This is a genomic window from Dyadobacter sp. CECT 9275, from assembly GCF_907164905.1.
GTDB lineage: Bacteria > Bacteroidota > Bacteroidia > Cytophagales > Spirosomataceae > Dyadobacter > Dyadobacter helix.
In genome coordinates, this window is sequence record NZ_CAJRAF010000001.1 from 115,344 (window position 1) to 173,014 (window position 57,671).

Genomic DNA, 57,671 nt, shown 5'->3' on the forward strand with positions numbered 1-57,671 from the left:
CGCTATATTTTCAGGAATTTTCTTGGACAGAAGCGCATCAGCTAATGCTTGAGCTCCCGGCCTTACCGTTAAAAACGATTGAAAAAGTTCGGTAGCATTCGCTTCGGGCAGTGCTTTGAAAAGATCCGGTGCAATGCGGGCCGCTTCGGATACATTTACCATCACCAGTTGTGCTGCTGCCAGCTGGCGTAGTTCAGGGGAATTTTTTACAGTTGTCAGATCGGTCAGTTGCTTCACGGCCTGATCCTTATCCATCGAAGCCATCGCAGATAAAGCAGCTTTTTTAATATTCTTATCTCCTTTTTGGGCCAGGCTTACCAGCGTTCCGTTCATTTCGGGAAGCTTCCACAGGCCGATCAGTTTGATGGCAGCCGTGGCAATGGCCTCGTCGTCATTATTGATAAAGCCTGAAATACGTTTTAAATCTCTGTCGGGCATTACGTTTCGCTGGCGCGCAGCGGTTTCCAGTGCTCCTAATTGGGCCGCTGTATTTTTATCCCCGCCAGCAACGGCCATATCCAGCAGCAGGTTTAAGTCCGACTGTTTACCTAGTTTAGCAATCGCAGCGAGTGCGTCTTTTTGATAAATTTCCGGTACCTGTCCTTTCCGGTAAAGCTGCACCAGCTGACTGATCGCTTCCGGATTGCCGGATGATTTCAGAGCAAAAGCTGTTTTTCCAGCATTACCGAAGAAGTCAGGGTCGGTTTTCAGACGTGCCATCCAGAATGGTTCCAGCTCACGGATGGTTTGCCAGAGCGCAAAATCCAGGAATTCGTCCATCTGTTGGTCCAGTACCGACAACGCGGTGCGTGCAGCCTGGGCGGTTTTTAATTTACGCAGTGCAATCACGGCTTCAAGGCGTACCTGAGGATGTTTGTCAGTTACCGCTTTGGCAAGAAGAGATGGTACATCTGTTATGCGGGCATGCCAGAATTCCAGTGCGCGAAGCCCCGCCGCCCTTGCATTATGGCTTTGTGCATTCAAGAGGCTAAGTAAAAGCGGTTCGTTTACGACGTTGAGCGCCTGATACACCCATACGGCTTCCAGCAGATGGTGTTCGTATTCCTTATCTTTTTTATCCAGATTACTTACCCAGTTTTTCAGAGCCGGAATCACCTCTTTTGCCCCCCGTTCTTTCAATACCTGACGGGCCTGTGCACGGGTCCAGTCTTCCGGCAACTTTAAGGATTCAAGCAGTTCGTTTACAGAAGCCTTGCTTAATTTGGGAACTTTAACCAGCGGGCGTCCTTTGGCTGTAATACGCCAGATACGGCCATGTTCCTGGTCGCGGCGGGGATCATGAAAATCCACTTCACCATGCTGGATGATCGGGTTATACCAGTCGGCCACATAGATGGCACCATCTGGCCCAACATTGATATCTACCGGGCGGAAGGCTACGTTGTCCGTCCACATCAGGTCTTCCGTTTGCCGGGATGCATATCCGCTGCCCTGTTCTTCAAGCTTAAAACGGTTGATACGGTTGGCGCGGAAATCATTGGTAATCACACTGCCTTTCCAGGATTCGGGTAAATGCCTGCCCGATACTACATCCAGCCCGCTATGCTTGGGTTGCCCTGGATTTAAGCCCCGGATGATCCGCTCGGCGCCCGGAGCTGTCACAAATGTGGCTCCCGGGAATCCATAATTGATACCTTCGCCGCCAGCACCGTCGGTCAGGAAGGATTGTCCCCAGCGGTCAAACTGGAGTCCCCAGGGGTTGACAAGCCCTCTGGCATAAACCTCCATATCCAGTGTTTGCGGATTGAGCTGCCATACACCACCCCCCTCAAGTCGTTTGATACCCTGAGGCGTTTCTACGTGACTGTAGATGTAGATCGACTGGTTGAAGTAAAGATGCCCTTCCGGCCCCCAGCGGAAGGTATGGATCAGGTGGTGCGTGTCTCCGGTTCCAAAACCATTGAGTATCCGTCGTTTTTTATCGGCTTTACCATCCCCGTCGGTATCTGCAAAGTGCAGTATTTCTGTGGAATTGGCTACATACACCCCGCCGTCTCCGGGCAGGATACCGGTGGGCGTCAGCAGTCCTTCGGCAAAAATGGTAGTTTTGTCGGCTTTGCCGTCACCGTCGGTATCTTCAATTACGAAAATTTTATCGTTTGCTTCTTCCCCTGTTTTAAGATGGGGATAGGCTGTGCTGCTTACTACCCACAACCGGCCGTCGGCATCCCAGTTCATCTGGATCGGTTTTGCTACCAGAGGTTCCTGGGCCCAGAGGCTTACCTCGAAACCATCCGCAATTTTAAAAGACGCCAGTTCCTTCTGTGCGTCCGGGTCCGGATCTTCTTTCCGGTTATCCTGGTTCACGGAGGAGGTAATCAGCAGTACCATGGGAATGACCAGGGTACTGTAAAACAACCTTTTGAATTTTAATGTTTTCATATCTTTTGTAGCTGCTGGCTGTCAGGGCGGTCAGCTGTTGCGGTTTAACTTGTTACTAATGTTTGCGGAATATACCTTTTGCCGGAAGCACAGGGCTGCCAGCTGCCGGATCATTTCAATGCAGTAAGCTGATATAGGTGGTCCTTCACGCCACGCTGCAGAGCGATCTGCCCTTCCAGCCATTTGATCAGGATATTTTGCTCTTCCAGTCCTTTCACGTGACGGCCCTGCTCGTAAGAGCGGAATCCCAGGATGTAGGTTTGGTTGAGTGGGCGGTACTGGAAAAAATGCAGGTCGTTCTTTTTCAATATCATTGCCCGCAACCTGGCAGCCTGTTCAAAAGAAGGGCCCTGGCTGATCTTCACACCTTTTTCCCAGTCTTGTGCTGAGGCAGTGATAACTACGCTATTGTCTGCTGCAAGGGTGTAAAAGCCTTTTTTCAAACCTGTAATTTTAAGTATCCGTGCATGCTCTGTTATTCCCAAGCCTTCGGCCGGCAAAGGAAGCGGCAGATAGCTTTCATGTACTTTAAATTTCAGGTGGGACATATCCCCTTCCAGAATTTTACCACCAGCGGATATTTCAGCGCCCTTTTTGGATACTGTTATCGTCGTAACTTCTCCGGCAGCGGGCAGGCCCAAGCCATTTTCAATGGCTCTGGCCAGATAATAATATCCCGTTTCATTCAGGTGTACGCCATTTTCTATAATTGCAGTTTTTTTGCTGATGTCAAGGATAGGTTTATAAATATCGATAAACAGTTTGCCACGGTCTGCGGCCGTTTGGGCAATGGCCTTCGCGTAAAGCTCAAGGTCCGCATTGCGTTTGGACAGGTTTACCGAGGTGTCACTGGTCATCACCGGAATCGGCGACAACAGTATAGCTCTCGCACCGAGCGCGTCTATTTTATCCAGCAGTTTGTTGAGACCTTCCCTGAAACGCGGAAGTCCGGCTTCGCCTTCCTGAGCCTCTACACCACCGTAGCCGAGTATCACCACCTTGGGCTGTGCCTGGGTGATGTCCTGCATGAGGTGCTCATAAGGGGTAGGCGGGTTGGTGAAAGTGCTGCGGGCTTCACCCCATACATTGTCTCCGGTCCAGCCCAGGTTACGGAAAGTGAGGTCGCGGTCGGGGAACCGTGTGGTTAGCGCCAGTTCCAGGTAACCAAACTGGAAATCATTCTCGAAAAGCGAATTACCAAGGAAAACAACCCGGTCGCCGTTTTTAAAGTCAAAAGGCTTGGCTTGTGCCCTGGCAGCTTCACTGTTTATAGCAAGCAACAATACTAAGAAATAGCCCGTAAAGGCTAAAAACCGAATCTTTCTCATGCATTTTCATTTAAATAGGTTTAGGGAGACAGGGATTACTCCGCTATTCTCGGTCGCAAATATAAAACTTCGTTTGACCCGAACTTCACGGTGCTGCTGATTAATGATAAATAAGTTTTTCCGGATAATAAGTCTTACCAAACAGGCAAAAGATATGAATTGCAGAGGAATTTGTCATTCGTATAAGAATATAAGGGTCGTCGGTTCTTGCAAATGGTAATCTGGTGAAATTGTTCGGCAAGGAATCAATACTTGTCCTTTTTAAATGCTCCCGAAATATGTATGGTATTTATATATTTGTTGAATGACAAGTGTTTGACAAAAACATATAAATACCTGAATGTATGGCAACCAACAGATTTATTGCATTAATAGGCGACGGCCGGGAGCGGTTCAGTGACAAGGAGCTGGATGAAGAAAAACCGACAGAGCCGGTCGTGATCGACAAATATGGCGTTTCGGACGCTTACAAATACGACGGCTACGTTTTTCTGAATGAGGACTGGTTTACCAAATACAGTAAAAAGTGGCAGGAAGATCCGACGGAAATTGACGATCTGCTGGTGAGTCTGGTAAAAAATGCGCACAAAGGGTGTAAATCTGAAAATCTGTTGAAAATTCAGGCCTATTTATCGGAACCTCCCGAAAGTCTTGACGAGGTCGCGGAGATATGGAGAAAATTTTATGATCCGGAACTGAAAACGATTTAATACACCAATATTTCTGAGGTAGCAATAGTAAATTGAAATCTGACACAGCTGCAAGCACCGATAGGATAGCAGAAGGGAACCACTCACACGGGAAGTAATGACCGGTATTCCGTTGAAAATGAAAAAATACCCCGTATTATTTTTGATTGTTTTACTGACAGCCGTACCGGCGTTCTCTCAAAAGATAAAAATTCAGATATCCGGTCCGGGGGAGATCAAGGGGCGGAAGGCCGTACTGCTCACACGTGAAAAGGGATTTGCTGCCATGGTGCATTCTGTGAAGCTTACAACCGGTACTGTAGAGCTTGAAATAGGGGCAGATCAGGTACCGGACCTTTACCAGCTCCATGTTTCGCAGACCCACGGCTCCTTATTTTTTTTCCTTGAACCAGATACAAAAATCCAGCTGGATACAACGGATCTGTCGAAGTCTGTGGTGACGCATTCGAAAAGTAACCCGGCCTGGGAGGCCTACCAGAATGAAATCCAGAGGCCGTACGACAACCTGTACAATGCCTTTACTGCCGGAGAGACCCGCGCCCGCAAACAAAATCAGACCGACAGCCTGGCTTACTGGCTTGACAGGAAAATTACGGAGCATCGTAATCTGCTTAAAAAAACGGGAGATTTTATCCTGAATAATCCGGCATCTTATGTGAGTTTATATCTTCTCAAAAACAACTGGTACGCATTTAAGGACAAAGGGTTATTTGAGAAACTCGACGTATCTCTGGCTTCGCACCGCAGTTACAAGTTTTTAAAGGAAAGGGGACGGGGAGTGGCTAGAAATTAACATGCCCTCTTAGAATAAATGTTTGTTGGGAAAATCCCATGGCGGAATAAATACCAAAAAATCGCTTTCCGCATGTCCGGATTCACTATTTTAAATTGATATACAAATTTGTAAATCAAACATTTAATAAAAACCGCATGAGAAGATTGACAGTATTTAACTTTATTACCCTCAATGGGTATTACAAGGGGCCGGATGAAGATATCAGCTGGAATCCGCATGGCGATGAGGAAGAAAGTGAGTATGCTTCCGACAGTATGAAGGAGGATGGGATTTTGCTTTTCGGGCGTACTACCTATGAAATGATGGCAGGTTACTGGCCCACGTCTATGGCTATGGAAAATGACCCCATGGTTGCGGAAGGGATGAACCGCGCAGAAAAAATTGTCTTTTCGCAAACTTTGGAAAAAGCAGAATGGAACAACACCAGGGTGGTGAGCGGGGATATCATCGGGGAGATAAAACGATTGAAGCAGCAGCCAGGCAAGGACATGACCATACTGGGCAGCGGAAGTATTGTGTCTCAGTTTGCGGAACATGGACTGATTGACGAATTTCAGATCATGATCAATCCGGTGGCCATTGGAGAAGGTACTCCCCTGTTCAGTGGCATAGGAAATACACTCAACCTCAGCCTTTCCTCGGTGAGGCAATTCAAAAGCGGAGCGGTTTTGCTCTGTTATAAGCCTGTTTAGAGTTACGACAAAGGATATCCGGCATCAGACGAATAAAAAAAATCGCATGCGACCGCATTTCCGGAGCATACGATTTTTTTTATTTTAACCAGATTACCTGGCTGGCGTGATAACAATGTTACGGTATTCCACAGGTCCGTGGTCTCCCTGGATGTACAGCGGGCCGGGTTCTCCTTCATTGCTGTCCAATGCTCCACCGGTAATTCCAGGAATTTCCTGGTTGCTGATCACCGTTTTTCCATTCAGAACAAGGGTGATCATTCTGCCCACCAGCGTGATATCAAATGACTGCCATTCGCCAGCTTCTTTGGCTGCCATTTCGCTCGGGCTTATGAATCCGTAGATGGCACCAAGCTGGTCAAGCGCCGGTTCCATTCCGTAACCGTCGGTGATCTGTGTTTCATAACGGCCCCGCAGGTATACCCCGCTGTTACTGCCTTTCGGGATGCGGAATTCGATATGCAGTTTAAAGTCACTGAACTTTTGGTCTGTAATCAGGTTGGCTCCGGATTTCGGGCTACGCAGGATACCATTTTCGGCAACCCACTGATTGTCTCCCGATGCATGCCATCCTTTGATACTACTCCCACCGCTGAGTGAGATAGGCTTACCCCATACGGGTGGAGTACTCCTCCGCAATGACGGTGCGCGAACCCCTGTCCAACTGTAAGTTTTTCCGTCGGGAGTGGTGAGGTTGCCCGATAGTTTTTCACCCTCTAAGATCCCTTCAAGAATAAGCTCCTTGTCGCCTTTTTCCCACTGGGGAGGTATGGCAAAATGTAATTTTCCTTCTTTAAAATGAACTTCTGAGATGGGGCGTGCGCTTCCTGAAAAGCCCGTAAACTGGCCAACCAGCGTATGATATCCGGAATGGCGTACCTCTAGCCAGGAGGGCAGGCGCTTCCCGGCAACGTCTACCGTTATGTCCCACCGTCCTTCGATCGGGGTTGCAAGTATTGTCAGCGGATTGCTATGAGATAGGGTAGTAACGATGGTCAGCAGCAACGTCATGGCAGCTACTAGAGAATGCCGGAGCATACGATTTGGATTTGTCAGAGATATATCAGGCATATATTTTTATTTTAAGCGAGCCAATTTACCCATAATATTCAAATAACGTTTGAAAGCCGATCAAAAAACAAAAAGGGGAAAGTATATCTGACTTTATTTGGAAATGATGCCCAACAATTCATTATTTTCAGGAAACGGTCGCGATGCGCTGCAAGGTAACTCCGAGGCCGCAGCTTACCCATCCGAACCACAACTCTTTTCAAGCAAAATATGAAACAGATCACCGCCAAAGTATTCCAGATCAGCCTGGGGGGCGTCAATGTTTTTTTAATCGATGACGATGGCCTGACACTGATTGATACCGGATTTGCAAACTTTACCGACAAGATTTTTGCAGGTGTTAAAAAAGGCGGAAGGAATCCTAAGGATATCAAACGGATCATCCTGACGCATGCTCACCCGGACCACTCGGCAAGTGCCGCGGATATTAAAAGCAGGCTGGGTATACCGGTATTTGCTCATCAGGAAGATGCCCTTATGCTGGAACAGGGAATTGCCGGAAGGGCTGCCAGGATCCTTACGCCGGGTATAGGCAATTGGCTGATTTTTAACCTTTTTATAAGACCCACCAAGGCTGTTGTGGATCCTTTCCTGGTTGAAGAGAAGTTAACGGACGGAGATATCATTGATGTTGCAGGCGGAATAGAGGTTATTCATACGCCCGGGCACTGCGCGGGTCATATATCACTGCTTGTTAAAAATGAAGGAGTGCTGATTGCCGGAGATATATGCGCCAATTTCTTTGGGCTGGCCCTCAGTACCATCAACGAGGATGTGAACGTAGCCATCGACAGTATTGGGAAGGCAGCTGCCTTTCATTTCGACAAAGCTTTATTCGGTCATGGAAATCCATTGATGAAAGATGCGGATAAAGCGCTTCGGGCTTTTTATAAGAAGATGTCATAAGTTGTACTAGTGTCTAATTGCATAAATAACATATATTAATATTAAAAATATTTGTTATCCTTATGGTATGTCAAGAAAGGTCATACCGTATACGATTTCAGAATCGGATCAACTAGAACTGGAAAGAAGAGTTCGCAGTAGAAATATTTCTCGAAGCTTGCTCAACTTCATGGCCTACGCGATTAGTTGGAAGCGTTTTCTTCTACTAATTTCTTTCAGAGTTGAGGATCGTGTTACAGTCTCCAGCAATTCCAAACGGCTCCGAAATTTTCTTGACCCACTTCCCCAGAAGCCAATATCCTCGTCAGTTCCTGCTCAAATCAGCATTGTAACTCTTTCTAGTCCTACGGCATTTCTGAATTCCCTACCAGCATCATGATGTTCTAAAATGTGTGCAACTTTTTAGAACAACCTCGCTGAACTTCAATCGTTGATAATGACAGTTGAGCGTCCATAAGCCCTAAATGTATGATTCTTCACTGTTACATCTTCATACAAATGCGGGGACAAGAACCCGTTATAGTATATAATAAGACCGCCAGCGGAACCAGATGTTTCAAGTGCAATGCCTTTTTTCTGATTATATATATTATAGATATTAAACTGATTGTTGTTGATAGGTCCAAATCCATTAAGGAGTAGTCCAGATGAACCCGGTATTGGTATAAAGTTTCCTCGAGTAGATGTATAGGCAATATGTTTAATAGTTTGAATTTTGTCCCTAATTGACCAAGCAACCTCCATAGCTGCTAGCTGAGCGTCAATAGGAGTACTAGAAAGCCTGTGAGATAAGCCTTCAGAATCATTAACTGGAGCACCATTTTGATTGCTTGAATATTGAGAAAAGTTGGTGCTTCCTGTTGGCTTCCATAGAGCGGCCAGTCCATCACCCCAAAAATGAAATTTTGCTGCGTTTCCTCCGTAGACGCTTCCTGCATCCCAATTTAGTACTCCACCATTAATTATTGTTGCCCACAGGCAGTCGGTAAACATTTGATCCCAAGGTGCAGGTGGCTGAGAGTTGCTCTTACTAATCATTTCTCCGTTTGGAAATGGGATTAATTCGCCGGTATCAGCAATTTCTATATTATTACGTCTAGCAATACCACTCGTGAAATCGGCTACAAAGCTTTCAGTTAGAGGACTTGTAAATAGGACAATATTCCGTTCTCTATCTTGTCCTTGATATGACTTTGTACCAAGCTTAATCCTCTCATTAAGATAAATCAGATTGTAGGGTGTTTGATAAATTTTATTGTAATAGTAAAGCTTATGGTTTAGATTACGGTAATTTATGGCACCCGAAGCATAGTAATTTGCCGTGCCAAACCAAGTATCACTTGCTGGATGGTAATGATCGTAGAGGTGGTTTGTTAAGGATTCGACAAATCTATTATAAGGCTTGTCTAATCCACTCCCAAAAACGTTATAATCCCCATAGTCATCGCCACCATAACCACCGAATGCACCCATTTTTTGTGCATCAGTTTCTCCAGTTGCCTGACGGATTTGATCATAAAAGCCTTTATTCTGATTAACTGATCTGAAATTAATATCTCCACCATGGCCTTGCGTGTTTTCTTCATACTCCTCACTATAGATAGCATTAATATTATTTCCATGAAGGATAGCAGCGCTTTGCCCCAGTGAGTATAATTCCGAATCAGTAGGTGGAGTCGCATAAGGATTTCCGTTGTCAACCGCATTTGGTGCTAATCGATCTGTTCGCCAACTATTTGGTTCGATTGTGGTACCACTGAAATAGGTGTTAACACCGCCAGTGTGATAGACTCCTTTATTTGCATTTCTGTTTGCTCCACCAATCGCGTGAAACTTTTTGTAATCACGCCAATTTTTTGTCGTTGCATTTTTTGGCCAAGTTAATTGCCGGGTGACTACAAGCCAGCTTGGTACAGTTGTATTACCTTGGGGAGAACTAGACTTTATGGAAAGAAATATTTTGCTGTAACGACAATTGTCTGCATTAACTCCCTGGCCATTCCAGCCCTCAAAATGAGTCTTAAAGGTATTAAAATCAGGGACTTTATTTGCTTGACAGACATATTGTGCAATTGTATATATACCATCTTGGAGATAAATATTTTGGAACATTTGTGGAGTGCCCGTGCTATTTTCTAGAGGATAATTACCAATGGCATAAAAAACATTACTTCCGTTTAATTTATGAATCGCACCGGATTGATCCAAGTTTGGTGTTATATCTGAGAGGTTAGATAGCCCAAATTGAATTTCAAATTCTGGTGTACGGTTATACGTATATGTTCTGTCTCCCACAGTTTGAGTATAAGTTCCCAGCAAGGTGCCCGGAGTTACACTGCAACCGCCGGTTTGTGATACTGTTAAGGCATTTGAAGCCTCACTGACACAAGCATTGGAGGATTCACATGTGGCAGTATATGTTCCGGGGTCACTGGTTACTAATGTAGGTCCTGTTCCTACTTGGGTTCCGGATCTGAACCACCTTACAGTCCCATTCGTACCTGATGCTGATAATGTAACCTGCTGGTTAGTGGCCGAACATACAGTTGTTCCATTCGATATGCTTATTGTTGGTGTAGCAGGGGGTACGCATATCAAATCCCCACATCCTGTAATGTTAAGTCCAATGATATTGGAAGAGCCAGCAGATGTTCCTTCCCATTTAGTTCCGCTTGCTCCGTCAAACGCTAGTATATAATTTCCTTGCCCAAAAGGTGTTCCGACAAGTCTTGTACTACCATTGTAAAATTCCAGCTCAGCAATTTCACCCCAGCCTGAATTACTGGCCACAAATCTTAGTGAAGTATAGGATGTAAAATTCGGGGATGTAAATTCCTGCAATGTTCCAGTACCGTTCTTATCAAAGGTGTATAAATCTGACCAATCCGTACCATTATTAGAGCCTTGTATTTTAGCTCCTATTAATCTTTCCATACAGCACTCACCAGGCAAACGGAAAATTAGGCGTACTTTATTGGGAGTACAGCCGGTAAAGGATGATATGGCCAGCTTACTTTGAGATATTTTAATACCTTCCGTTTTACTAATTAACCTAACTTTTATCTGCCCCTTGTATAAAAGATACCTTCCTGTTTCAATGGATTGCTTTGTGCCGCGGAGCAAGATAAATGTCGGATCCTGAATTGTGGTCGTAAATTTTCCTTTAATTTTAAAAACCACGTGTGACTTTCCGTGTTGAAAACCGTCAGATATATAATCGGAATAGTTACCGCCAGTCTGTATAAATCCTTCTGGAAAAGTAACTTTGATATAAAATTCAGATGTCAATGTACTATTCCCTAGTCTAAAATCCCAGTTTGGGCGACGTGTCGCGGTTATTTTAATCTCAAACTCTTCATTCAATACAACCTGTAACTTACTCGCCTCAATTTTAAAAATAACAGGGTCTAAATCCAATTTCCCATCAAGCTTTCTAATTGCTGACGATTGAGAAATTGAACTCAAAAAAATGCCCAGAATCAGCAGAATAGATTTCTTATGGTAGATAATTCTTGTTGACATAAATGAAATATTAATAAATGAAATATTATGCTAGCAAAATTAGCATTGAATTGACGATTGATGTGTAGATTTTTTACCTGTATTTTGAGGGTGTTTGTGCCTCAATTATTGAGGTATTTGTTTTACAATATGAGTATTGTAAATTTTTATAAATTGCAGAACATTCCCGCTATTTATAGTAACAGATACACACGGTCTATATGTCTGAAAATTCTTTACTTACATTTCTTGATAATAACAATTCATGGCAAGATTTAGCGCAGCTGCTGAGACTTACAAAACGTGAATGGGAAGTAGTTGTATTGCTATCCAGAGGATTAGGAACTTCTGATATTGCAACTATAATCTGTGTTGAACCAAAAAGCGTGGACAATTATAGGTGTAAGATAGCTGGTAAGCTGAAGTTAAAGGGAAGAAATAAGTTATTTTTTTATTGCTTATATAATAGAGATATGTTGGAACAAATATATAGACAACTGTTAAGTATTTAAATATTAGTTTTTAATTCATATTTAAATACGATAAAATATATTATCTTAAATAAATTCATATTATCAACCACTTTGGTGATATAATTACGGAATAGTTATAGTTGAAGATGAACTTATATATCGCTGCAAATAATTATAGTATATAATCTTTAGTTGATGATTTTTAAGGGTATAATTTTCATTAAACATATAATAGTTATCTTTTAGTCAAATATCAATCTTCTTTTATCATTAATATATGTTCTTTTTTATTTTACCAATATCTATATTACTTATTGCCATTATTGTTCAATATGAACAAAGTATCTACAAGAAAATGGGAGTCATAGGTTTTTTAAGAAGATCATTTTTAATCTCTCTTTTAGCTCATTCATTAATTATATTTTTGTTTAATGAGATACTGTCTTTGTTTGACGGTTTAACCATAATTAATACCAGATTGTTTTGGAGTATTTTGGTTATATTAGAAATTGTGGTATTATATGAATTTTATCAAACGTATCCTTTGCGTAAAGGTCAGGCAGTACGGTTAATTATGCAATTCTGGAAAAATATTAGATATGCGGATAAGTGGCTCATATATACGGCAATACTACTTTATATTATTCCGTTGATGATCCTGTCAGTAATTGTTCCTCCTAATAACTTCGATGCCCATAGCTATCATCTCAATAGAATAATTGAGTGGCTGGGAAACCACAACATAAATCACTATCCCACACGGCACAATCAGCAACTTTATCACAATGTATTCGCGGAATATATTGTGATGCACACATTTCTACTTTCGGAGTCCGATGTCTTTGCCGGTACGGTTCAATTTCTTGCAAGTATTGGAAGTATTGTGGCGTGTAGCTTGGTTACTAAAAGGCTGGGTGGTACAAGCAGTGTGCAAATTCTTTCATCGGTGATGCTGGTGACGCTGCCGATAGCAATTCTGGAAAGTACCTCCGTTCAGGTAGATTATGTTGCATCTTTCTTTTTTATCACATTTCTCTACTTTGGCTATGAAGCTCTGGACTATCCAGAAGGAGATACGATCATTTTCATGGCACTTTCTTTGGCGTTTGGCTCATTCTCCAAGTACACAATTTTTATGTATTCGCTGCCATTTTGCGTATATTTTGGGTTGCGGTTTTTACAACTACGAGGCTTTATTGGCTCGGTAAAAATCTTTGGGATATTTGCAGCGATGCTGTTCTTCGTTTTTATGCCATTTATGTTTAGGAATTATGATTTTTTTGGAGACGTTCTTAGCCCGGTGAAAGAAACCGGACTGGAAGCTGAAAATTTGACGGTGAAGGAATTTTCATTTAAGAATACAATTTCAGGAATGGTTAAGAATGTGGGGCTTCATATTGGGTTGCCATCCAATTCTTATAATCTGTTTATGGAGAGCTTGGTAGAGAAATTGCACAAAATGCTGGGTGTAAATCTTAATCCTGATGGGGCAGATACATTTTTAGTAAGATTTGTTTTGCATGAGGACATGGTTCCAAATACCATCCATCAGACGATACTTTTTTTTTCATTGGTGGGTTTGTTTTTTATTAAGGGAAAAACCCGCCTTAATTACTTCGCATTATGTGCCTGCGCAGGTTTTGCAATATTTAGTTCACTGATGATATTTCAACTCTGGAGTTCACGGACTCAGATGCCTTTCTTTCTGATGGGATGTATTATCTCTGCTGTTGTATTAGATCGTTTTCTGGGTAAGTGGACGGTTTACCTTTCTTTTGCACTTATATTGTTTTCGACAGTGTTTGTTTTGGCAAATCCGAGTAAACCACTTGTACCATTGCGTTATTATTCCAAGAAATTTTTAAGCTATACTCCAATAGCTGTTTGTCCTCAAAATAAAAGGCAGGAGCTTACGGTAGTGCGTAAATTGACGAAGTTTTATTCTGCTACTTTGAATAAAAACAAATGCTTCCAGTTGCAAAATATCATCCCGAGGAAAGATCAGGACGTGGTGTTTGAAATACTTGATAAAGTGGGTTATTTTGACGAGGAAAAATATGAAACTGTATTTACATCTGATAAAACGAAGCTCTATTTTTTTAATCATCCGAACGACTATGAAAAGTGCAGGGATTTAATACCACGAATGAAAAGTGTGCAAGAAAATATCGGGATATTGTTTAAGGCCGGCAATGGATATTATCACTATTGGGCGATGATCCAAGGGGACAAGTATCAATTTGGCCAAATGAAATATATTGGGTATCGGCCAAAGTATTCTGAGCTTTCAAATGCGAACCAGAAATTTGAATATCGGTATATTTTTGGAGATGATCCTGGTCTTCTGAAACACTATTATAAAAAGAACCTGATTGATACAGTTTATTCCTCCAAAGGTTTTTACTTTGCAAAACTTAAATGGAAGGTGGCGGATATCATTTCTCTTTGAAAAGCAGTCAGTCCTCAAAGCAGTTGAAGGGCTAAACTCTTTGAATATTGGTCAGGATACCACATTCACCGGTTTTCCATGCTGAAAAGCGCTGAGGTTGTCGGCCACCATCTGGAGCAATCTTTGACGTGCTTCAAAAGACGCCCACGCAATATGTGGTGTGATGATGCAGTTGGGAGCAGTTAACAAAGGATTGTCGGGCTTGGGCGGCTCTACGGACAATACATCCAGACCCGCACCAGCGATTACTCCATTTTGGAGGGCGTCAGCCAGATCCTGTTCATTAATGAGTGGACCCCTCCCGGTATTGAGCAGATATGCTGTGGGTTTCATCCAGGAGAGGCGTTCCGTATTGATGAGTTCACGTGTTTCTTCGGTCAGCGGGCAATGCAGGCTGATCACATCACTTTGCCGGAAGAGCTCTTCCAAGCCTACCATTTCGATCGTATTCCCAACCGTTTTTTCGGGGTTTCTGCGATAGGCAATCACTTTCATGCCCATGGCTCTGGCAATGTCAGCTACTTTGGTCCCGATATCTCCCAGCCCCACCAGCCCGAAAGTTTTACCGGCAAGTTCCACCAAGGGCGTTTTCCAGTAACAAAAATCTTCCGAGGCAACCCAGTCGCCTTGGTGTACACTTTGGCTGTGCAGCTCAAGATGATTGGCCAAGCCAAGCAATAAGCCAAAGGTGTGCTGCGCTACCGAAGCGGGGCCATAGGCTTTCACATTGGTAACTATGATACCTTTTGCGGCCGTTGCTTTGGTATCTATATTGTTATAACCGGTTGCCATTACACCAATGTATTTCAGGTGCGGTAGCTGGCTCAGCGTGTTTTCATTCAGTACGACCTTGTTAACCAGTAAAATCTCCGCGTCCTTCGCTCTTTCAACAATTTCATTTTGAGCGGAGCGGTCATATACAGTCAGATTTCCCAGACTCCGCAGGGGCGCCCAGTCCTGGTCGCCAGGGTTGAGGGTATAACCGTCCAGTATTACGATATTCATGATGATTATTCGGTTATGAATTTATATTTGACCAGCCTAATACGGTATAATTTGTGCGCTCCTGATTGTCTTTTCCACCGTAAATGAGCGTTTTGTTGCTGATTTGTGATTTTGCGATACTTTCAAAGAAATCCATTCCTTTAAACTGGGCAGGCGTGATTGTTTGCGTTGATTTTATTTCAAAAATATCAAATGAATTTCCATTGTGAGTCATCAGATCAATCTCATGTCCGTTGGAATCTCTCCAGAACCAATAGTCTCGGTGAAGGTACAGATGCTCGTTCTTTTTATAGTATTCCGCGACAACCAAATTTTCGAAAATATTTCCCCGTAAGGGGCTATCGTCGAAAGAGCTCGTATATCTTATACCCAGAATGTAGCACAACAGACCAGTGTCATAAAAATAAAGTTTAGGGCTTTTAACTACTCTTTTGTTGAAATTTTGGTAAAATGGCTGGAGTTGGAAAATGATGTAACTGGTTTCCAAAATAGATAGCCAGGCCTTAGCAGTTGGCTGAGAAATGCCGCATTCATTTGCCAACGCGTTCAGATTCAATAGTTGTCCTACTCTGGCAGCGCATAGTGACAGAAATGACCGGAACTGCCTGGTGTCGCGGATATTGATCAGCTCAGTAACATCTCTTTGGACATAAGTCTGCAGATAATTAAAATAAAATATTCGGGGTTCTATGTTTCGATCAAAAATAGCTGGGTAGAATCCGTTGATACATGCCTGGGCAAAATTATCCGGTAGTAAGTTCCCGGATTTCATTTCTTCAAAATCAAATGGCAGCAGTTTAAACAGCGCTACCCGACCGGCGAGGCTTTGTGTAATATTATTTAAGAGTTGGAAATTCTGGGATCCTGATAGGATAAATTGTCCCATTTTTTTGCTTTCATCGACGATCGTCTGGATGTATGAGAAGAGCAGCGGAGCTTGTTGTGCTTCGTCAAGAATGATCTTGTCATCATATCTTTTTAAAAAACCTACGGGATCGTCCTGCGCAAAGGATTTGTTATTAGGATTTTCCAGTGAGATATAAGTGTAATCCTTAAAAATGTTCTTCAGAAGGGTGGTCTTTCCTGACTGACGAGGTCCCGTTACGGCGATTACCGGGAACTTGTCTTTCTGCTCGTTAATTGCCAGTGCCAGTTGTCTTTGTAGAAAGCTCATCATTAACATCTTTATGTAAAGATATATAATTTTGAAATTGCATAGCTTTAATTTTGAAATTGCATAGATTTAATTTTGAAAATGTATAAAAAAAGGAACCTCGCAATGGCAAGATTCCTTTAAATAATTGGTATTTAATTTGGGTTAGGCATCCTTGTCCTCCTCCTTTCTTTCTAATTCTTAGGTGCAGTGCCCACCTTTCCTGCTCCTTCCATCTGCATAGGATTAGGAGCTTTCCGTAATTCCTGCTGCCTGAATATCTGGAAGCGTGTTGGTTTCGGAATCCTTGGAAAAGAGTTGTTTTCAGTATCAATATCCGCTATCTGCTGATAAGGGTCAAGCGTCCATTGTACGACTTTCTTGTTGGTAGAGATCACTTTGGAAACACCGGCATCGTTGAACCGCCAGATCTCGGCGGGGAAGGTTGCCACGGAGTCGGTACCGTCCTCGAATTCCATTTTAATGATGACAGGCATGACCAGCCCACCCTTGTTTTTTACAGAAAGGGTATAGAAATTGGTATTCTTCTTCACGAGCTCTTTTTCATTTTCACTCAGGGTAGAGAGGTATTGCTCGTAAGCCTGGCGATCAGCCGCGGTAACTTTGTAGGGGTCGTAGCGGTTATAAAAATCAGCCATGGTGGAATCCCTGGCCACCACTGTTTCTCCTTTGCTTGGAAGATCGTTCATTTTGCTGATGGTATTCTTTTTTCTTGCAGCCTCTTTTCTTGCAAGCTCCTTTTCAATTTCCGGGTTTTTGGTGTCAATACTGAACCAGTCTACGCTCACCAGGTCCTGGTCTGCGGGTTCGGTGCCGTAAAACCACCCTTTCCAGAACCAGTCAAGATCCACACCGGATGCGTCTTCCATGGTCCGGAAAAAATCTGCCGGAGTGGGGCTTTTAAAGCGCCAGCGCGTGGAATATTCTTTGAAGGCATGGTCAAAAAGTGCTCTGCCCATGACCGTTTCCCGTAAAATATTCAGTGCCGTAGCAGGTTTGGCGTATGCATTGGGGCCCAGCCCTATGACGTTCTCAGCGGAGGTCATAATGGGAGAAAGCATGGATTTGTCGGATGACATATATTCTGTAATCTGGTTGGGTTCACCGCGGCGCGAGGGAAAGTTGTAATCCCATTCTTTCTCTGCCAGATATTGGCAAAAGGTATTAAGTCCTTCGTCCATCCAGGCCCACTGGCGCTCGTCGGAATTGACGATCATCGGGAAGAAGTTGTGCCCGACTTCATGGATAATCACACCGATCATGCCGTATTTAACCCCCTCGCTATAGGTACCATCTTCTTCGGGACGGCCACCGTTGAAGCTGATCATGGGGTATTCCATACCGCCCCCCGCAACCGCGTGGCAGGATATTGCCACGGGATAGGGGTATTCAAACGTACGGTTGCCATACGATTTCAGTGTATGTTCCACGGCTCTGGTGGAGTATTGCTCCCAAAGCGGGTTGCCTTCTTTCGGGTAGATGGACATACACCAGATTTTCCGACCGTTTTTATAAACATCGCTTTGCATAGCATCCCAGATGAATTTCCGGCTGCTGGCAAATGCAAAATCACGTACATTGTCAGCCTTGTAAATCCAGGTTTTTGTTCCAGGCTTTTTGTTCTCTCTTTTTTCAGCTTTTATAGCTTCTTCCTGGGTGACGATCAGTACAGGGGTTTTTGTGGTTTCGGCTTGTTTGAGACGTTGCTTTTGAACGGATGTTAATACCTGAGCGTAATTCTGGCATTCTCCGCTGGCTGCCACCACATGGTCGGCGGGGACAGTGATAGCCACTTTGTAATTCCCGAAAATCAAAGCAAACTCTCCCTGGCCCAGGAACTGTTTGTGGTTCCAGCCGTTGACGTCGTCATAGGGCGCCAGGCGTGGGAACCAGTGTGCAATGAAATAGGCTGCGTTACCATCCTTGGGGAAATATTCATACCCGCTGCGGCCATAGTACTCGGTAATATTGTAAGCCCAGTCAACCGAAAATGCATAGTTGGTGTTAGGTTTCATGACCAGCGGCAGGTCAATCCGCATCATGGTACCGTTGATGGTATAGGGCAAGGCTTTGCCGGTTTTGTCTTTTACCGACTTTATTTCGTAACCGTATTGTATGCCAGGGTCCAGCGTGGCCCCACGGGCATTGCTGAGTTCCTCGATCTGCTCAGGGCTCATGCCTCTGCCATTAACGGTTCCGGTGCGGGATCTTGCTCCTATACCGTCTTTTTTGAAAAGGTTCTGATCCAGTTGCAGCCAGATGTACTTCAGGTCATCGGGCGAATTGTTGTAATAGGTAATCGTTTCAGAGCCGGTGATCCGTCGGTTGTCGTCGTCGAGCTCTGCTTTAATATCGTAGTCGGCACGTTGCTGCCAGTATTCCCGCCCCGGTGCTCCAGACGCTGTCCGGTAAGTATTGGGCGTGGGCAAAACCGTTCCCAATTGCTCAAACCGGTCATTTGCTTTGTAGTTAGGAGAAACGGGGAGCTGTTGGGCCTGCGCCCCAACTGTTAAGAGTGTGGCAAGTAAAAAAGTAATTACTTGTTTCATAATGTTCAGAGGTTAATGGATGTATTGGTGGTAATATTTGGTTTCCGACTGCTTTACTGATCGTCCTTCAGGACGAAACGCTGCGTACAAATTTAATTCGCTGGCATGCCTACCAGGTTACGGAAGAAATCATTATTTAAAATAAGTGAAAGAGCCATTCCTGCCACTATCCCCGAAACGATATGATTCCAGGAAAGCTTTTGTACTTTCAGTAAATCAACCATAACGAAGGCTATTACCAGAATAATGAAAACAATGACCAGCTGGCCTAATTCCAAACCTATGTTAAATCCCAGGAGGGGGCCGAAAATACTGGCCTCCTTGCCCAGCAAGGCCTGCAGATAGTTGGAAAATCCCAACCCATGTATCAGGCCGAAAAGCAATGCGACGGGATACCTGAATGAAAACGTTTTGTCTTTTGCTGAAAGAGAGTTTTTGGCAGGCTTGTAGAAAAAATTAAAGAAGGCGGTTATTAATATCGTTACCGGAATCAGGAATTCGATCAGGGCGGGATCAACCTTTACCATACCGGACGTTGCCAGCGCTAGTGTAACGGAATGTCCCACGGTGAAGGCTGTAACGAGGATAATCACACGTTTTCCATCCACTAATGTATAAATTGTGCAAAGCGCAATGATAAAGAGAATATGGTCATAACCGTTGGAATCGGTGATGTGATCAAAGCCTAAGAGGAGATATGCTTGAAATTCTGACATTAAAATTATTATAAGTGGGTTGCAGGATGAAAATTAGTTGTCAAAGCAAAAAATCGAACTCCTAATATATTTCATTCAGGGCAGTAAAGCAATTCGTATGTTGAACCAGGGTACCTCGATACCAAAAAAAGACCGGAAGCAGTTGCCCCCGGCCTTTCGAAATTCTGACACCAATTATATTTAAGACTAGTAGTCGTTATTATTTGTAAACCGTGTTTTGAGGATCGAAGTTGGTCCATCCTTTGGTCCAGTCTGTTGTTCCAAAAGCACCACGGAATGTCTCTTTTGTAAAGAATGCATCAGCTGCTTTACCTTCCCATACCGCACCGGTCAGCAGTGGTGACGTAGCTTGTGGAAGGAAGCCAGGAGCAGCAAGGTTGAAGTTGGCACTGTTCAGCAGTAATGAAGCCAGGTCTTTGGTTTCGTTTTTACGAGCGGCATCATTGAAATATGCAATAGCCTGATCTTTGGTAATTGCACCTGCTCCCAGAATGGGGTCAGTCATGTTGGACAATACAATACCTTTCAGATCAAGTGCTCCGCTGGTTGCATTTGCATAGGTTCCGGTTACAGTACCATCCAGGCGCAGGCCCTGTGGATAACCAACAAGAAGCGAGTTGAAGATGCTGATAGATGTATTACGGCGCAGGTGCATGGCTGCCTGGTATGCTCCCGAAGCAGGGCTTACAAAGTCGGTAGAAGGTGCCGTATTGAAAACGAAGTTACTCACGTTGGCAAAAACAGGAGCGGTCAGGGGAAGTCCTGCGTTTGCACCTGTTGCAGGCTCGCCCGGATCGTAGTTATCAGATTCAAAACCATTTGATTTAGACTGATCGGAAATTTTAGGATCGCGGAGAGATAGTGCATATTGTACTTTCCCTGTGAAGCCCCAGTCAGTATCCCAGTCGTCATCAAAGCCACGGAAAGCAACCAGATTTTTCGCGTTTACAGTGCCGCCAAACCATTCGAAGGAATCGTCACCGCTGTAAGAAACCTGAACGTGATCGATGGTTGTGCCGGATCCCACCGCGTAGAGGGTCAAGCCGTTGATTTCACTGTTGGCGGCATTACTCAGGGCAATTCCACCAAATTCGATACGTACATATTGTAAAGTACCTGAGTTGTCGTTTGCAATAGCATCTGTACCTAGTCCGCCTGGAACACTGATACCGCCTTCTGGTCCTTTGCTCCCAACCTGGTTATGAGGTGCTTTTCCGATCAGGACCACACCACCCCAATCGCCATAATTACGTTTGCCTGGTTCTTTTGAAGAAGTGAAAACGATCGGCTGTTCAGCAGTACCAATGGCCATAATTTTAGCTCCCTGGCTGATAATCAGCGTTCCGCCTTGTTGCTGCCCGCTCGGATCATCTTCTTTAGCACCGCCTTTGATCAGCGTACCTTTTTCGATGGTAAGTGTTGCGCCAGACTGAACGTATACAAAACCTTTGATGGTGTAAACTTTATCGGCAGTCCAGTTTGTGTTGGTTGTGATGTTTCCTTTTACTTCCACAGCGGCCCTTTCAGTGATCGTGAATGGAGAGGCGCTTTTTACCGTGTTTCCGCCAACCGTTACCGAAATAACGCCTGTGGTTGCACCGGCAGGTACGGTTACTTCAAGAGAGGTGGTTGTTGCTGCGGTGACAGTTGCAGGTGTTGTATTGAAAAGTACGGTATTGTTTGCAGGAGTTGCATCGAATTTAGTACCTGTAATCACCACTTTGGTGCCTGCCAGGCCTGAACTTGGCGTGAAAGTACTTACTGCAAGCACCGGATCGGGAGTCACGGGCGTATCATCGTTCTTACACGCACTGACGGCCAGGAACAGGCTGAAAGACAGTAGCAAAAGGTATTGTTTGCTTTTTAAAATGTTCATAGTGGATCGAATTGGTTTGTCCGCGAATTATTAAAAGTTAAAATGATGTGCTTATGATTCTGATAATTAAGGTATTACAGTTCTCTTTCCAAAAGTGTATACACCAGTGAGCGTAAAGTAGCTGCCTCTTTTGAACTTGCGGATATCCTGGTCGGCGTTTGCAGTTTGAGAGGTGACATCCTTGCCAATTTTTCCGTCTCTATTGAAATCCTGGGAGAACCTGACAGGCTGATTTAAAATATCCTGTATGCCCAGACGGATTTCGATTTGGTTGCGGAATTTCTTGCTGATGTTAAGATCCACTACGTTGCGGGGCATTTCATAGACCGTCGGGTTTTCCATATTTCCAACAGTAAAGATCCGCTGTCCGAAAACGTTGTAGAGTACATTCCACTGCCAGTTTGAATGGGGATCGGCGTAATAAACACCAGCATTCACCAGGTATGGCGACTGATTGGCCATCGGACGTTTTTTGTCAGTAATACCTGCCAGGTTATAGTTCTGGATCAACCCGCCCAGGTCTGGCCCGGTTACCACGTCACCCAGGTTCACGGTACTTTTGATCAGGGAAGCATTTCCCACGAGGGTAATATTCTGCAAAAAGCTGCTTGACGCCTCCTGGAATCCTTTGCGTACTTCCAGTTCCACTCCGTAATTTTGTGCAGATCCGGCATTGATAAAAGTATAGGCAAGTCCATTACCAGTAGGGAGCAGGAACGACTCGATCGGGTCTTTGAAGTGCTTATAAAAAGCCGTAACCGAAATCAGCTCGTTGGTGGAAGGATAAAACTCCCATTTAGCATCAAGATTCTGAATTTTGGCTGTTTTAAGAGAAGTATTTCCCCGGATATCTGCAAGCAGGTTGAAGTCAAAATACGAGAAAGGGGCAAGCTCACGGAACTCAGCACGGTTGAGTGTGGAGGAATAAGCCAGCCTCAGATTTTGCCTATCGGTAATTTTGTAGGTAAAATTAAGGGAAGGAAGCGGGATGAAGAGCTTGTTATTCACCAGCTCTTTCTTTTCATTTACCACCACTGAATGTAGTTGCTGATTGTTAAACTCTCCCCGGAAACCGATCGTCAAACTGGCTTTGGTACCGAAGTATACGTCACCGCTTAGATAAGCCGCATAGTAATTATTGATACCCTGATAGGAATCCAGATCCTTGGTTCCGTCTTTGATGGTTAATCCTCCGTTCTGACCGGTTACATTTTCTGGCGCGAAAATAGACCCCAGGTTACCCGCAAATATGGCCAAGCTTCCTACACTGTTGTATCCGTAAAAACGGGCAGAATAATCACGGTCCTTACGCTCTCCATACACTCCGAAACGTATTTTGTTGGGTTCACGGTCGGTTGGGTTGCCAAAGGCATGCTCGCCGTTAACAGCCAGCGTAAGTACCCGCTCGTGAAGTTTTGAGAAAAAACGGCCAAGGTCAATCGGGTTAGGGTCTGTGGGTACAACGGCTCTGAAAGGAGCAGGGCTTCCATCTGATCCCGTGGCACCGGTTTCACGCTGAAAACGCATCCTTTTCCAGTCGGGCTCCCAGCGGCCGGTATATCCGTAGCCGGCAATCCAGTTGAGTTTTGTCAGATCATTGAGTTTGTGGTCACCGGAAACCTGGGTGGTAACGATGCTGCGGTTTTCAAAACGCTCGGAATAACTAAGCTCGTCTGTGGCATCCACCACTTTTTGTCCGTTACGAATAACCGTTTCGGTGCTGCCCATCTGGTTGAAAAGGGTTTTCCATTCCAGGTTAAAGACAGGAGAAAAGCGGAAAGTCCAGTTGTGAAGTACACCCACGCGCGACTGGCGTGCATAGTTGGAGTCAGTATATTTTTCAAATACATCATTTGCCGTCAGACCATTCTGGTATAGATTGAGGCCAATTTCTGCACGTTGGTTGGTTAACGAATAATTGATGTTGGTAAGGTTGCTTACCGCTACATTTCCAATATCGAAACGGCGGCCCATGTTCAGTGCGAAGCGCATGTCGGGGGCTACGTTTACATTTTTAAGTGCCCAGGAATTGGGAAGCAACCGCCCGTAACCAGCTCTTTCAATGTTTTCCAGTTTGTTGAAGTCAGCCGATCTCTTTGGGAAGGCACTGGAAAGCATCTGATCTTTTCCCCATAGTCCCAGCCAGTTTGCACCACTCCGCGTGTGTGTCTGTACCGTCTGGAAAGTGGTATTATTCCGGTAACCGATGGTTGCCGCACCTTCCGTGAAATTCTGATCGGGGCGGCGTTTGGTGTAAATCTTGATGATACCCCCTGCGAAATCACCTGGGGATTCTGCCGATCCGGATTTGTATACGATCATCCGGTCAATGATATTACTGGGAACAAGATCAAAAGAAAATGAGCGGGTATCGACCTCTGACGAAGGAGTGATGACGTCATTGATCAATACCGCGTTATAACGGGAACCGAGTCCGCGGATCATCACAAAACGATTGTCCACGACACTTACCCCAGGTACCCGGCGGATAGCTGCTGCGGCATCCCTGTCTTGTGATTTCTGTATCTGCTGCGCTGATATACCTACTGCAATCGGCTTAAGCTGTTTGATTTCGCTGATTACCGCTACCTCTGTATTGGTGGCCCGGGCGGCTCTTACCACTACTTCCTGAAGTGCTTTGCCCTCTTCATCGAGCTCAGTATCAATGACAGTGGTATTGCCGGATTCTACGCGGACATTCGGGATTTCTTTGGTTTGGTAGGAAACGAAGGAAATGATGATTTTGTGGTTTCCAACGGGTACGTTTGTGAGTGTAAAGCTGCCGTCGACATCCGCTGCTGCGCCAATTTGTGTTCCTTCGATCAGGACCGAAGCCCCGATGAGTGCTTCTTTGGTTTTGGCGTCTTTAATGGTTCCTCGGATGGTTCCGGGGTCGGCAAGTGCGAGGGTTGCCGTGGTTAGCAATAAAAAAAGAGATAGTAATTTGGTTTTCATACTTAGGTGTCAAATTTTACGACACAAAAGTAGACCGGTAATATTATCCCAGTGTTAAGCCAATATTACGGCTCGGTTATTTAAAAATTCGGGTTTTTATTGAAAATCAAATGATTATAGATGGGTGAGATTGGGGCTGGAAACCGGATAAGCCCGGACTGTTCATTCCACAATCCCGTTTCCTGACTTGCTGATTTCCTTATCCAGATCGTACACAAATCCATTCACAACGGCATATTTTACTACAGTTCCTTTTTTAAGGATAAACGTAGCGGTGTTACCTAATCCGGGTGTGCCCGACGGCCCCCCCTGGCTGCTTCTTAGAATGTGTAGCGGGGAAGAGGTAAAGTATAATCCGGCGGCGCGGGTGTTGCTGTCGGGCGTGAGGCGCACATAGGTGTAGCCTTCTTTCAACAGGTTCAGCGCATTCAGTTTGCTTATTTCTCCCAGGTTGCGGAAGCTGGTGGGATATACCTTTCCCTTTTCAACAGTCAGCCCGGTTGCGTCCAATTCCTCGCTGCCGTATTGCGGGTGCAGATCCCCGAAATCCTCAATCTTGCTGTAATAAAAGAACTTCGTGGCATTGGAGTAATTTACCTCATTGCGGTTGATTCCATAGTCTGCAGTAAAACTTTTTCCGGATTGCCTCACCGTTGCGTTGCGCACCACCAGGTCATATACCCAGCGCCCGTTTTCGGGGATATCATAATATTTTTCACGATTTTCCTTGGTCAGGGAATTATCTGCGATGTTGCCTAGTGCGGAAAGTATGGTCATAAAATTCAGCTGACGGATGTACTGTTTTTCCGGGTCGCCCACATATCCTCCCGACTCGATCAGTACCAGTGTGGTGCCCCATTTCTGTACGTTATCTCCAAATCCGCGTGGCTCATGATCATCCGCATAACGTGCCACCTGTCCGGGGATATACTTCTGCAGAATTTTATTCATCCCCACGATCAGCTGCATGGATCTTTCCCGAACCGGATTGATGGAGAGTTCATAATCATAGGAGGTAGCCAGAAAAGAAATGGTGGCTACCTTGGGACTTCGGCCTGCTGAATAACGCGGACTTTGGTCATGCAGGTTAAACCCGAAATCCGGCTTCAGTCTGTCAACCAAGCCTTTTAATAGGACGGCTTCCGGTGTTTGCCGGGCTGCGGCGTCCCGGTTCATGTCAATTCCCTGTGCTGTGCGGCGCTGATATCTTTCTGCTCCGTCGGGGTTTAGCATGGGTACAAAATAAAGTGTTGTGTTGTCCAGAATATTTTTGCGGAACGCATCAAAGCCATCATTTTTACCCTCCAGAAAGTTGAATATATCAAAACTAGCCATTGTGGCGGTGGGCTCATCTCCATGCATCTGCGTCCAGAGCAATACCTTTTTTGATCCTTTTCCGACTCGGATCAGCTGAATAGGCCGGCCTTCAAAGGAACTGCCTGCCTGTTCAATCTGATAAAGCGGATTTTCACTACGTTTTGCGATGAGCGGAAGGATATCCTTTTGTTTGAAACGGCGTTGGGTCAGACTCGTTTCCTTAAATTTTTTGTGTGCTTCAAATAGACGGTCCGGCATTGTATTGTTTTGAGCAAAGGCAACTGAAGAAATCATCAGAATGAAAATGTAAAGATATGGCGAGGCTGTTTTTTTCATAATGTCCTGCATGGCTTGGCTTTCGGTATCCGCTAATATTTGAACAGTTATGCAGGGAGGGATACCGCCCCAGGATTGCACATCGCAAGGTACGAAGAGATTTTTTTCTTCCGGCGGCATTTTTATTTTGTGGAAAGTACCAGTGCAGCCCAGCCGTTGCCGCAGTATGGAATGCCCTGGATTCTCTAAGGAAATTCTAATATTTATTTCGAGAAATAATTGCCATTTTTTGCAAATTCTGACTACCTTTACTGCATGTTAAGATCTGAAACATATCATCAATTTCATCAGGGTCATATGGCTTCCGGGCGTCTTGGATGATATGTTTTTGCAAGTAGTGTTGTAATAAGGTTGAATACATAGTATCCCAGAAGCCCGGTTCTCCAAGAATCGGGCTTTTTTTATTTCGGTACCTGCTACTCACATTTGAAAAAATAGAAACAGGGCTGAGTGTTGTTAGAAAAGTGAATGTTTTCCAACTATCTGAAAAATGAAAACCGTAATAATTAAGTATAATGCGGGAAATGTGCAGTCGGTTATGTATGCTTTAGACCGGCTGGGCGCAGATTATCTGTACACCGACGATGAATCGGAGATCCGGTCTGCGGATAAGGTTATTTTCCCCGGTGTGGGTGAGGCGAGCACTACTATGGCTTACCTGCGGGAGAAAAAGCTTGATTTGCTGATACCTTCCCTGAAACAGCCCGTTTTCGGTACCTGTGTGGGGATGCAGCTGATGTGCAGGTATTCAGAGGAAAATGATACCACCTGTATGGGGATTTTCGATGTGGATGTGAAGCGCTTTCCTGTTATTCCGGGTGTAAAAGTGCCGCACATGGGTTGGAATAATATTACCGGATATCAAACGGAACTCACGGAAAGTCTGCCTGATAATGCTTACGTTTACTTTGTTCACAGTTATGCTGCGCCTGTCTGTGCTGAGACCGTTGCCGTCTGTGATTATATCCATCCTTTCAGCGCTATGCTGAAAAAGGATAATTTTTATGCAGCGCAGTTTCACTGCGAGATCAGCGGAGCAGCGGGACAAAAGATCATTGAGAATTTTTTGAATATATAATCAGCCTGGCTGATCGTAAAACCATTAATTATGATTGAAATTATTCCAGCAATAGACATGATCGACGGGAAGTGCGTGCGGCTGACCCAGGGCGATTATGGAAAAAAAACTATATATAACGAAAATCCGCTGGAAGTGGCCCTGGAATTTGAGGACGCAGGTTTGAAGCGTCTGCATCTGGTGGACCTGGACGGAGCCAAAGCCAAGAAAGTCGTTAACTGGAAAGTACTGGACAAGATAGCTTCCCGCACCTCCCTGATGATTGATTTTGGCGGCGGGGTGCAGTCGGACGACGACATCCGGATCGTATTTGAAAGCGGGGCAAAACAGGTCACCGGCGGAAGTATTGCCGTTAAGAATCCCGCCCTGTTTGAGCGCTGGCTGGCCGAGTACGGAGGTGATAAGATTATCCTGGGAGCGGATGCAAAAAATGAAAAAGTGGCAGTGAGCGGATGGGAGGAAGGTACGCAGCTTTGGGTCTACGATTTTATTGAAAAATATGTGGAGAAGGGAATCCGGTATACCATCAGTACCGACGTAGCCAAAGATGGACTGCTGCAGGGGCCATCTTTTGATCTTTATAAGAATATCCAGGATAAATGTCCTGATCTCAAAATCATTGCCAGCGGCGGGGTGAGCAGAATGGAAGATGTTGAACTGCTGGCCGAAATGAACATCTACGGAGTTATCATCGGGAAGGCCATTTACGAAAACCGGATAAAACTTGCCGATTTACAGCGTTTCATCGTTTCTTAATTATGCTCACAAAAAGAATTATCCCTTGCCTGGACGTTAAGGATGGCCGCACCGTAAAAGGTATCAACTTCGTCAATCTGCGTGATGCCGGCGATGCAGTAGAACTCGGTGCGTTATATGCCGAGCAAGGTGCCGACGAACTGGTTTATCTGGACATAACGGCAACGGTGGAGGGGCGATCTACTTTCATTGAACTGGTAAAAAAGGTAGCGCAAACCATCAATATCCCTTTTACGGTAGGAGGGGGGATATCTTCTGTTGAGGATGTTTCGGCTTTGCTGCATGCCGGAGCTGATAAGGTTTCCATTAACTCGTCTGCCGTCAGAAATCCTGATCTGATCAATGAGCTGTCACTCGAATTTGGCAGCCAATGTATTGTGGTTGCCATTGATACCAGGTATATTGAGACCGACGGCGGTGTCTGGGATCATATTGTTCATACGCACGGAGGCCGGAAGCCCACTGCATTACGGTCTGTTCCGTGGGCAAAAGAAGTGGAAGAGCGTGGAGCAGGTGAAATATTACTGACATCCATGGATACGGACGGTACTAAAAATGGCTTTGCACTCGAACTTACAGCGACCATTTCAGGAAACGCAGGTATTCCGGTGATTGCTTCGGGAGGAGCAGGGAGTATGGCACATTTTTATGATGTTTTTACCGAAGGAAAAGCGGATGCGGGCCTGGCGGCAAGTATTTTCCATTTCCGGGAAATTGATATACCTGATTTAAAACAATACCTGGCTGATAAAAACCTGCCCATGAGGATGACCAGGTAGACGGAAGTGCCGGAAAAAGTGTCCGGAAGGATGTTGAACACTTTTGACCTTTTATTTTACATCAAACAGTTTCTGGTCCGATTCTAAACCAGATTTTATATATTTCACTGAAATATTTTACAGAATTAATGAGCAAAACACTTTCAACTATTGATTTTTCGAAATCCGCGGATGGTCTGGTACCGGTTGTTATCCAGGATTCCGTGTCTGAAAAAGTCCTGATGTTAGGTTATATGAACCAGGAGGCCCTGGAAAAAACCGAAAAGGAGGGGACGGTTACGTTTTTCAGCAGAAGCAAGCAGCGCCTTTGGACAAAGGGGGAAACTTCCGGCAACTTTTTGTTCGTGAAAGAGATCCTGGTGGATTGCGATGGAGATACTGTTTTGATAAAAGCGGTTCCGGCGGGGCCTACCTGCCACACCGGGGATGATACCTGTTTTGGGGAAAAAATTGGTCAGGATGATTTGAGAGGACAAGCGGCGTTTCTGAATTATCTTCAGAAAGATGTGATCCGGAACAGAAAATTAAACCCTTCCTCAGAATCCTACACCAGCAGCCTTTTCAACAAAGGGATTAATAAAATTGCTCAGAAGGTGGGGGAGGAAGCAGTGGAAGTGGTGATTGAAGCAAAAGACGATAATGACGACCTCTTCAAAAATGAAGTTTCTGATTTGCTTTTCCATCTTCTGGTGCTGCTGGAACAAAAAAACATTGACTTAGATGACGTAATTAGCGTACTTCGTAGCAGACACTCATAAAATCAATCACTTATGAAACTAATCATACGGCTTCTGATCAGTACACTTGCAATTCTGGGTGGCCGCTCACATCATACCCGGCGTATTTGTAAAAGATATTACAACGGCTATTGTGGTGGCCATTGTGCTTGGTATCCTCAATACTTTTTTGAAGCCGGTGCTTCAGATTCTTGCATTGCCCATCACAATCCTCACACTGGGCCTGTTTTATTTTGTAGTCAATGTGCTGATCATTTACCTGGCCAGTTACCTCGTGTCCGGATTTGCAGTCGATGATTTTATTGCAGCGTTGTTTTTTGGGCTGGTTGTATCGGTTGTGTCGGCCGTCTTGGGTATGTTTTTGGATTAGTAAAATTGGCCTTGTTTCGTAACAAGGTAATGCCAATGCTCATCAACTAAAAATTCACCTATGCTGAATCAACTGGAGGAGATTAAGGACACGCTTTTCAAGTATTTTGAAACCCGGATCGATTTATTCAAAATTGAAACCAGGAGCAAGATTGAGCAGGCAGTCGTTTCTGCTGTTTATGCAGCATTGGTACTGAGTATTGTGCTTGTTATAGTGATACTGCTTGTAATATTACTTGGGACTTTTTTAAATAAATGGCTACAAAGTGATTATCTTGGCTACGTTATCCTGTTGGGCGTATTTATCGTCAAATTGGTGCTCTGGCTGGTACTGAAGGACAAATGGATGCAGATGCTGCGGAATCTTATTGTCAGGTTTTCACAAATAAAGGAAGACAAACAGGCCTAAAAAATATAGCAAACCGGTAATTTTGAGCTCGAATTGCTATTTTTGAGTTCCATTCGGTTAATCTAAATATTCACTTCAACACGGTATTGAAATGAGTTCATCAGCAGATTTTACTTCAAAGATATCAGTCAGGCCGTTTTCTTCTGATACTGATGAGGAAAAGGAAGATCTTAAAAAGGAGGCAGAGTTATATCGCGACAGGCTGGAACTTCAATGGGACGGCCTCAAGGCGAATGCAACCGAATATGGAAAACAAGCCCTGATCATTGGCGGTGTCATTGCAACTACTTACGTGGTGATGAACGCGATACTTCCGGGAAGTAAAAAGGACAAGAAGAAAAAAGAAGAAGAACCATCAGTGCCACGGAATCATAAACAAAGCGCTTTCCAGATCGGGCCGGCTGTGCAGAGTTTAGCGTGGACATTGGCCGTTAGCTGGGCACGCCAAAAGCTAAAGAATTATATTGCGGATGACCGAGAACCGGATGAAAACAGAGAATCATAAAATAGCCGACCTCCTGCGGACCAGGAGGAATGAAAAAAGGAAATCTTTTGCGGTTCTTTTGGATCCAGACAAGGTAGATTTTGTAACTTTTCCTGTTTTTTTGGAGTTCGCTGAGAAGCAAGGGGTCGACTTCTTTTTGGTAGGAGGAAGCCTGATCACAAATTATGCAATTGACCAGCTCATTTCTGCTATTCACCAATATACCAGCATTCCGGCCATCCTGTTTCCGGGAAACGGGCTTCATATTCATCCTTCGGCAGACGCCATTTTGTTTCTTTCGCTCATTTCAGGCCGAAACCCCGAATTGCTGATCGGGCAGCATGTGATAGCAGCTCCTTTGTTGCGTAAAAGCGGAATGGAAGTGTTGCCAACCGGATACATGATTATCGAAAGCGGCAGGCTCACCACCGTCTCCTACATCAGCAATACCACACCAATGCCAAGGGACAAGCCTATGATTGCTGCATGTACAGCCATGGCGGGAGAGCTGCTGGGGCTGAGAAATATTTTTCTGGATGCAGGTAGCGGTGCATTGTATCCGGTACCGGCCGATATCATCAGCGCAGTCAGCAAGGCAGTGGAAGTACCGATAATAGTGGGAGGAGGGATTAATTCCTATGAAAAAGCATATTCAGCCCTGGAAGCGGGCGCCGATGTGGTGGTGGTAGGTAACGGCATTGAAGAAAATCCGGAAATTCTGCCAGAGATATCCGCTTGTGTAAAAGCATTTAATGATCATCCTGAAAAGGTTTATTGGAAAAATGACCAATAAAATTGGATTTAACCCAGTGTGTTAATTACTTTCTAAGGAAATTTTAAGTTCTTAGAAAAATACAATCCAAAAAGTTGGGAATATTCAAACTAATCATATTACCTTTGCAATGAACCTTAATTACACCCAAGAAATGAAAAAAATATTTGCACTTGCGTTTGTTGCCGGGATGGTAGCTTTCGCTTCTTGTACTAGCAAACCTGCTGAAGAATCTGCTGATTCAACTGCTGTAACTGTTGAAACTCCTGCTGTTGATTCAGTAGCTGTTGACACTGTTGCTGCTGATACAGCTGCTGCTGACACAGTGAAATAATCACTGACTCAGGTCAAAATGCTTGGAAAGCCCTATTTTTATAGGGCTTTCTTTTTTTATTCGGATATGAAAAAAACGATTGACTTACAGGAGTATGTTCCTGAACTTGCCGCAGACTATTGCAAACGGTTGTATACATCTGCCCAATTTGATTTTTTTCTGTCAAGGCCACGGCGTACCCGTCTGGGTGATTTCACCGTAAGGCCTGGCTTTACACCAAGAATTACCGTTAACGCCAATCTCAACCCCTATAATTTCCTGATTACCTATCTGCACGAAGTTGCCCATTATATGGTTTACCGTAAGTACAATGGAAGGGTAAGAAGGAAAATTGCACCACACGGAGCCGAATGGAAAGAGGAGTTCAGAACATTACTGTTGCCTGTTCTGACCACGGAAATTTTCCCCGAGGATATATTATTACCGCTCCGGAAATATGCACAAAACCCCAAGGCTTCTACCGGCGGGGATATACCACTTTACAGCGCAGTCAAAAGATACGATGATACGTCGGGGCAGACTAAAAAAACTGAACTTATTCATCTCACAGAAGGCGCGGACTTCGTTTTTCAAAATAGAATATTTGTCAGAGGCTCTGTCCGCAGAACCCGGGTGCTTTGTGTAGACAAAGCATCGCAACGTCGATATACCATCCCTGCCCATGCACTGGTTGAAGCATGCTGATTTTAAGAATTATTTTGCCCTTTGCCTGATACTGTGCTGCGGCCTGCTGCAGGTACAAAAGGTATATGCACAGGAAAGCGCTGTTCTGGCAAAAGACAAATGGGTGAAAATAGGTATAACAGAAACCGGCGTGTATAAGCTGGATATTTCCCTGCTCCGCAGGATGGGTATCTCCGGAGGAAAAATAGCGGCTTCGGGCATCCGTATCTTTGGAAATGGCGGAGCAATGCTCCCTCAAAGCAACAGTACTCCCCGAACTGCCGGACTTACCGAAAATGCTGTCTGGATCGAAGGTGGAGACGACGGTACTTTTGATGAAACCGATGCTGTTTATTTTTATGGTGAAGGCCCGCATGTTATTGTGCCAGATACGGTCAACGTCGAATTGCATCACCAGATCAATTGTTATTCGGATACCAGTTACTATTTCTTGACTTACGGAGATACGCCCGGGTTGCGGATTGGAGCAGCGGAAACGGTTTCATCAACCGGGCAGGTTGTCGACAGCTTTGACGACTATTGGTACCATGAGGAGGAAACTTATAATTTACTTCGCTCCGGGCGGGTCTGGTTTGGAGAATACCTGGGTACTTCGGCGCTGAACTTTCCTGTGAATATCAGCGGAGTTTTACCATCATCAACCGTTAAATTTTTTGCTTCGGGTATCGGAGCTGCGCAGGTTGCGACCCGGTTCTCGTGGCTATTCAACGGGCAGCAGATAGGGGAAGGGGCTGTGGGTACCGTAACTTCTCAGCTTGCAGACCAGTATGCTTTGCGGGCACAACGTACCACCGGCTCCTTTTCGGCAGTGCTTCCGGCTTCATTACCTGCGGCTTTTACAGCTGGAGTGTCCTATATCCGAAACGGGCAGAGCTCCGCCCAGGCGTACCTGGACTATTTGGCTTTACAAATCAAAAGAGAACTAAGGCCGTATGACAATCAGCAGATATACAGGTTTTTGTCGGCAGAAGCTTCGCTTGCAACCTTTCGGATTAAAAATATCAGCGCTTCCTGGAAACTGTGGGACATCAGTAATTCTGCAAGGCCGGCACAACTGGTAAATAACGAAAACGGGACCAAAGACATTACCTTAGCCAGCAAACGCAGGTTTAGGCAGTGGATAGGTTTTACGTTCTCCCAAGCACTGACTCCAGCTTCGTGGACTTTAACGGGCAACCAGGGTATTCACCAAGATACGGAGGAAATTGACCTGCTAATGGTTACCGCACCTGCCTTTATTACCGAGGCGGAGAGGCTTGCCGCGTTTCGGAGAGATCATGACGGGCTCAAGGTGAAGGTTGTTACCACTTATCAGGTTTATAACGAGTATGCTTCAGGAAAACCGGATCTGACGGCGATCAGGGATTTTGCCAGACATATTTATAAGATGGGCAGAGGAAAGCTCAGGTATCTGCTGCTGTTTGGTGACGCTACCTATGATTACCGTAACAAATTACAGAATCAGACAGCCGACCAGAGAAAATCCTGGGTACCAGTTTACGAAAGCCGTGAATCACTCAACCCCGTTTATACGTATTCGTCCGATGACTATTACGGTTTTCTGGATGATGCCGAGGGGGAATGGATAGAGTCGGCTGCGGGAGATCATCAGCTTGATATAGGTATCGGGCGTTTGCCTGTGAAAAATTTGACAGAGGCCAGAACAGTGGTGAACAAATTGATACATTACGCATCAGCTGAAGCCCGGAAGAGCTGGAAAAATACGGTTCGATTTGTAGCAGATGATGGTGACGGCAATGTACATCAGCAGCATGCCGACCAGTTGGCACAGTTGATTGGGGACAGGTTTCTTGCCAAAAGGATATTTCTGGATGAATTTCCGCAGGTGACTACCAGTCAGGGACAGAAGTCGGCAGAGGTAAATGCTCAGATAAAAAAAACGATTAATAACGGGAGCCTGATACTCAACTATACGGGCCATGGAGGAGTGAACGGCTGGGCAGAAGAACAGATATTGACGCTGGCCGACATGCTATCGGTACATGGGTATGACAATATGCCGCTGCTGGTGACGGCCACCTGTGATTTTGGCCGTTATGATGACATGGGGCAGGTATCCGGTGCAGAACTGATGGTATTAAGTCCCAAAGGTGCTGCGATTGGTGCATTGAGCACCACCAGACCGGTTTATTCCAGTACCAATTACACATTAAACAAAGCCTTGTATGAATCGCTGAGGATAAAAATGCAGGGCCAGCGAATGGGGAATGTGGTAAAATCTACCAAAAACAATGCTTTGGTAGGGAGCCTGAACCGGAATTTTACCTTTTTGGGAGACCCCTCTATGTTACTTACAGAAAATGAAAGATATATTAACTGGAGTATGGAGCCGGATACCTTGCTCGCGCTCCGAAAGGTAAAGCTGAAAGGAGGGATATTTTATACCAAAGACAGCCTGCCCGACAGCGATTTTAATGGTACAGCCAACATAGCCATTTACGACAAGCCCGTAAGTTTTCAGACACTTGGAAACGAAGGATCCAGGCAAAGTTACTCGGAATTCAGGAACAAACTGTTTGAAGGTGTGGTGACAGTTGTCAACGGTAGCTTTGTCTGCGAGTTTGTCGTTCCGAAAGATATTAATTATCAGTTTGGTGTGGGTCGTGCCAGTATCTATGCTTCCAACATAAAAGGGACGGCGGATGTTTCCGATCAGTTGGATCTTATCATTGGTGGAAGTGATCAGATGGCGGTGGATGAAAAGCCGCCGGTGATATCGGCTTACCTGAATGACCCCTCTTTTCGTGACGGAGATCAGGTACCGGCTTCTTCCGACCTGATGATAAAATTGAGCGATGAAAACGGTATCAATGTTTCGGCTTCAGGTGTCGGGCACAATATTACGGCAGTAATAAACGATACACTGGAAATTAATCTGAATGATTATTATTCATCTGAACTGGATGATTTTACCAAGGGAACCATCTATTATCCTTTCGAAAATCTGAAACCTGGGAAATATACCGTTCGCATAAAAGTATGGGATACTTATACTAACTATTCAGAAATTACGTTCGGTTTTCTAGTAGGTGCAGCAAGCGGAATTGTTATTGAAGAATTGAAAATTTATCCCAACCCTTTTCAAAGTGATTTGTCCTTTCAATTGGAACATAATCGCGAAAATGAAGATATTGAGGTCGATTTTAAGGTTTTGTCCATCTCTGGACAAACGTTGGGATCTGAGCGCTGGACTTATTATAACAGCGAAAAAGAAATTGCTGAAAAGGTTACCTCCGGAGCCCTTACCACCAATCTTTATTATTTGAATGCATACTTATACGTTATAGAAATCAGATCATTGAAGGACAATTCGGTAGACAGAAAGTCTGGCAGATTGCTTCGTTCACCATAACCTGTAATAAAACGTATAAAATTTTTATTATTAACTATCTTTCATCGTATTTTTGACCCTTTAAAGAAGCTGATTAAACGCACTTCCTATCGCAAATCCAATTTCTATGAAACTTTTTTTTGTCAGATTATCCTCACTGTTAATTTTATCGACGGGTAGCATAATAGTTAAGGCCCAGCAGGACACACTACGAATTCCTCATTCACCACTATCATTTTTAAGATTTGCTCCGGATGCCCGTGGCGCTGCAATGGGCGAGGCGGGAGTAGCATCCAGTGCAGACGCTAATTCCACTTTCTGGAATGCTGCCAAACTTCCCTATAATGAGAAAGATTTTGGAGTATCGGCTTCTTACACTCCGTGGCTCAGAAACCTGATAGACGATATGTGGCTCGGCTATTTATCGGCCTACAAGAAAATTGATAAAACTTCGGCTGTTGCGTTATCGGTAAACTATTTCAGCAACGGTGAGCTGGATCTGAGGGATGCCGTTGGTACCCAGATGGGGTACTTTACTTCCAAGGAGTTTGCGATCAGCGGAACGTATTCCCGCCAGTTAGGCAAGAATTTTTCAATGGGTCTAACGTTAAAATGGATCAACTCGGATCTTACGGGAAATGCCCTGGTCAATAATGTTTCTTTAAAACCTGCCCGAACATTTGCGGGGGATATCAGTGCTTATTACAGGAAAGAACTTAAAAATCCTGAAACCGGCGGTGAATTTACGTGGTCGCTCGGAGGGGTTATCTCCAACCTGGGAGGTAAAGTAAGTTATGGCGGCGGTGCGGATTATGAGAACTTCCTTCCCACCAATCTGCGTTTGGGCGGTGGCCTTTCATTCAGTGCTGACGGTCGCAACAAGTTTAATTTTGTTCTGGATGCAGTAAAACTGATGGTACCCACTCCGGACGGAACCCAGATAAGTACAAAAGGAGCATTGGCCGGAGCATTCGGTTCATTTAGTGATGCTCCCGACGGCTTCAGCGAGGAACTCAAGGAAGTGGCACTGGCCGTTGGTGCAGAATATTGGTATAACAATATATTTGCATTGCGTGGAGGATATTACGGAGAAAATAAAGTAAAAGGAAATAACAAGTTTTTCACCGCGGGAGCGGGACTTCGCTTCAAGGATCGTTATGCTATCGATTTCGCATATCTTTTCCCCGTAACGCAAAACAGCCCGTTGGCTCAGACGCTTCGGATCACTTTGGGCCTCTATCTTAACAAAGCAGAGAAACTTGATGTAGGTGATAGTGAAAACTAAACCTGTCTGAAAATCCATATCATATTGGCGAATGGCGTTTGTAAGAACGTCATTCGCTTTTTTACATCAACATCCTATGTTATTAGACCGCACCGTAGCACCGGATTATCAGATTATAAAAACAATTGAATTGCCGGAAGCCGATTCCTATACGCTCGAAAATGGGGGATTACTTCATGTCATCAACATTGGAGACCAGCCTGTGGTAAGGCTAGAGGTGATATTTGATGCAGGAAACTGGTACGAGAAATATCCCTCGTCTTCGTTCTTCGCGATCAAAATGCTTACCGAGGGAACGGCTACAAGGACTTCTGCAGAAACCAGCGAAGCTTTTGAAAGAATAGGGGCATTTACGGACATGACTCACTCTTCCGACAGAGCGGGAATGGTGGTATATTGTCTTACCCGTTTTTTACCCGAGGTGCTCGGAATTGTGACGGATCTGGTTCAGCATGCCGCTTTCCCGGAAAAGGAACTTGCCGATCTTAAAAATATAACCTTGCAAAATCTGAGGGTTAACCTGGAAAAGACAGCCTACGTAGCTACTTCTGAATTCAGGGCTGCGATATTCGGTCAGGATCATCCCTATGGTCAGAGTCAGAATGAAGCAGATATTCTCTCCCTGGAACGTTATCAGGTGCTGGAGCATTACAACAGTTTTATCAACAAGAATAAATACACCGTTATCCTGGCGGGGCAGGTATCTGCAAATGATGTGGAACTTGTACGGCAGTCATTGGGCCAGGCTAGTTTAACTGCTGACGTTTCAGTGGTAACCAGAGCCGTATCCGCTGCTTACGAAGGCAAAGAGGTTCTTGTTGAGAAACAAGATAGCGTTCAGTCGTCTATCAGAATAGGGCGGCGGATGTTCACCCGTGATCATGCCGATTATTTCAAAATGCTGGTAACCAACGAAATCTTTGGAGGGTATTTCGGGTCTCGTCTTATGAAGAATATACGGGAAGAAAAAGGTTTGACCTACGGAATCTCGTCTCACATGGTAACGCTTTCCAGAGAAGGGTATATCATGATAGGAACGGATGTGAAAAAAGAATTTACCCAGCAAACGATCGACGAGATCAAAAAAGAAATGTTCAGGCTGCAGACCGAACTCGTAAGCGAGGAGGAGTTACAGACAGTCAAAAATTTTATGTCCGGAGAGCTTGCCGGTTCTCTGAATACCGCCTTTGAAGTGGCAGACCGACAGAAAGTGTTACTGCTCGAAGGTCTGCCTTCGGATTTTTTCAGCCGGTATGTAGAACAGATCCACGCTACCACCAGCCAGGATGTGATAGCAATGGCTAATAAGTACTTACGTCCTGAAACAATGGTGGAGGTAGTGGTGGGTGGAAAGTGATCATTCCTTATTAAGAGCCTCTTTATAAGCTTTCAGGCATCTCTCCCTGGCCATTTTATGGTCAACAATGGGTTCCGGATAATTCATACTGTTGAGTTCCGGTACCCACTGTTTGATATACTCACCTCTTGGGTCAAATTTGGAAGCCTGTGCAGCCGGGTTGAATATCCGGAAATAGGGCGCGGCGTCGGTTCCGGAGCCTGCGGCCCATTGCCAGCCTCCGTTATTTGCGGCAAGGTCGTAGTCAAGTAATTTTTCAGCAAAATAGGCTTCTCCCCAGCGCCAGTCTATCAGCAGATGTTTGGACAGGAAGCTTGCCGTCACCATCCTTACCCGATTGTGCATGAACCCGGTTTCGTTTAATTCATGCATTCCTGCATCCACAAGCGGGTATCCTGTTTTGCCTTCGCACCAGCATTTAAATTCATGCTCATTGTTTCGCCATCTGATCCGGTCGTAGTCCGCGCGAAACGCCTTTCCATTTCCGACATGAGGAAAATTCCATAATATCTGGTGATAAAAGTCCCGCCATATCAGTTCGTTCAGCCAGGTATTGCTGTTTTCAAAAGCTCTTCTGGCCAGCTCACGTATGCTGACCGTTCCAAACCTGAGATGTATGCCCAGCCTGGATGTTCCCTTAAGAGCGGGATAATTCCGCTGCTCTTCATACTTTTTCAGCAACTGATCGGGTACATTTTCAGAAGGGAAAGTACTTCCTGAATGCTCAAAACCCATTGATTTCAGACTGGGGAAGGGGAGCTCATCTGTCTTAGCCAGCTTTCCGAGGTATTGCACGGTCGGGTAGGAAGAAAGGAAAAAAGTATTGCATTTCTCTCTCCAGGCCCGGCTGTAAGGAGTGAAAACTGTGTAAGGTGCATTCTGGCCATTAAGAATCTCGGTTTTTTCGAAAACCACCTGATCCTTGTAGGTCTTAAAGGGTATCTGGTTGTTGTGCAGTAATGTTTTTATGGTAGTATCCCTCTCTGTGGCATACGGTTCATAGTCGTGATTGGCATATACTTCGGTAACGTTGTAGGCAGACAGGACTTCCTCCCACATTTTTTCAGGTGCGCCATATTTTACCAGGACATCAGCGCCATGCTTTTTTAACTCCTCTTTTAAGGACTCCATCGTGGTATGTATGAAGGTTACCCGCTTGTCGCTTTTATTACCAAGCTTGTTGAGGATATGGGTGTCAAAAATAAACAGCGGTAACACTGGCAGGCCTGAACGCAAGGCATGATATAATCCTGCGTTGTCATGCAGCCGCAGGTCGCGGCGGTACCAGAATATGGCTATTTTCTCTTTTTGGTCTAGAATCATATCCGGATAAAATATCGGTATTATCTTTTGCTCCGGAAACTTAGATAAAGGGCGGATAAAATAAAAATGTCCCGGGTACTTCTCTTGTCATTTATTTTATGGTCCAAATCATACCAGTAATTATAGGTGCCGGAAAAAGTACTGACTTTGGGTGCGATATGTTAATATTGTAACCAGGAAACCTTTGCCATCATTTAATCCGGAATTTATGAAAGTAATATTAGCTGTCTTGTTAAGTTTGGTATCCTTAACAGGATTTTCTCAAAAGAATGCCGATAAACAGGAATGGAAGCAGTTGTTTAATGGAAAAAATCTGGATGGCTGGGATATAAAAATCCGGGGATATGGCCTCAACGAGAATTATGGAAATACTTTCAGGGTAGAGGATGGAAAAATGATTGTCAGGTATGATCAATACGATGATTTCAAACAAAAATATGGCCATATCTTCTACAAAGGCGATTTCTCCTATTACAGAATTTCAGTAGAGTACCGGTTTGTGGGTGAACAGGCACCAAAAGGAGAGGGATGGGCGTGGCGGAACAGCGGTATCATGGTACACGGACAACCCGCTGCCACAATGGGAAAGGATCAGGATTTTCCGGCTTCCATTGAGGTGCAGCTTCTGGGGGGCAATGGCAAAAAAAGATCTACCTGCAACCTCTGTACACCAGGTACCAATGTGGTGATGGACGGCAAGCTCATCACGCAGCACTGTGTAAATTCTACGTCCAGGACTTACGACGGAGATCAGTGGGTGAAGGCCGAAGTACTGGTACTGGGAGATTCACTAATCCAGCATTTTGCTAATGGGGAAATGGTACTACAGTATCAGAAACCTCAGCTTGGAGGGGGCAACGTAAGTGGTAATGATCCTTCGCTTATGATTGACGGAAAGTTGCTGGACCATGGTTCCATATCTCTTCAGAGCGAGAGCCATCCGGTGGAGTTCCGCAAAGTGGAGATACTGGACCTGAAGGGCTGCATGGACCCGAAGGCTTCCAATTTCAAATCCTATTTTGTAAAGGCAGATAACAGCCTGTGCAAGTATGGAAAAAAGAAATAGTTTTTTTGGGTAAATCGGGAGCAGTGCAGTTTTTTCAGGCATTTTTTTGAAATATATATGAAAAGAGGAGCCGATTAAGCTCCTCTTTTCATATATAATCTCCTGAATATTATAACCTGACAATCTCGGCCCCGATTGCGTTCAGACGGCCATCAATATTTTGGTAACCGCGGTCAATCTGTTCAATATTATCAATAATACTAACTCCTTTCGCGGACATGGCGGCGATAAGCAGCGCTACCCCGGCACGTATATCCGGAGAGGTCATACGGATGCCACGCAGCTGGGTTTCGCGGTTATGGCCTATTACCGTTGCACGGTGCGGGTCGCAGAGGATAATCTGGGCGCCCATTTCAATCAGCTTATCTACGAAAAAAAGCCTGCTTTCAAACATTTTCTGATGGATTAGCACTGTTCCCTGCGCCTGTGTAGCTGTTACCAGTACGATACTCAGCAGGTCAGGAGTGAAACCAGGCCAGGGAGCATCCGCCACAGAGAGGGTTGAACCGTCCAGATAGTTTTCCATCCGGTAATGATCCTGGGCGGGAATGAATATGTCGTCCCCACGGAATTCCATCGCAATTCCCAGTCTTTTAAAAACATCAGGGATAATGCCTAGTTGTGCAATCTGGCAGTTTTTGATGGTAATTTCAGATTTTGTCATGGCAGCAAGTCCGATGAAGCTACCAATCTCGATCATGTCGGGCAGCATCGTGTGCTCCGTGCCCATGAGCTCGCTGACCCCTTCCACAACCAGCAAATTGGAGGCAATACCAGAAATCCTGGCGCCCATCCGGTTCAGCATTTTGCATAACTGCTGAAGATAAGGCTCACAGGCGGCGTTGTAGATGGTAGTGGTACCTTCTGCCATAACAGCGGCCATCAGCACATTGGCGGTTCCTGTTACGGAGGCTTCGTCCAGAAGCATATAGGTACCTTTCAGATTGGCGGCATCCACGCGGTAAAAGCCGCCGTCTTCTTCGTCATAACTGAATTCGGCGCCTAGTTTTTCGAAACCCAGAAAATGGGTATCCAGCCTCCTGCGGCCTATTTTGTCGCCACCCGGTCTTGGGATTCTGCCCTTGCGAAAACGGGCAAGCATCGGGCCCAGCAGCATCACCGAACCTCTCAGAGCCGAAGCTTTTTGCCTGAATGAATCTGATTCCAGGTAATCAAGGTTGATATTGTCTGCTTCAAAACGTATGGATGATTCGCTGAGCCGGGTTTTCCTTACGCCCAGATCACCCAATAAATTGATGAGCTGGTTCACATCACGGATATCCGGAATGTTATGGATTGTCACAGGTTCCTTGGTAAGAAGTACTGCACAGATGATCTGGAGAGCTTCGTTTTTTGCACCCTGGGGTATAATTTCTCCTTTAAGACGGCGGTCTCCGGTAATTTTAAATGAAGCCATATCGGATGTTTGGCGATGTAATAAATTTGCCTGCGTTGGAAAATATAAGCGGTACAATGAGCTAAAGTAAGCCGTTTCAGAGCCGGTTTTGCCGGTCATTGGCTTCTTTACTTTCATTCAGGATTAAATGCCTGGCTTTTTTCTGTTACGATTATTGTTGTTGTTGTTATTATTATTTCGCCCTCCGAACTTGTTATTGGGACGGTTTCTGTTTTGGTTGCCTGTATGGTTGGGCCCGCCTGTGCGGTCCTGATTATGGTTTTGCTGTGCCCTGAAACCTCCGCCTTGCTGGTTACCTCTTGCACGATCCTGGTTGTTATTGTTCCGGTCTTTGGGGGCTGCATCCACAGGACCATTCACTCGGATATATTCGATTTCTTCCTTCAGCCTGCCTTTAGACAATTGCTGCATCTGGCCGATGAGCACGCTGTCTTCAGGATTATCCTTGTTCCAGGTATTGAAGAATGAACGCATCAGCCTGAAAATGTAGGAGACAAACGCCAGACGGTCGTCCGGGTTTTCTGTTTGAGAGGCCTTTTCAAGTAACAGATCGATATTCCGTCCATAATGCCTGAAAGTAAGATTCTGCTGGTTATAACCTACCTTAAGCGGTTTTTTGCCAAGTAGCTCTTTGGATGGAGGCGGGTAAGGGCTATCCACGTCCAGCTCGAAGCCTGACATGATATAGAGGTCGTCCCAGAGTTTGTTTGTATAGTCCTGATTATCCCGCATGTTGGGATGTATCTGACGCATCAGCTCAACCAAAATGTGCGCATAAAGCGTGCGTTTGGTCCGATCTTCCATTCGGACAATCTGATCGGCGAGTTTTTGTACGTTGCTACCGTATTCTTTCAATTGCTTGATTTATTTAGAGAATTGACAAAAATAAGAAGTTTTTGGCGAAACAAGCCAAGGCCTGTAATAAAGTACCTGAAGCAAAGGTCTTATATTAAATTCAACAGCGATTGAAATTTACTTTTAAGGTCTTTGTCTGGTACCAGCTGGAACCATGAGGCCAGTACCAAAACGGCAAAAAGTAATTTGGAATATCTGCTTATGGCATATTCCGAAAGATAAAGTAAAAGAGCCCAGACCGCCAGGAAAGTAAAGGGGGCCAGCAGGCGATAACCCGGAGGGTCAAAAGGACTTATGTTCCGAAGGACAAACAGAAATAACAAATAGGCGATGGCCGTTCCGGCAGCATACCGAACCCAGCTTTCGGTTGTGCCTGCTATCTGATGATCGGTCTTTCGTAAGTTCAGACTGAGCCGGGCAGTAAGGAATATCTGTAGGAACGTCGCGACCAGGAAAAGTACATCGGACTTTCCGGGGACAAAATCCCGTATAATCAATAATTCGTTGAGCAGGCCTTTTGCGAAAAGAAGGGTAACGGGTAAGAATCTGAAGGTATCGTCCAGTCGTTCACCGCCATAATAAGAGCCGGTATGCCAATAATTGAGCCACAGGTACCCTCCAAAACAGATAAGCCATAAAAGAGACAGCATTAGAAAAAAAAATGCGCGGAGACTAGTGTGCTTTAAAGCGGAATAGATACCCGCAAGAACGGTAAGCATAATGATAAAGATACCGGCGTAACGGATCAGCATCAGCAGCGTACCCAGCAGAAAAAGAATTAGGAAATCACGGAAAGCCGGTTGTCCCGGCTTTGTCATATTCCGTACAAAATGGTAAAACCAGCTAAACAGGACCATCAGAAACAAGGGTTCAGACCAGGTGTGCGCCCAAAGCTTGAGGAAGGACCCGAGCAGTAACAGGGTACCCATAAACAACGCTTTGCTTTCACCAAACCATTTTCTGAGGCTTAGCAGCCAGATGGCGGAGGCAATAAGGTTTAGCACCTTTGAAGCCCAGAGCACATTTAAACTAGTCATGAAAGACACCATGGCGATGAGGCTGGAATAGCCCATCGGGTAAATTCCGTTCCATATCAGCACATTGTTCTGTCGGATACGGTAACCTTCTCCACCCAGCAACCGCGAGGCCGACTCCAGGTAAAGGTGGGAGTCAATGGTTGTATAATGATTGGGATTAATGGCAGCAAGAAACAATACCAGTCCGCATTGTAAAGTCCATAAAAGGAACAGTAAAAAAGAAGGAGGAAATCTGGTTCCTGGTATCATATACGTGCAGACGGCTGAAATAAATCCCCGGTTCTTAACTGTTCAGTAAATCTGCTGAATGAATAAACAGTACCATGGGAAATCAGGGCATCCATATTAATTTCCCTTTTGTTGCATAACCGGGATAGTCGGCGTCTTTGCTCTTTAAAGTCATTTTGTAAAAATATATACCTGAACTGAGTTTGATAGGTTGCCAGTGCCACTCATTTTTTCCCAGATGAGGCATAATGTCCTGATTTTTGATCAGCTGTCCCAGTTTGTTCCAGATGCTTATCGTCCATATTTCAGGAGGAATTTCTCCGGTAATATCCATTGTAAAACGGAACCAGTGCGCGGAAGGGTTAGGATAAACAGTACCCGCAAAAGAGGCAGAGGTAATCACACGGAAAAAAATCTCATAAACCGGTGCCTGGTTTTTGCTCAGGTCGCTGGTATATACCTGTAATTTATAGCGTCCGGCGGTCAGCGGTGCGGGTAAAGTAAGGCCAATCAGCAGACCATTTTCAGGGTCAACCTGCAGGCTTGCATTCGTTAATGAAATTTTTCTGGCAGCACAGCCAGTGCAGTCCTCAGTCAGCCATATCTCGGTGCCTGTTGTATCTGAACGCTGCATAAAGGGATTTTCATCAACGATCTGAACGCGTATCTGCGGCTGGGGAGAAACAACTTCGTTATTTAAAATACTGCGTCCGTCAACCATTACCGTCACTACGGGCGGAAGGCGGTCGGGGATCACTTCGAAGCCGAAGGAAAGCGTATTGTTTGCATACACCGTTTCGGGCAACCGCATATTGTTGAATACTAACGTGATCTGCTGGGGGCCTTCTTTGTCGAGCGTTTCAAATTCTAGCTGGATATTCCTGGTTTCCTGTGCTTCTACAGGTGCTATCCGCAAGGTTTGCTCAACCGATACAAGTTTGTTTTTTGTGGTTATCAATACGGATACCGAATCGGAGAAGCCAAAATCGGTGATGTTACGAAACGATAGGGTGGCCCGGTAAATGTTACCCTGTGCAATTGCTGCCGGGAGCGTAGTGGGTAAAATGATTACCTCCGGCGTTTTTACAACGGGCAGATCGGTGCCGGGAATGTAGGTAATGGATCTTGTTTCGGAAGGTCTTAGCTGGTCTCCCTGCATATAAACCCTCCAGTAATATTTCCCTGCTTCGGCTCCGGGCTGATCAATTTTATGCACCGCTATGAATTCCTTTGCACTGACAGTACTTCTGCGGACCTCGTTTTCGGGGAATGCGCTGTTTTTACTCCATTCAAAGATGACGGTACCATTGGGCTTATCTTCCGTTGTTTGGGCGACCAAGTCAATTTGCAAGGTATTGGTTTGATAATCTTTTACCGGTAACAAAGGGATGGCTCCGCCTTCCTTAATGGCTAGCGTTGAGGTCAATACATTGTTACTTTTGTTTTCCTCGTCCAATAAGGCTGAGGGATCAATTGAAAAGATCCAGGTTTCATCTCCCCCCGTGGTGCTTTTATTGGGAATAGTAAAGGATAACGTGTCGGCGTGGGGCATTGCATCCATTTCCCATTGATCTTCAAAAAGGGTTACTGTTTCCTTGGTCCGCCTGACCGACACCCGGATCTTTTCCTTTCGGAATCTTCCATTATTGGCAACTGCAATACGGACTCTGACGGAATCACTCCAGGCGGTCAGCGCTCGTCCCGATGGGTCGGAGAAAACCAATGTAGAAGAGTCCCATACATAATCAGGTTTGGAAGCCGGGAAAATCCTGATGGCGGGGTCGCCCTGCAGGTTCATCTGCTGGCTGGTGATACCGTCCGTCACGCCGGGGTACCTGGCAATATTTCTCCTGATTGCTTCTTTCTGGATCAGACCGAAAGGCTGCGAAGTAAAAGATCGGTCGGCCAATACGTCGTAAAAGGAATCGGAATACCGTTTTAAAGCAGAAACCAGTCCATTGTGGGTGTGAGCGAGGAATAGTACGGCTCCGTTTGATGGCGACAGGATCCAGTCGTTGCTGATGGTGGCAGCACTATAATAGATGTTGCCCAATGCACAGCCATTTACCAGCACGGCCGGGTAGAACGGGTTGTTTTTGTAATTTCTTTTTGTATCCGAGGCGAAGCCGATATCAATATCCGAAACGTTCAGGCTGGAATGCCCGAACAACGTGAGCAGTGCCACCCCATTATTCACCTCTTCGTAAATGGGGAATTCCTCAACGGGTTCGTCCGTCTTTTTGGAAATGGTCCTGAATTTTGCAGCCAGCGATGTGCCCTGTACTCTTCTCTCAAACGAATTGACATACTCTTTAAAAACAGGTAATTCCGCCGCCGAGCGTCCGCCGCTCAGGTGCAGGATGTTCTTGCGCCATGCTGCAGAGGCAGGCTGAGCCTCCAGGTTTCTGACCTTCTCAAGGTATCTCCTCACATCTTCAGCGCTGGCTGCATTGAGACGCCCCACAGGTACCAGTGGTACATAGGTTCCGCTACCGTTCAGGTTCATGGAAAGTGCTACGTCGGAGCCTGGCCAGCCTGCGTTGGGTACCATATCGGCTTGTCGGGCATTCGCCTGTTTACGGGCTGTTTGGGGATCAATGGAGCGGCCTATCAGGAAAACAAATTGAAGGGATGCGTTTTTGTGCAGCCAGGCAATCATGTTACGGATCCCCCCGGGGCCTGGTTCGCCGTAGTTGAAGCGGTCGTAAACTTCTTCGCTGTTTACAATATACGGCAGGTAACTCCCGCCTTGTTCGGAAGAGCGGTAGGTTGCATACGCCAGGACAGGATCGGTACCATTAATTTTTTGACGTACCGCCGGGTGGGTGATAATGAGATAGTTGATTTTAGTGTCACGCAGATCGCCAAATCGGACGACCCTCGGAGCCGGGATTTTCAAAGCCTGCCTGACCGCCACAATCCTTGCCGTATGCTGTAAGGATATACCTGCCACCGGTTTGATCTCCTTTGCTGTGTACAGATCCGAAATATCATAAAACTGCCAGGCGGTTTCGGCTGCCAGGTTCCATTTTGCCTGGTTCGGCAAATTGAAATAAAATTCTTTCTGCGGGCCTGTCCCGGATAGAACCGATTTTTGAGGGTACCTCAACCGGGCATAAGACAGTGAAACCGTACCGGTATTCTGAAGAGGAACAATTGAAATTTTTATGGTGCCGTCCGGGTTCACATCTTCGGCCGCCAATGTGGTCCTGAAAGTTCCGGAAGCATAGTTGAGGAGCTTAAAGGAACCGAGTTTTCGTCCTTTCGCGGTAGTGGTACCCGTCCATACTTCAATTTCGTGATTCCCGGCCGACCTGCCTACTATGACAAGTTCAGCCACCGCCCGGTCCATTTTTTCAGCCACCGCATTTTCAGTAGTAAGTATCGCCGTCGACCAGCTTCCATTACTCACTTCGGGGCCTGTCCAGCCTTCGCCTACATCATAAGTTGTGAGGACGGATCCGTTATCATAAGTACTGGTTGCCGGATAAAAGTTTCCGGCCGGATAGGATGAAGTGAAAAGCTGACTGGTTTCCGCGTCATTTTCATTGATCGTCTCCTCTGAGCCTGTGTTTGTACTTTCTATAATCCGTTTGCCTGCAAGCGTGCCATGCCAGGTGAGGAAATAGGCGGAGGTGTCCGAATAAAGGCTGTAATGCGTGTGTGGCATGTCATCCGGCTTCACATATAGGGCGGTGTCGAGCGCTCCGTCGTTGCGTTCGCCGTAAAAGCCTATGTAATCCAGGCCGCCGGAATCTTTTTGTTTTACCTCAATAGCCAGTTCCTTCCCCCTGCGAAACATCTGAAAGCTGGCTGACCGTACCGATTGCAGCGGAATACCTGCCTGTTCAAGTTCCTCCCCGGTGATTCTGTAAAATCCAGACTGGACGATTGGAATGCGCAGGTAGGTTTGCTCATGGTTGATCCATTCGTTGCCATAGATCTTTTGAGCATTTGCATGTGAGCAGGCCAGAAAGCAGCCGCATAAGAATATTTGAAATAATACCTTCCGGACCATGAGTGTTATTTAAACTTGCAAATCAGGACTGCCGACCCGGTATTTTTCGATCATAAATATTCATTGAAAAGGAATAAACATGCCTTTCGTCGGTACCATGATATTCAGACGAAGTAAGTTCCCATTCATCACTATTCACCTGGGGAAAAAAAGCATCGCCTTCCAGATGCGCATGTACAACGGTCAGGTACAGCCGTTCGGCAAGATGTATGGCTTCTTTGAAAACAGTTGCGCCGCCCAGGATGAATGCCTCCGGCTCCTCCTCCAAAAGCGCAAGTGCCTCATCTAGGCTTGCAGCATATTCAACACCGGCTGTTTCTTTTTTCTCGGAACTAAGGACTATATTGCGGTATGGAGAGTGCAGTGCATCGGGCGCTTCATAACTTTTTCGGCCCATGATAAAAGGCTTGCCATTGGTTACTTTACGGAAGTGCTCCCACTCGTCCGGAAGGTGCCAGGGCAAACTGTTGTTGATCCCGATTACCCGGTTTTCGCTCATTGCCGCAATCAGATACACGCGTGTTTTTTTATCCAAAACAGTAAGAAGTTAGCCGAAAATTTTCCAAAATATACTTCAAATCATTTAGGTTTAAAATAGATGCCTTTTTTTTGCCGGTCACCCCGCTATGTTGCCATTCATACTTTCTTTATAATTTTTTAACATGGTACCTTGCATCGCAAAGTACCTGTGTATACCTTTGTATGGTAGTAAGGAAGATAAGCTTGCTATTAGCCATGAACTTATTTTATTTAATTAACAGATGAAACCAATATGAATATTGAAAATGCCCAGGTGCAGATGCGCAAAGGAATCCTGGAATTCTGCATACTGCATATCATATCCCGGGGGGAAGTATATGCCTCGGATATGTTGGATGAGCTCACTTCGGCAAGGATCATGGTGGTGGAAGGCACCCTGTACCCGTTGCTGACAAGGTTAAAAAATTCGGGTTGGCTGGATTATAAATGGGTAGAGTCCTCGTCGGGGCCCCCGCGCAAATATTATGTTTTGACAGAAGAGGGGAAGATTTTTCTCGAGGCTATGCAGGCCACCTGGTTTGAGCTGGCCGATTCGGTATCAATCGTAATTAAACGGACGGAAGATCTTAGTAAAAACGCAGCATCCAATCCATCCTGACCCTAACTGATCCACAAAAAGATATTTGATTCTTTCAATCATGAAAAAGACTATCAGCATTAATATAGGTGGCGTAATCTTTCATATAGAGGAGGATGGCTACGAAAAACTAAAGAACTACCTGACCTCTATCCAGCGGTATTTTGCTTCTTTCGCCGACAGCAAGGAAATTGTTTCGGATATTGAAGCGCGGGTGGCCGAGCGGTTCTGGAACAAACAGAAGTCGGATGGCAAGCAGGTGATCTCCCTGGAAGATGTTGAGGAGCTCATCACGGCCATGGGTACTGTGGCAGACTTTGAAGCCATAGAGCAGGCCGAAGATATCCTGGCTGACCCGCTGGAGACGGCACGGGAAGAAACGTTTACGGCACAGGAAGAACCCAAGGCTTATTCCGAACCTAAAGCGGAAGCGAAAAAACAGCCTGCAGCAAGCTCCCGGAAATTATTCCGTGACCTGCGCCGGAAACTGATCGGTGGTGTGGCGGCTGGTCTGGCCAATTATTTTACAATTGATCCGATCTGGGTCCGGCTGGCATTTTTATTTGCAGTGGTAGGCCTTCCTGCCGGATCGGGTATGCTGGATTTTGGTAATGCCGGTGATCTGGCGGGAGTATCAGGATTTGCCGTGCTGATTTACATTGCCATGTGGATCGCATTTCCGGGGTCCTTAACACTGGAAGAGGATGCAACGGTCAAGAAGTTCTACCGAGATCCGGACCGCAAGGTGGTAAGTGGTGTGGCGGCAGGGGTTGCATCTTATTTTGGGATAGACTTGGGCGTGGTGCGTTTTCTGTGGGTACTCTCGATACTATTGTTCGGGACCGGCGTGATTATTTATATCGTTCTTGGGGTGATAGCGCCTTCGGCCAACACCTTGACTGAAAAAATGGAAATGCAGGGTGAGCCCATCACGCTTTCCAATATTGAATCCAATATTAAACAGAGCCTTGATCCAGATGCAAAGGCTGGTGAGGAACACATTGTTAGCAAAATATTACTGTTGCCTTTTCGTGCCATCGCGCTGATCATCGGAGCCTTGGGGAAGTTATTAAAGGGGCTTGGCCCGGTGGTGAGGATACTGATAGGCGTAATACTGGTGGGGTTTTCATCCATTTCACTGCTGACGCTTGTTGTGGGCAGCGCCATTGCCCTGGGACTGATGAATTCGGTACAGTTTGATAACCTGCCGGTACCTTTTATGATATTCCAGGAATTACCGGGAAGCCTGATTTTATCGGGAATCCTGGTGGCTGCCATTCCTCTGGTTTTCCTTCTCCTGCTCGGGCTGACACTTCTTTCCAATAAAAAGATCGTATCCGGTACGGTATGGCTGACACTGGCCGGGCTCTGGATTGTAGGGATCATTGGCGCCACGATTGGCGGTGTGGCTTATCAACGCAATTTCGCAAAACGCGGAGAGGTGGTTCAGACAACTTTTTACGCCTTACCGACAGGTACCTTAACATTAGATCACAATGGGATTTACGAGGAAGATAATGTGGATTTAGATATTTTTCTTGAAGGGTATGGTTCATCAGACAGTATTAAACTGGAAAAGACTTTGTTCTCGAGAGGAAGGTCCAGAGAGGAGGCAGAAAAAATGGCACAAAGCATAGAATATGATATTACTGTAAACGATTCCCTGTTCCTATTTAAAGAAGGCCCGCAGCGGAGTGCCGGCAGATTCCGGGAGCAGAATGTAGATGCCAAGCTTTTTGTCCCCTATAACATGCCGTTTGTAATGACCCGGAATTTTTATGAGTCGATGAGCCGCTGGGGAGATAATTATCAGAATATAGGCAAATACGATCTGGAGAATGGGGAGCTGAACTGGAGAAATCTGAGGTGGGTCATGCGTCGGGATTCAGGGCTAATTTGTACCAATTTTCCCGCAAAATTCCTGAAGCACGATGAAGAACAGGAGGACGAAAATTATTCATACGACGGAGATGATAACGGAGAAATCGATCTGGGGGAGAGAGGGACTTTTATGAAACAGTTTCCTGTAGGGGATTTCACAAAGGTTGACCTGGGAGGTGCTTATTCCATCACTCTTAAGCACGGAACAGAATACAGTGTAACAGCAGACGGTGATGAAAAAGACGTGGACGACCTGAAAGTAAAAGTGGATGGTGGTGTACTGAAAGTAAGTCGCTTCAGTAATTTTTCGCTGCTCGAAGGAAGTAACAAACGCATTGGTTTTGTTATTACTACTCCTCAACTGGAAGCGGTAAGTATCTCCGGTGCGAACAAGGCCAGGATATTCGGTTTCAAAGGATTATCAAAACTGGATGTGGATATTTCCGGTGCTTCCCAGTCGGAGATAAACGTAGAAACCGACCAGCTGCGTGCGGAGATTTCCGGTGCTTCAAAGGTCATATTCAAGGGGTCGGCACGCTCAGCAACGATGGATCTGTCGGGTGCCTGTAAAGTGGAGGCCACTGAAATGAACATTCAGAATGCAGATGTTTCCGCTTCCGGAGCTTCCAAGGTAAGCCTGGGCCGGGTAAACAATATCAAAAAGAGCGAAAACGGAGCCAGTAAAATAGAGGTTATAGAGTAAAGCTCTGGCACCGGCTAAAGTATGATCGGCGGAAGTTTCAGTAATTTTTAATTTTCGTGCAACATTTTACAGCATATACACATCTAATAGTCGGATAAAAATAAACCTACCATGAAAAAAACAATTGCTACCTTCATGATGCTCGTCGCTGTTACAGCTGTAACAATGGCGCAGGATACCCGAAAATTTTCAGTATCCGACTTTGATAAACTTTCGATGGGAAGTGCATTCAGGATAGAAGTTAAACAGGGAAAGGAATACAGCGTCGTCACCAGCGGGAGAAGAGAAGATCTGGATGATCTGAGTGCTTTAGTAAAAGGAGGTGTGCTTAAATTAGGGTATAAATCCGGAGGCTGGAATAACAATCATAAATCCGTCACCGTAAATATCACCATGCCGACATTGGAAGGAGTAGATTTTTCCGGCGCAAGCAGGGCCAATGTTTCTGCCTTCACGGGTGCCAAGCAGATGGTTATTGAGGTATCCGGTGCTTCCCAGGTAACGATGGACTTCTCGGCACCAAAGGTAACTTTCGACCTTTCGGGAGCTTCGTCACTCATTCTTACAGGCTCGTGTAACGTGCTGAACGGCGAGGTTTCAGGCGCATCTTCTTTTAAAGGGAGAGATTTCAGTAGCAAAGAGGTAAATATTGATGCATCGGGTGCCAGCAGTGCTTATGTAATGGCCAGTAATGTGATTCACGCCGAAGCCAGTGGCGCCAGCAGAGTAAGGTATTCAGGTGCAGCAAAAGATATCCATTCCAGTAGTTCGGGTGCCAGTTCGGTTAAGAGGGACTAGCTGCAATAGTGATTATGAATAAAGGAGCCGGTTTTTACCGACTTTTTTTTCTGAAAGTCTCTTCTGAACCCGAATACCCACAGCAATCCCAAGATCGCAGATCGATCTAAGCGATTTTCCTCTTAGAGAAAAATTTTTTCTACGTGCTCTATGGCAACAGCTGTGGGTGCTTAGCGTCTGTTATCAGTTTTGTTAACGGGGTATAGTCCACCAAAAAAAGCCTCGACCTTTCTATTGGGACGCTAATATTTTCAACTTTCTCACCCGGTTTTCCAACCGTTGGATTTCAGCTTTCCTTCTTTCGATCAGGATTTCAGCTTTCAGGGTTGGTTCCTTGTAAGGTAGTTTATCCCGAAGGATATGGTATGCAGCTGTTAGTATCTGATGGGCGATAGCCATTGCCGCCTTTTTCTTTCCTCGCCTCTGCGCCAGTTTGTGGTACTTGAATGACAAGAAAGTGTTCAGGGTATGGCTGGCAGCCCAGGAAGCTTCGATCAATGTGGTTTTCAAATAGGTATTTCCGTGGGTTATCCTTGCTGACCTTACTTTACCCGCACTCTCGTTATTTCTCGGGCAGACCCCGGCCCAGGAAGCCAGGTGTTTGTCAGAGAGAAACTGGGACATATCCAGACCGATTTCTGATACGATACCAATAGCTGATTGCCTTGACACACCCGGGATGGTTTGTAGCAATGCGAGCTCGGCCTGCTTATCGGCCAGGCAAAGTTCTATCTGCTGGTCAAGCTGGCTGATGAGCTCGTCTAAGGCATGCATCGTCTGGATAATCAAGCTCAACATAAAACGGTGGCGTTCACAGAAGCGGCCGTAAAGTGCTTGCTGCAAAGCTTGCTTTTTGTTCACCAGCGAACCTTTGGCCTGGTTTGATAACACAACAGGATCGGTAACACCGGCCAATAACAAATCTATAATCCCCTGCCCGGTTTTGGAAAACACATCGCTGACCACGCTGCCGAGCTTAATGTTGGCATCCTCTAAGATATTTTGTAAGCGATTCTTTTCCCTGCTGCGCTCATTGACCAGCTTTTTACGGTGTCGCAGCAATGTTCTTAGCTCTCGCACCCAGCTTTCGGGGACAAAACTATGCCGGAGAAGACCACTCAAAAGTAGTTTAGCGATCCATTCAGAATCCTTTTTATCGGTTTTATGGCCGGGAACATTCTTGATATGACGGGCATTAACCAAAATAATCTCAAAGCTGCCTTCCAAAACATAATATACAGGCCGCCAGTAAACGCCGGTACTCTCCATAGCAATATGGGTAATCTGGTGGTCCTCAAGCCATTGCAACAACTCTTCCAGATCTTTGGTGAACGTGGCGAAGGTCCGGGTTTCTTCCTTGATTCCAGTTCCTTTGATCGAAGCAACTACTGTATCTTTGTGTACGTCCAGGCCACAACCTCGGGCTATGAGCTGGGGGAATTCTACTACTGCCATGTCGTTTGATAGGTTGGTCTCTATTTAAACGACTTTCATGCGCGTGGGTGAATTCCCCAATTCATAATTGTTTTGTTTTGTTATATACCGAAGTTCAGACTTATTAAGTTAAGAGTAATATATTTACGAACTTTTACCTTCTTCTGTCATTTCATCGTTTATGGTTAAAGTATGCTTTAAACAGTTTTTGGTATAATTTTAAATGGTGGAATCTTGTATCACTTTTTAATTGCAGGGAAGAAAAAGATCGCAAATGAAGAACCGTTTATTCATACTGATACTTCTGCTGATTTTTGTCAGGCAGATAACATTGGCCCAGGGGCGTAACAAATTCGGAAACAGATATGTACCCCCTTTTGGGGTACTCAGTCTGACGGGCGGCATTGGGGTTGCCTATTATATGGGTGACCTGCGCGATGATATCGACATGGCGCACCTGGGGCTGGGGCCTTCCATTTCTTTGGGGGCACTTTACCGGCTGACCGAGAATGTGAGCGCACGTGGAGAACTCCGTTTTTATCAGGTTTCTGCCAATCAGAAATATTCCCGTAATGCGCAAAATAACCTGTCATTTCGTACCCGCAATCCGGACCTGACCCTAGGTTTACAGGCAGACCTTTTTTCATTTAACCGTAAAGCTCCGGTCAATCCTTACCTTTTTGCAGGAGTGGGGGTTACTTATTTGAACCCTAAAGCAAAGCTCGACGGAGAATGGTACAGTCTGGCGCCTTTGACGACCGAAGCGGTTAAGTACAGCCGGTTACCCTTGGTTTTTACGGGAGGTCTGGGGGTTTCCATACAGGCTGCGGAACGGCTTAGTGTGGGCCTGGAATTGTGTAATAATTTTCTAAGGTCCGATTACCTGGACGATGTAAGTACCTTTTATCCCAATCCTGACCAACTGCCGAGTGATCTTTCACGCCGTCTCTCGGACCGCTCGCCCGAGCTGGGATTACCCGCCAGGCAGGTAGGTGGGCAGCGTGGAGGTCCCGAAGTAAAGGATAGTTATCTGTTTTTCCAGCTTAGGGCCAATTATCTTATAGGTAACAGAATGCAGGCCATTGCCCGGAAAAAGGTACGCTGCCCGAAATTTTAAAATGCCCTAGGTTTAAACGTTTTCTGATCCTGCCGGATTAATATTTTTATGCTAAAGCCGAAAAAACCCATTCAGTCGGAAGTGACGATGACTGAAATGGTATTACCGAACGATACCAATACGCTTAACAATCTGATGGGCGGGCGCTTGCTTCACTGGATGGATATTTGTGCCGCCATTGCTGCCCAGAAACATTCCAACCGGATTGTAGTGACAGCCTCGGTTGACAACGTGTCGTTTGCGGAGCCCATCAGGCTCGGGAATATCGTAACCATGCATGCCAAGGTTACCCGCGCATTTAACTCTTCCATGGAGGTGCATCTTAAGGTTTGGGCAGAGGATATTCCCGCCGGGCAGCGGGTGAGTACTAACAGTGCTTTTTACACCTTTGTTGCCGTAGATCAGAACGGAAGGCCGATAGAAGTACCGGTACTGGAGCCTGAAACAGAGGAAGAACATGAACTTTTTGAAAGTGCCATGCGGCGCAGGCAGCTCAGGCTGGTACTTGCCGGGCGAATGAAACCTTCCGAGGCCGTTGAATTGAAAGCCCTGTTTCAGGCATAATTAAATCGCAGGCATGCCATAATTTTTTGGTAATTTTGCAGCCATAAATTACTGACGGAGCTGGAATGCCGGTTTTTAAAAAGCAGTTCGGCCCTGCCTCCCGTATTAAATTCAATTTTATGGCAAAAGAAATTATTTTTTCAGATAAAGCGCCTGCGCCTATCGGTCCGTATAGCCAGGCGGTTAAAATCAAAGGCACACTTTATGTGTCAGGTCAGATAGCTGCCGAAATCGCCAAGTCTGGTGATATCAAAACCGAAGCCGGTGTTGTGATGCAGAATATCGGGCACATCCTCGGCGCAGCAGGCCTATCCTTTTCTCATGTGGTGAAATCTTCCATCTTTCTTAAAAATATAGAGGACTTTGCAGCTGTAAACGAGATTTATGGAAGTTACTTCAAGAATGAACCGCCTGCCCGGGAAACGGTTCAGGTGGCGCGCCTTCCCAAGGATGTCAATGTAGAGATATCCGTCATTGCAGTAGAATAATCTTGATATAAATGCCGGGATGATGTGCGGAGCAATCTGTGTACATCGTTTTCCCGATTTTTATAAAAACAAACCAGCTCCTGTGAGCGTGTGGTTTGAATCAATAAACAGAAGTTTAAGAAATGAGTAATCAAGCAGTAAGGGTGCGTTTCGCACCAAGTCCTACCGGCCCGCTGCATGCGGGAGGTGTGCGGACAGCATTATATAATTATCTGTTTGCCAGGCAGACGGGCGGTCAGATGCTTCTCCGGATTGAAGATACCGATCAGACCAGGTATGTTCCGGGAGCAGAGGCTTATATCCTTGAAGCATTGCAATGGCTGGGAATTGAAATTGATGAAGGGCCGGAAACCGGTGGCCCTCATGCGCCATACCGCCAGTCGGAAAGGAAAGAAATGTACCGTGCCTATGCTGAAAGGCTTGTACAGGAAGGAAAGGCGTATTATGCTTTTGATACCGCCGAGGAGCTTGATGCCATGCGTAAACGGCTGGAAGCAGCTAAAGTAGCAGCCGTGCAGTATAATGCCATTACACGGATGGAGATGACGAATTCCATCACGCTTCCGGCAGAAGAAACACAGGCCCGCCTTGCCAGCGGGGAGCCTTATGTGATCAGGATGAAAATTATGCCCAAGGAGGACATACGGTTCAACGATCTCATCAGGGGTTGGGTGGTGGTACATTCCAGTCAGATTGACGATAAGGTATTGCTCAAATCCGACGGTATGCCAACCTACCACCTGGCTAATATCGTGGATGACCATCTGATGGGAATCACCCATGTGATCCGTGGAGAGGAATGGCTTCCTTCTGCTCCGTTACATGTGTTGCTGTACCGGTATTTCGGGTGGGAAAGCACAATGCCCCAGTTTGCCCATTTACCGCTTTTACTAAAACCGGACGGGAACGGTAAGCTATCCAAAAGGGATGCTGATTTGGGTGGTTTCCCCATTTTTCCGCTGGAATGGACCG

Annotated in this window: 45 protein-coding genes (2 of these 45 cut by a window edge); 27 read left to right on the forward strand and 18 right to left on the reverse strand. The window is 45.5% G+C overall.

All coding sequences use genetic code 11. The features are described from left to right. Both KOE27_RS00405 and KOE27_RS00410 read right to left on the reverse strand, forming a co-directional pair. Nucleotides 1–2,403, reverse strand: the 5' portion of a protein-coding gene (locus tag KOE27_RS00405) for a PVC-type heme-binding CxxCH protein (protein WP_229252569.1). The gene continues 1,071 nt to the left of window position 1, outside the view; 2,403 of the gene's 3,474 nt are visible here — the first part of the coding sequence; the start codon lies at nucleotides 2,401–2,403; the stop codon falls past the left edge of the window. Nucleotides 2,404–2,513: 110 nt separating this feature from the next. Next, nucleotides 2,514–3,731 (reverse strand): SGNH/GDSL hydrolase family protein, encoded by a 1,218-nt coding sequence (locus tag KOE27_RS00410; RefSeq protein WP_215236907.1) that lies wholly within the window; start codon nucleotides 3,729–3,731, stop codon nucleotides 2,514–2,516. 344 nt (nucleotides 3,732–4,075) lie between these two features. Here KOE27_RS00410 and KOE27_RS00415 point away from each other — a divergent pair, with 344 nt between their 5' ends. From KOE27_RS00415 to KOE27_RS00425, 3 genes are all read left to right on the forward strand, one after another. Next, a complete protein-coding gene (locus tag KOE27_RS00415; RefSeq protein WP_215236908.1) occupies nucleotides 4,076–4,441 on the forward strand; it encodes a hypothetical protein in 366 nt (121 codons plus the stop codon). A gap of 118 nt (nucleotides 4,442–4,559) precedes the next feature. Then, nucleotides 4,560–5,234: a hypothetical protein gene (locus KOE27_RS00420; protein ID WP_215236909.1), complete on the forward strand. Its 675-nt coding sequence runs from the start codon at nucleotides 4,560–4,562 to the stop codon at nucleotides 5,232–5,234. Between the two features lie 137 nt (nucleotides 5,235–5,371). After that, a complete protein-coding gene (locus tag KOE27_RS00425) occupies nucleotides 5,372–5,929 on the forward strand; it encodes a dihydrofolate reductase family protein (protein WP_215236910.1) in 558 nt (185 codons plus the stop codon). Nucleotides 5,930–6,022: 93 nt separating this feature from the next. Here the strand turns inward: KOE27_RS00425 and KOE27_RS00430 are convergent, their stop codons facing one another. Next, the gene (locus tag KOE27_RS00430; protein ID WP_229252570.1) at nucleotides 6,023–7,000 is read right to left on the reverse strand and encodes a 3-keto-disaccharide hydrolase; all 978 of its coding nucleotides are present in this window, start codon (nucleotides 6,998–7,000) and stop codon (nucleotides 6,023–6,025) included. A 210-nt stretch (nucleotides 7,001–7,210) separates the two neighbouring features. Between KOE27_RS00430 and KOE27_RS00435 the strand changes: the two genes are divergently transcribed. Continuing rightward, a complete protein-coding gene (locus KOE27_RS00435) occupies nucleotides 7,211–7,906 on the forward strand; it encodes an MBL fold metallo-hydrolase (protein WP_215236911.1) in 696 nt (231 codons plus the stop codon). Nucleotides 7,907–8,329: 423 nt separating this feature from the next. Here the strand turns inward: KOE27_RS00435 and KOE27_RS00440 are convergent, their stop codons facing one another. Further along, a complete protein-coding gene (locus KOE27_RS00440; protein WP_215236912.1) occupies nucleotides 8,330–11,428 on the reverse strand; it encodes an immunoglobulin domain-containing protein in 3,099 nt (1,032 codons plus the stop codon). Nucleotides 11,429–11,628: 200 nt separating this feature from the next. Between KOE27_RS00440 and KOE27_RS00445 the strand changes: the two genes are divergently transcribed. Together KOE27_RS00445 and KOE27_RS00450 are read left to right on the forward strand one after the other, a co-directional pair. After that, nucleotides 11,629–11,919, forward strand: a complete 291-nt coding sequence (locus KOE27_RS00445) for a helix-turn-helix transcriptional regulator (RefSeq protein WP_215236913.1) — start codon at nucleotides 11,629–11,631, stop codon at nucleotides 11,917–11,919. A gap of 238 nt (nucleotides 11,920–12,157) precedes the next feature. Then, a complete protein-coding gene (locus tag KOE27_RS00450) occupies nucleotides 12,158–14,329 on the forward strand; it encodes a glycosyltransferase family 39 protein (RefSeq protein WP_215236914.1) in 2,172 nt (723 codons plus the stop codon). 51 nt (nucleotides 14,330–14,380) lie between these two features. Here KOE27_RS00450 and KOE27_RS00455 read toward each other — a convergent pair whose 3' ends face one another. The 7 genes from KOE27_RS00455 to KOE27_RS00485 form a co-directional block, all read right to left on the reverse strand. Then, entirely contained in the window at nucleotides 14,381–15,334 is a 954-nt protein-coding gene (locus KOE27_RS00455; protein WP_215236915.1) for a D-2-hydroxyacid dehydrogenase, read from the reverse strand. A gap of 13 nt (nucleotides 15,335–15,347) precedes the next feature. Then, nucleotides 15,348–16,511, reverse strand: coding sequence for an ATP-binding protein (locus KOE27_RS00460; protein WP_229252571.1), 1,164 nt, complete (start codon nucleotides 16,509–16,511; stop codon nucleotides 15,348–15,350). Between the two features lie 170 nt (nucleotides 16,512–16,681). Further along, the gene (locus KOE27_RS00465) at nucleotides 16,682–19,057 is read right to left on the reverse strand and encodes a M1 family metallopeptidase (protein WP_215236916.1); all 2,376 of its coding nucleotides are present in this window, start codon (nucleotides 19,055–19,057) and stop codon (nucleotides 16,682–16,684) included. Nucleotides 19,058–19,149: 92 nt separating this feature from the next. Beyond that, nucleotides 19,150–19,773, reverse strand: a complete 624-nt coding sequence (locus KOE27_RS00470; RefSeq protein ID WP_215236917.1) for a HupE/UreJ family protein — start codon at nucleotides 19,771–19,773, stop codon at nucleotides 19,150–19,152. A 199-nt stretch (nucleotides 19,774–19,972) separates the two neighbouring features. Next, nucleotides 19,973–21,649, reverse strand: a complete 1,677-nt coding sequence (locus KOE27_RS00475; protein ID WP_215236918.1) for an IPT/TIG domain-containing protein — start codon at nucleotides 21,647–21,649, stop codon at nucleotides 19,973–19,975. Nucleotides 21,650–21,715: 66 nt separating this feature from the next. Further along, nucleotides 21,716–24,604 (reverse strand): TonB-dependent receptor, encoded by a 2,889-nt coding sequence (locus tag KOE27_RS00480; RefSeq protein WP_215236919.1) that lies wholly within the window; start codon nucleotides 24,602–24,604, stop codon nucleotides 21,716–21,718. Nucleotides 24,605–24,766: 162 nt separating this feature from the next. Next, on the reverse strand, nucleotides 24,767–26,215 hold the full coding sequence (locus KOE27_RS00485) for a M14 family zinc carboxypeptidase (RefSeq protein ID WP_229252572.1): 1,449 nt from the start codon (nucleotides 26,213–26,215) through the stop codon (nucleotides 24,767–24,769). A 532-nt stretch (nucleotides 26,216–26,747) separates the two neighbouring features. Here KOE27_RS00485 and hisH point away from each other — a divergent pair. The 13 genes from hisH to KOE27_RS00550 all read left to right on the forward strand — a co-directional run bounded on the left by hisH (nucleotide 26,748) and on the right by KOE27_RS00550 (nucleotide 38,653). Next, nucleotides 26,748–27,335: an imidazole glycerol phosphate synthase subunit HisH gene (gene hisH / locus KOE27_RS00490; protein WP_215236920.1), complete on the forward strand. Its 588-nt coding sequence runs from the start codon at nucleotides 26,748–26,750 to the stop codon at nucleotides 27,333–27,335. A 30-nt stretch (nucleotides 27,336–27,365) separates the two neighbouring features. Beyond that, nucleotides 27,366–28,091 (forward strand): 1-(5-phosphoribosyl)-5-[(5-phosphoribosylamino)methylideneamino]imidazole-4-carboxamide isomerase, encoded by a 726-nt coding sequence (gene hisA / locus KOE27_RS00495; protein WP_215236921.1) that lies wholly within the window; start codon nucleotides 27,366–27,368, stop codon nucleotides 28,089–28,091. 2 nt (nucleotides 28,092–28,093) lie between these two features. Next, entirely contained in the window at nucleotides 28,094–28,870 is a 777-nt protein-coding gene (hisF, locus tag KOE27_RS00500; RefSeq protein ID WP_215236922.1) for an imidazole glycerol phosphate synthase subunit HisF, read from the forward strand. Between the two features lie 128 nt (nucleotides 28,871–28,998). Beyond that, nucleotides 28,999–29,628: a bifunctional phosphoribosyl-AMP cyclohydrolase/phosphoribosyl-ATP diphosphatase HisIE gene (hisIE, locus tag KOE27_RS00505; protein WP_215236923.1), complete on the forward strand. Its 630-nt coding sequence runs from the start codon at nucleotides 28,999–29,001 to the stop codon at nucleotides 29,626–29,628. 46 nt (nucleotides 29,629–29,674) lie between these two features. Continuing rightward, complete coding sequence (locus KOE27_RS00510; RefSeq protein ID WP_310590052.1) at nucleotides 29,675–29,977, forward strand: phage holin family protein; 303 nt, start codon at nucleotides 29,675–29,677, stop codon at nucleotides 29,975–29,977. Nucleotides 29,978–30,037: 60 nt separating this feature from the next. After that, nucleotides 30,038–30,385 (forward strand): phage holin family protein, encoded by a 348-nt coding sequence (locus tag KOE27_RS00515; protein WP_215236924.1) that lies wholly within the window; start codon nucleotides 30,038–30,040, stop codon nucleotides 30,383–30,385. A gap of 91 nt (nucleotides 30,386–30,476) precedes the next feature. Next, nucleotides 30,477–30,890: a hypothetical protein gene (locus tag KOE27_RS00520; RefSeq protein WP_215236925.1), complete on the forward strand. Its 414-nt coding sequence runs from the start codon at nucleotides 30,477–30,479 to the stop codon at nucleotides 30,888–30,890. Beyond that, a complete protein-coding gene (locus tag KOE27_RS00525; RefSeq protein ID WP_215236926.1) occupies nucleotides 30,871–31,662 on the forward strand; it encodes a phosphoglycerol geranylgeranyltransferase in 792 nt (263 codons plus the stop codon). The genes KOE27_RS00520 and KOE27_RS00525 overlap by 20 nt, the downstream gene beginning before the upstream one ends. A gap of 133 nt (nucleotides 31,663–31,795) precedes the next feature. Then, entirely contained in the window at nucleotides 31,796–31,975 is a 180-nt protein-coding gene (locus tag KOE27_RS00530) for a PG1828 family lipoprotein (protein WP_215236927.1), read from the forward strand. Nucleotides 31,976–32,041: 66 nt separating this feature from the next. Next, nucleotides 32,042–32,659 (forward strand): SprT family zinc-dependent metalloprotease, encoded by a 618-nt coding sequence (locus KOE27_RS00535; protein ID WP_229252573.1) that lies wholly within the window; start codon nucleotides 32,042–32,044, stop codon nucleotides 32,657–32,659. Further along, the gene (gene porU, locus KOE27_RS00540; RefSeq protein WP_215236929.1) at nucleotides 32,637–36,032 is read left to right on the forward strand and encodes a type IX secretion system sortase PorU; all 3,396 of its coding nucleotides are present in this window, start codon (nucleotides 32,637–32,639) and stop codon (nucleotides 36,030–36,032) included. The genes KOE27_RS00535 and porU overlap by 23 nt, the downstream gene beginning before the upstream one ends. Nucleotides 36,033–36,138: 106 nt before the next feature. Further along, nucleotides 36,139–37,296 (forward strand): type IX secretion system outer membrane channel protein PorV, encoded by a 1,158-nt coding sequence (gene porV, locus KOE27_RS00545; protein WP_215236930.1) that lies wholly within the window; start codon nucleotides 36,139–36,141, stop codon nucleotides 37,294–37,296. Between the two features lie 76 nt (nucleotides 37,297–37,372). Then, nucleotides 37,373–38,653, forward strand: a complete 1,281-nt coding sequence (locus tag KOE27_RS00550) for a M16 family metallopeptidase (protein ID WP_215236931.1) — start codon at nucleotides 37,373–37,375, stop codon at nucleotides 38,651–38,653. Here the strand turns inward: KOE27_RS00550 and KOE27_RS00555 are convergent, their stop codons facing one another. Next, nucleotides 38,654–39,976, reverse strand: a complete 1,323-nt coding sequence (locus KOE27_RS00555) for a cryptochrome/photolyase family protein (RefSeq protein WP_215236932.1) — start codon at nucleotides 39,974–39,976, stop codon at nucleotides 38,654–38,656. 208 nt (nucleotides 39,977–40,184) lie between these two features. Here KOE27_RS00555 and KOE27_RS00560 point away from each other — a divergent pair, with 208 nt between their 5' ends. Next, complete coding sequence (locus KOE27_RS00560; RefSeq protein WP_215236933.1) at nucleotides 40,185–41,042, forward strand: 3-keto-disaccharide hydrolase; 858 nt, start codon at nucleotides 40,185–40,187, stop codon at nucleotides 41,040–41,042. Between the two features lie 109 nt (nucleotides 41,043–41,151). On the opposite strand, the gene murA is transcribed toward KOE27_RS00560, so the two are convergent. The 5 genes from murA to KOE27_RS00585 all read right to left on the reverse strand — a co-directional run bounded on the left by murA (nucleotide 41,152) and on the right by KOE27_RS00585 (nucleotide 49,132). Continuing rightward, a complete protein-coding gene (murA, locus tag KOE27_RS00565) occupies nucleotides 41,152–42,459 on the reverse strand; it encodes a UDP-N-acetylglucosamine 1-carboxyvinyltransferase (protein WP_215236934.1) in 1,308 nt (435 codons plus the stop codon). Nucleotides 42,460–42,582: 123 nt separating this feature from the next. Next, entirely contained in the window at nucleotides 42,583–43,314 is a 732-nt protein-coding gene (locus KOE27_RS00570; RefSeq protein ID WP_215236935.1) for a DUF4290 domain-containing protein, read from the reverse strand. Between the two features lie 89 nt (nucleotides 43,315–43,403). Beyond that, a complete protein-coding gene (locus KOE27_RS00575; protein ID WP_215236936.1) occupies nucleotides 43,404–44,600 on the reverse strand; it encodes a hypothetical protein in 1,197 nt (398 codons plus the stop codon). A gap of 82 nt (nucleotides 44,601–44,682) precedes the next feature. Beyond that, the gene (porU2, locus tag KOE27_RS00580; protein ID WP_215236937.1) at nucleotides 44,683–48,597 is read right to left on the reverse strand and encodes a putative type IX secretion system sortase PorU2; all 3,915 of its coding nucleotides are present in this window, start codon (nucleotides 48,595–48,597) and stop codon (nucleotides 44,683–44,685) included. 22 nt (nucleotides 48,598–48,619) lie between these two features. Next, a complete protein-coding gene (locus KOE27_RS00585; RefSeq protein ID WP_215236938.1) occupies nucleotides 48,620–49,132 on the reverse strand; it encodes a dihydrofolate reductase in 513 nt (170 codons plus the stop codon). A 237-nt stretch (nucleotides 49,133–49,369) separates the two neighbouring features. On the opposite strand from KOE27_RS00585, the gene KOE27_RS00590 reads away from it, so the two are divergent. The 3 genes from KOE27_RS00590 (at nucleotide 49,370) to KOE27_RS00600 (ending at nucleotide 53,096) form a co-directional block, all read left to right on the forward strand. Next, nucleotides 49,370–49,735 carry a PadR family transcriptional regulator gene (locus KOE27_RS00590; RefSeq protein ID WP_215236939.1) on the forward strand — a complete coding sequence of 122 codons (366 nt, stop codon included), beginning with the start codon at nucleotides 49,370–49,372 and terminating at the stop codon, nucleotides 49,733–49,735. Between the two features lie 40 nt (nucleotides 49,736–49,775). Continuing rightward, entirely contained in the window at nucleotides 49,776–52,298 is a 2,523-nt protein-coding gene (locus KOE27_RS00595) for a PspC domain-containing protein (protein ID WP_215236940.1), read from the forward strand. 111 nt (nucleotides 52,299–52,409) lie between these two features. Beyond that, nucleotides 52,410–53,096: a head GIN domain-containing protein gene (locus KOE27_RS00600; protein ID WP_215236941.1), complete on the forward strand. Its 687-nt coding sequence runs from the start codon at nucleotides 52,410–52,412 to the stop codon at nucleotides 53,094–53,096. A 231-nt stretch (nucleotides 53,097–53,327) separates the two neighbouring features. On the opposite strand, the gene KOE27_RS00605 is transcribed toward KOE27_RS00600, so the two are convergent. Continuing rightward, nucleotides 53,328–54,551 carry an IS110 family RNA-guided transposase gene (locus tag KOE27_RS00605; RefSeq protein ID WP_215236942.1) on the reverse strand — a complete coding sequence of 408 codons (1,224 nt, stop codon included), beginning with the start codon at nucleotides 54,549–54,551 and terminating at the stop codon, nucleotides 53,328–53,330. A 253-nt stretch (nucleotides 54,552–54,804) separates the two neighbouring features. Between KOE27_RS00605 and KOE27_RS00610 the strand changes: the two genes are divergently transcribed. The 4 genes from KOE27_RS00610 to gltX all read left to right on the forward strand — a co-directional run. Then, a complete protein-coding gene (locus KOE27_RS00610; protein WP_215236943.1) occupies nucleotides 54,805–55,647 on the forward strand; it encodes a porin family protein in 843 nt (280 codons plus the stop codon). Between the two features lie 48 nt (nucleotides 55,648–55,695). After that, entirely contained in the window at nucleotides 55,696–56,211 is a 516-nt protein-coding gene (locus KOE27_RS00615) for an acyl-CoA thioesterase (protein WP_215236944.1), read from the forward strand. Nucleotides 56,212–56,330: 119 nt separating this feature from the next. Then, complete coding sequence (locus KOE27_RS00620; RefSeq protein WP_215236945.1) at nucleotides 56,331–56,699, forward strand: Rid family detoxifying hydrolase; 369 nt, start codon at nucleotides 56,331–56,333, stop codon at nucleotides 56,697–56,699. Between the two features lie 122 nt (nucleotides 56,700–56,821). Further along, on the forward strand, nucleotides 56,822–57,671 hold the 5' portion of the coding sequence (gene gltX / locus KOE27_RS00625; RefSeq protein ID WP_215236946.1) for a glutamate--tRNA ligase. The gene runs 701 nt beyond the window's last position; only the first 850 of its 1,551 coding nucleotides appear in the window; the start codon lies at nucleotides 56,822–56,824; its stop codon lies off the right edge, out of view.

Coding starts and splice junctions, on each gene's coding strand:
- murA (WP_215236934.1), bottom strand. CDS start 42,459: ATGGCTTCATTTAAAATTACCGGAGACCGCCGTCTTAAAGGAGAAATT.
- KOE27_RS00535 (WP_229252573.1), top strand. CDS start 32,042: ATGAAAAAAACGATTGACTTACAGGAGTATGTTCCTGAACTTGCCGCA.
- porU (WP_215236929.1), top strand. CDS start 32,637: ATGCACTGGTTGAAGCATGCTGATTTTAAGAATTATTTTGCCCTTTGC.
- KOE27_RS00455 (WP_215236915.1), bottom strand. CDS start 15,334: ATGAATATCGTAATACTGGACGGTTATACCCTCAACCCTGGCGACCAG.
- KOE27_RS00480 (WP_215236919.1), bottom strand. CDS start 24,604: ATGAAAACCAAATTACTATCTCTTTTTTTATTGCTAACCACGGCAACC.
- KOE27_RS00550 (WP_215236931.1), top strand. CDS start 37,373: ATGTTATTAGACCGCACCGTAGCACCGGATTATCAGATTATAAAAACA.
- KOE27_RS00555 (WP_215236932.1), bottom strand. CDS start 39,976: ATGATTCTAGACCAAAAAGAGAAAATAGCCATATTCTGGTACCGCCGC.
- KOE27_RS00460 (WP_229252571.1), bottom strand. CDS start 16,511: ATGATGAGCTTTCTACAAAGACAACTGGCACTGGCAATTAACGAGCAG.
- KOE27_RS00525 (WP_215236926.1), top strand. CDS start 30,871: ATGAAAACAGAGAATCATAAAATAGCCGACCTCCTGCGGACCAGGAGG.
- KOE27_RS00450 (WP_215236914.1), top strand. CDS start 12,158: ATGTTCTTTTTTATTTTACCAATATCTATATTACTTATTGCCATTATT.
- hisH (WP_215236920.1), top strand. CDS start 26,748: ATGAAAACCGTAATAATTAAGTATAATGCGGGAAATGTGCAGTCGGTT.
- KOE27_RS00410 (WP_215236907.1), bottom strand. CDS start 3,731: ATGAGAAAGATTCGGTTTTTAGCCTTTACGGGCTATTTCTTAGTATTG.
- KOE27_RS00425 (WP_215236910.1), top strand. CDS start 5,372: ATGAGAAGATTGACAGTATTTAACTTTATTACCCTCAATGGGTATTAC.
- KOE27_RS00515 (WP_215236924.1), top strand. CDS start 30,038: ATGCTGAATCAACTGGAGGAGATTAAGGACACGCTTTTCAAGTATTTT.
- KOE27_RS00600 (WP_215236941.1), top strand. CDS start 52,410: ATGAAAAAAACAATTGCTACCTTCATGATGCTCGTCGCTGTTACAGCT.
- KOE27_RS00445 (WP_215236913.1), top strand. CDS start 11,629: ATGTCTGAAAATTCTTTACTTACATTTCTTGATAATAACAATTCATGG.
- KOE27_RS00610 (WP_215236943.1), top strand. CDS start 54,805: ATGAAGAACCGTTTATTCATACTGATACTTCTGCTGATTTTTGTCAGG.
- KOE27_RS00590 (WP_215236939.1), top strand. CDS start 49,370: ATGAATATTGAAAATGCCCAGGTGCAGATGCGCAAAGGAATCCTGGAA.
- hisA (WP_215236921.1), top strand. CDS start 27,366: ATGATTGAAATTATTCCAGCAATAGACATGATCGACGGGAAGTGCGTG.
- KOE27_RS00465 (WP_215236916.1), bottom strand. CDS start 19,057: ATGAAACAAGTAATTACTTTTTTACTTGCCACACTCTTAACAGTTGGG.
- KOE27_RS00560 (WP_215236933.1), top strand. CDS start 40,185: ATGAAAGTAATATTAGCTGTCTTGTTAAGTTTGGTATCCTTAACAGGA.
- KOE27_RS00530 (WP_215236927.1), top strand. CDS start 31,796: ATGAAAAAAATATTTGCACTTGCGTTTGTTGCCGGGATGGTAGCTTTC.
- KOE27_RS00520 (WP_215236925.1), top strand. CDS start 30,477: ATGAGTTCATCAGCAGATTTTACTTCAAAGATATCAGTCAGGCCGTTT.
- porV (WP_215236930.1), top strand. CDS start 36,139: ATGAAACTTTTTTTTGTCAGATTATCCTCACTGTTAATTTTATCGACG.
- hisF (WP_215236922.1), top strand. CDS start 28,094: ATGCTCACAAAAAGAATTATCCCTTGCCTGGACGTTAAGGATGGCCGC.
- KOE27_RS00440 (WP_215236912.1), bottom strand. CDS start 11,428: ATGTCAACAAGAATTATCTACCATAAGAAATCTATTCTGCTGATTCTG.
- KOE27_RS00430 (WP_229252570.1), bottom strand. CDS start 7,000: ATGCCTGATATATCTCTGACAAATCCAAATCGTATGCTCCGGCATTCT.
- KOE27_RS00620 (WP_215236945.1), top strand. CDS start 56,331: ATGGCAAAAGAAATTATTTTTTCAGATAAAGCGCCTGCGCCTATCGGT.
- KOE27_RS00415 (WP_215236908.1), top strand. CDS start 4,076: ATGGCAACCAACAGATTTATTGCATTAATAGGCGACGGCCGGGAGCGG.
- KOE27_RS00575 (WP_215236936.1), bottom strand. CDS start 44,600: ATGATACCAGGAACCAGATTTCCTCCTTCTTTTTTACTGTTCCTTTTA.
- KOE27_RS00595 (WP_215236940.1), top strand. CDS start 49,776: ATGAAAAAGACTATCAGCATTAATATAGGTGGCGTAATCTTTCATATA.
- KOE27_RS00485 (WP_229252572.1), bottom strand. CDS start 26,215: ATGATTTCTTCAGTTGCCTTTGCTCAAAACAATACAATGCCGGACCGT.
- KOE27_RS00435 (WP_215236911.1), top strand. CDS start 7,211: ATGAAACAGATCACCGCCAAAGTATTCCAGATCAGCCTGGGGGGCGTC.
- KOE27_RS00470 (WP_215236917.1), bottom strand. CDS start 19,773: ATGTCAGAATTTCAAGCATATCTCCTCTTAGGCTTTGATCACATCACC.
- KOE27_RS00420 (WP_215236909.1), top strand. CDS start 4,560: ATGAAAAAATACCCCGTATTATTTTTGATTGTTTTACTGACAGCCGTA.
- porU2 (WP_215236937.1), bottom strand. CDS start 48,597: ATGGTCCGGAAGGTATTATTTCAAATATTCTTATGCGGCTGCTTTCTG.
- KOE27_RS00475 (WP_215236918.1), bottom strand. CDS start 21,649: ATGAACATTTTAAAAAGCAAACAATACCTTTTGCTACTGTCTTTCAGC.
- KOE27_RS00605 (WP_215236942.1), bottom strand. CDS start 54,551: ATGGCAGTAGTAGAATTCCCCCAGCTCATAGCCCGAGGTTGTGGCCTG.
- hisIE (WP_215236923.1), top strand. CDS start 28,999: ATGAGCAAAACACTTTCAACTATTGATTTTTCGAAATCCGCGGATGGT.
- KOE27_RS00615 (WP_215236944.1), top strand. CDS start 55,696: ATGCTAAAGCCGAAAAAACCCATTCAGTCGGAAGTGACGATGACTGAA.